At 69.5% G+C, this 55,624-nt stretch carries 59 protein-coding genes (2 of these 59 only partly in view); 33 read left to right on the top strand and 26 right to left on the bottom strand.

The window, feature by feature from the left end:
• Together ACQP0P_RS08005 and ACQP0P_RS08000 are read right to left on the bottom strand one after the other, a co-directional pair.
• On the bottom strand, positions 1-85 hold the 5' portion of the coding sequence (locus tag ACQP0P_RS08005) for a DUF3017 domain-containing protein (protein ID WP_433372951.1). It extends 206 nt beyond the left edge of the window; 85 of the gene's 291 nt are visible here — the first part of the coding sequence; the start codon lies at positions 83-85; its stop codon lies beyond the left edge, outside the window.
• 34 nt (positions 86-119) lie between these two features.
• The gene (locus ACQP0P_RS08000; protein WP_433372949.1) at positions 120-1,241 is read right to left on the bottom strand and encodes a citrate/2-methylcitrate synthase; all 1,122 of its coding nucleotides are present in this window, start codon (positions 1,239-1,241) and stop codon (positions 120-122) included.
• 181 nt (positions 1,242-1,422) lie between these two features.
• Here ACQP0P_RS08000 and ACQP0P_RS07995 point away from each other — a divergent pair, with 181 nt between their 5' ends.
• Positions 1,423-2,076, top strand: coding sequence for an FHA domain-containing protein (locus ACQP0P_RS07995; protein ID WP_343968052.1), 654 nt, complete (start codon positions 1,423-1,425; stop codon positions 2,074-2,076).
• A gap of 201 nt (positions 2,077-2,277) precedes the next feature.
• Here ACQP0P_RS07995 and ACQP0P_RS07990 read toward each other — a convergent pair whose 3' ends face one another.
• The 4 genes from ACQP0P_RS07990 to purN all read right to left on the bottom strand — a co-directional run bounded on the left by ACQP0P_RS07990 (position 2,278) and on the right by purN (position 5,696).
• On the bottom strand, positions 2,278-3,138 hold the full coding sequence (locus ACQP0P_RS07990) for a bifunctional methylenetetrahydrofolate dehydrogenase/methenyltetrahydrofolate cyclohydrolase (RefSeq protein ID WP_433372947.1): 861 nt from the start codon (positions 3,136-3,138) through the stop codon (positions 2,278-2,280).
• A 13-nt stretch (positions 3,139-3,151) separates the two neighbouring features.
• The gene (locus ACQP0P_RS07985; protein WP_350911601.1) at positions 3,152-3,334 is read right to left on the bottom strand and encodes a hypothetical protein; all 183 of its coding nucleotides are present in this window, start codon (positions 3,332-3,334) and stop codon (positions 3,152-3,154) included.
• A 151-nt stretch (positions 3,335-3,485) separates the two neighbouring features.
• A complete protein-coding gene (gene purH / locus ACQP0P_RS07980; protein ID WP_433372945.1) occupies positions 3,486-5,030 on the bottom strand; it encodes a bifunctional phosphoribosylaminoimidazolecarboxamide formyltransferase/IMP cyclohydrolase in 1,545 nt (514 codons plus the stop codon).
• Between the two features lie 45 nt (positions 5,031-5,075).
• Positions 5,076-5,696, bottom strand: coding sequence for a phosphoribosylglycinamide formyltransferase (gene purN / locus ACQP0P_RS07975; protein ID WP_433372943.1), 621 nt, complete (start codon positions 5,694-5,696; stop codon positions 5,076-5,078).
• Positions 5,697-5,775: 79 nt separating this feature from the next.
• Between purN and ACQP0P_RS07970 the strand changes: the two genes are divergently transcribed.
• Positions 5,776-6,186, top strand: a complete 411-nt coding sequence (locus ACQP0P_RS07970; protein WP_433372941.1) for a hypothetical protein — start codon at positions 5,776-5,778, stop codon at positions 6,184-6,186.
• Between the two features lie 74 nt (positions 6,187-6,260).
• Here ACQP0P_RS07970 and ACQP0P_RS07965 read toward each other — a convergent pair whose 3' ends face one another.
• The 4 genes from ACQP0P_RS07965 to ACQP0P_RS07950 all read right to left on the bottom strand — a co-directional run bounded on the left by ACQP0P_RS07965 (position 6,261) and on the right by ACQP0P_RS07950 (position 11,047).
• Positions 6,261-7,922 carry a cell division protein PerM gene (locus ACQP0P_RS07965; RefSeq protein ID WP_433372939.1) on the bottom strand — a complete coding sequence of 554 codons (1,662 nt, stop codon included), beginning with the start codon at positions 7,920-7,922 and terminating at the stop codon, positions 6,261-6,263.
• Between the two features lie 384 nt (positions 7,923-8,306).
• Positions 8,307-9,182, bottom strand: coding sequence for a succinate--CoA ligase subunit alpha (sucD, locus tag ACQP0P_RS07960; RefSeq protein ID WP_433372936.1), 876 nt, complete (start codon positions 9,180-9,182; stop codon positions 8,307-8,309).
• Positions 9,182-10,363, bottom strand: coding sequence for an ADP-forming succinate--CoA ligase subunit beta (sucC, locus tag ACQP0P_RS07955; protein ID WP_433372933.1), 1,182 nt, complete (start codon positions 10,361-10,363; stop codon positions 9,182-9,184). The genes sucD and sucC overlap by 1 nt, the downstream gene beginning before the upstream one ends.
• Before the next feature lie 276 nt (positions 10,364-10,639).
• Entirely contained in the window at positions 10,640-11,047 is a 408-nt protein-coding gene (locus ACQP0P_RS07950; RefSeq protein ID WP_433372931.1) for a cobalamin B12-binding domain-containing protein, read from the bottom strand.
• Between the two features lie 235 nt (positions 11,048-11,282).
• On the opposite strand from ACQP0P_RS07950, the gene ACQP0P_RS07945 reads away from it, so the two are divergent.
• From ACQP0P_RS07945 to ACQP0P_RS07935, 3 genes are all read left to right on the top strand, one after another.
• A complete protein-coding gene (locus ACQP0P_RS07945) occupies positions 11,283-12,173 on the top strand; it encodes a hypothetical protein (protein ID WP_433372930.1) in 891 nt (296 codons plus the stop codon).
• A 211-nt stretch (positions 12,174-12,384) separates the two neighbouring features.
• Positions 12,385-13,275, top strand: a complete 891-nt coding sequence (locus ACQP0P_RS07940) for a hypothetical protein (protein ID WP_433372927.1) — start codon at positions 12,385-12,387, stop codon at positions 13,273-13,275.
• Positions 13,276-13,478: 203 nt separating this feature from the next.
• The gene (locus tag ACQP0P_RS07935) at positions 13,479-14,396 is read left to right on the top strand and encodes a hypothetical protein (RefSeq protein ID WP_433372925.1); all 918 of its coding nucleotides are present in this window, start codon (positions 13,479-13,481) and stop codon (positions 14,394-14,396) included.
• A 77-nt stretch (positions 14,397-14,473) separates the two neighbouring features.
• Here ACQP0P_RS07935 and pcrA read toward each other — a convergent pair whose 3' ends face one another.
• Positions 14,474-16,729 (bottom strand): DNA helicase PcrA, encoded by a 2,256-nt coding sequence (gene pcrA / locus ACQP0P_RS07930; RefSeq protein ID WP_433381743.1) that lies wholly within the window; start codon positions 16,727-16,729, stop codon positions 14,474-14,476.
• 124 nt (positions 16,730-16,853) lie between these two features.
• Here pcrA and ACQP0P_RS07925 point away from each other — a divergent pair, with 124 nt between their 5' ends.
• Both ACQP0P_RS07925 and ACQP0P_RS07920 read left to right on the top strand, forming a co-directional pair.
• Entirely contained in the window at positions 16,854-17,573 is a 720-nt protein-coding gene (locus ACQP0P_RS07925; protein WP_433372923.1) for a PIG-L deacetylase family protein, read from the top strand.
• A 32-nt stretch (positions 17,574-17,605) separates the two neighbouring features.
• Positions 17,606-18,403 (top strand): ABC transporter permease, encoded by a 798-nt coding sequence (locus ACQP0P_RS07920; protein ID WP_433372920.1) that lies wholly within the window; start codon positions 17,606-17,608, stop codon positions 18,401-18,403.
• Between the two features lie 7 nt (positions 18,404-18,410).
• On the opposite strand, the gene ACQP0P_RS07915 is transcribed toward ACQP0P_RS07920, so the two are convergent.
• The 5 genes from ACQP0P_RS07915 to ACQP0P_RS07895 form a co-directional block, all read right to left on the bottom strand.
• The gene (locus tag ACQP0P_RS07915; protein WP_433372917.1) at positions 18,411-19,190 is read right to left on the bottom strand and encodes a lysostaphin resistance A-like protein; all 780 of its coding nucleotides are present in this window, start codon (positions 19,188-19,190) and stop codon (positions 18,411-18,413) included.
• Positions 19,191-19,289: 99 nt separating this feature from the next.
• A complete protein-coding gene (locus ACQP0P_RS07910; RefSeq protein WP_433381740.1) occupies positions 19,290-19,559 on the bottom strand; it encodes a WhiB family transcriptional regulator in 270 nt (89 codons plus the stop codon).
• 169 nt (positions 19,560-19,728) lie between these two features.
• Positions 19,729-21,198: a glutamate--cysteine ligase gene (locus ACQP0P_RS07905; protein ID WP_433372914.1), complete on the bottom strand. Its 1,470-nt coding sequence runs from the start codon at positions 21,196-21,198 to the stop codon at positions 19,729-19,731.
• A 63-nt stretch (positions 21,199-21,261) separates the two neighbouring features.
• Complete coding sequence (locus ACQP0P_RS07900) at positions 21,262-21,900, bottom strand: response regulator (RefSeq protein ID WP_433372911.1); 639 nt, start codon at positions 21,898-21,900, stop codon at positions 21,262-21,264.
• Between the two features lie 85 nt (positions 21,901-21,985).
• Positions 21,986-23,200 (bottom strand): ATP-binding protein, encoded by a 1,215-nt coding sequence (locus ACQP0P_RS07895; protein ID WP_433372909.1) that lies wholly within the window; start codon positions 23,198-23,200, stop codon positions 21,986-21,988.
• Positions 23,201-23,342: 142 nt separating this feature from the next.
• On the opposite strand from ACQP0P_RS07895, the gene ACQP0P_RS07890 reads away from it, so the two are divergent.
• The 11 genes from ACQP0P_RS07890 (at position 23,343) to ACQP0P_RS07840 (ending at position 33,184) form a co-directional block, all read left to right on the top strand.
• Positions 23,343-24,965 carry a PspC domain-containing protein gene (locus ACQP0P_RS07890; RefSeq protein WP_433372906.1) on the top strand — a complete coding sequence of 541 codons (1,623 nt, stop codon included), beginning with the start codon at positions 23,343-23,345 and terminating at the stop codon, positions 24,963-24,965.
• Positions 24,955-25,173 (top strand): hypothetical protein, encoded by a 219-nt coding sequence (locus ACQP0P_RS07885; RefSeq protein ID WP_433372903.1) that lies wholly within the window; start codon positions 24,955-24,957, stop codon positions 25,171-25,173. The genes ACQP0P_RS07890 and ACQP0P_RS07885 overlap by 11 nt, the downstream gene beginning before the upstream one ends.
• 51 nt (positions 25,174-25,224) lie before the next feature.
• Positions 25,225-25,800 carry a CGNR zinc finger domain-containing protein gene (locus ACQP0P_RS07880; protein ID WP_433372900.1) on the top strand — a complete coding sequence of 192 codons (576 nt, stop codon included), beginning with the start codon at positions 25,225-25,227 and terminating at the stop codon, positions 25,798-25,800.
• 308 nt (positions 25,801-26,108) lie between these two features.
• Complete coding sequence (locus ACQP0P_RS07875) at positions 26,109-26,552, top strand: VOC family protein (RefSeq protein ID WP_433372897.1); 444 nt, start codon at positions 26,109-26,111, stop codon at positions 26,550-26,552.
• Between the two features lie 6 nt (positions 26,553-26,558).
• Positions 26,559-27,461, top strand: coding sequence for a pyridoxamine 5'-phosphate oxidase family protein (locus ACQP0P_RS07870; protein WP_433372895.1), 903 nt, complete (start codon positions 26,559-26,561; stop codon positions 27,459-27,461).
• On the top strand, positions 27,458-27,604 hold the full coding sequence (locus tag ACQP0P_RS07865) for a hypothetical protein (RefSeq protein ID WP_433372892.1): 147 nt from the start codon (positions 27,458-27,460) through the stop codon (positions 27,602-27,604). The genes ACQP0P_RS07870 and ACQP0P_RS07865 overlap by 4 nt, the downstream gene beginning before the upstream one ends.
• On the top strand, positions 27,601-28,026 hold the full coding sequence (locus tag ACQP0P_RS07860) for a nuclear transport factor 2 family protein (RefSeq protein WP_433372890.1): 426 nt from the start codon (positions 27,601-27,603) through the stop codon (positions 28,024-28,026). The genes ACQP0P_RS07865 and ACQP0P_RS07860 overlap by 4 nt, the downstream gene beginning before the upstream one ends.
• A gap of 93 nt (positions 28,027-28,119) precedes the next feature.
• Positions 28,120-28,629, top strand: a complete 510-nt coding sequence (locus ACQP0P_RS07855; protein WP_433372887.1) for a (2Fe-2S)-binding protein — start codon at positions 28,120-28,122, stop codon at positions 28,627-28,629.
• Positions 28,626-31,037 carry a xanthine dehydrogenase family protein molybdopterin-binding subunit gene (locus tag ACQP0P_RS07850; RefSeq protein ID WP_433372884.1) on the top strand — a complete coding sequence of 804 codons (2,412 nt, stop codon included), beginning with the start codon at positions 28,626-28,628 and terminating at the stop codon, positions 31,035-31,037. Before ACQP0P_RS07855 ends, ACQP0P_RS07850 begins: the two co-directional genes overlap by 4 nt.
• Positions 31,034-31,903 (top strand): FAD binding domain-containing protein, encoded by an 870-nt coding sequence (locus ACQP0P_RS07845; RefSeq protein ID WP_433372881.1) that lies wholly within the window; start codon positions 31,034-31,036, stop codon positions 31,901-31,903. Before ACQP0P_RS07850 ends, ACQP0P_RS07845 begins: the two co-directional genes overlap by 4 nt.
• A 414-nt stretch (positions 31,904-32,317) precedes the next feature.
• On the top strand, positions 32,318-33,184 hold the full coding sequence (locus ACQP0P_RS07840) for an SRPBCC family protein (RefSeq protein WP_433372878.1): 867 nt from the start codon (positions 32,318-32,320) through the stop codon (positions 33,182-33,184).
• Positions 33,185-33,271: 87 nt separating this feature from the next.
• On the opposite strand, the gene ACQP0P_RS07835 is transcribed toward ACQP0P_RS07840, so the two are convergent.
• Positions 33,272-34,411, bottom strand: coding sequence for a hypothetical protein (locus ACQP0P_RS07835; RefSeq protein ID WP_433372876.1), 1,140 nt, complete (start codon positions 34,409-34,411; stop codon positions 33,272-33,274).
• Positions 34,411-34,800 carry an RNA polymerase sigma factor gene (locus tag ACQP0P_RS07830; RefSeq protein ID WP_433381737.1) on the bottom strand — a complete coding sequence of 130 codons (390 nt, stop codon included), beginning with the start codon at positions 34,798-34,800 and terminating at the stop codon, positions 34,411-34,413. The genes ACQP0P_RS07835 and ACQP0P_RS07830 overlap by 1 nt, the downstream gene beginning before the upstream one ends.
• Before the next feature lie 122 nt (positions 34,801-34,922).
• Here ACQP0P_RS07830 and ACQP0P_RS07825 point away from each other — a divergent pair, with 122 nt between their 5' ends.
• Positions 34,923-35,258 carry a helix-turn-helix domain-containing protein gene (locus ACQP0P_RS07825; RefSeq protein ID WP_433372873.1) on the top strand — a complete coding sequence of 112 codons (336 nt, stop codon included), beginning with the start codon at positions 34,923-34,925 and terminating at the stop codon, positions 35,256-35,258.
• Positions 35,259-35,390: 132 nt separating this feature from the next.
• On the opposite strand, the gene ACQP0P_RS07820 is transcribed toward ACQP0P_RS07825, so the two are convergent.
• The 3 genes from ACQP0P_RS07820 to ACQP0P_RS07810 form a co-directional block, all read right to left on the bottom strand.
• Positions 35,391-35,600 (bottom strand): DUF397 domain-containing protein, encoded by a 210-nt coding sequence (locus tag ACQP0P_RS07820; RefSeq protein ID WP_433372870.1) that lies wholly within the window; start codon positions 35,598-35,600, stop codon positions 35,391-35,393.
• Positions 35,601-35,698: 98 nt separating this feature from the next.
• A complete protein-coding gene (locus tag ACQP0P_RS07815; RefSeq protein WP_433372867.1) occupies positions 35,699-36,109 on the bottom strand; it encodes an ATP-binding protein in 411 nt (136 codons plus the stop codon).
• Positions 36,106-36,366 (bottom strand): hypothetical protein, encoded by a 261-nt coding sequence (locus ACQP0P_RS07810; protein ID WP_399528628.1) that lies wholly within the window; start codon positions 36,364-36,366, stop codon positions 36,106-36,108. Before ACQP0P_RS07810 ends, ACQP0P_RS07815 begins: the two co-directional genes overlap by 4 nt.
• A 239-nt stretch (positions 36,367-36,605) precedes the next feature.
• On the opposite strand from ACQP0P_RS07810, the gene ACQP0P_RS07805 reads away from it, so the two are divergent.
• From ACQP0P_RS07805 to ACQP0P_RS07785, 5 genes are all read left to right on the top strand, one after another.
• Positions 36,606-37,457, top strand: coding sequence for a helix-turn-helix domain-containing protein (locus ACQP0P_RS07805; protein WP_433372863.1), 852 nt, complete (start codon positions 36,606-36,608; stop codon positions 37,455-37,457).
• Positions 37,454-37,681: a DUF397 domain-containing protein gene (locus ACQP0P_RS07800; RefSeq protein ID WP_433372861.1), complete on the top strand. Its 228-nt coding sequence runs from the start codon at positions 37,454-37,456 to the stop codon at positions 37,679-37,681. The genes ACQP0P_RS07805 and ACQP0P_RS07800 overlap by 4 nt, the downstream gene beginning before the upstream one ends.
• 161 nt (positions 37,682-37,842) lie before the next feature.
• The gene (locus ACQP0P_RS07795) at positions 37,843-38,127 is read left to right on the top strand and encodes a hypothetical protein (protein ID WP_433372858.1); all 285 of its coding nucleotides are present in this window, start codon (positions 37,843-37,845) and stop codon (positions 38,125-38,127) included.
• Positions 38,114-38,794 carry an Eco57I restriction-modification methylase domain-containing protein gene (locus ACQP0P_RS07790; protein ID WP_433372856.1) on the top strand — a complete coding sequence of 227 codons (681 nt, stop codon included), beginning with the start codon at positions 38,114-38,116 and terminating at the stop codon, positions 38,792-38,794. Before ACQP0P_RS07795 ends, ACQP0P_RS07790 begins: the two co-directional genes overlap by 14 nt.
• A gap of 120 nt (positions 38,795-38,914) precedes the next feature.
• Positions 38,915-39,307, top strand: coding sequence for a RidA family protein (locus ACQP0P_RS07785; RefSeq protein WP_433372853.1), 393 nt, complete (start codon positions 38,915-38,917; stop codon positions 39,305-39,307).
• Positions 39,308-39,311: 4 nt separating this feature from the next.
• On the opposite strand, the gene ACQP0P_RS07780 is transcribed toward ACQP0P_RS07785, so the two are convergent.
• The 3 genes from ACQP0P_RS07780 to ACQP0P_RS07770 form a co-directional block, all read right to left on the bottom strand.
• On the bottom strand, positions 39,312-40,583 hold the full coding sequence (locus ACQP0P_RS07780) for a DUF5937 family protein (protein ID WP_433372850.1): 1,272 nt from the start codon (positions 40,581-40,583) through the stop codon (positions 39,312-39,314).
• 202 nt (positions 40,584-40,785) lie between these two features.
• On the bottom strand, positions 40,786-41,253 hold the full coding sequence (locus tag ACQP0P_RS07775; protein WP_433372847.1) for a hypothetical protein: 468 nt from the start codon (positions 41,251-41,253) through the stop codon (positions 40,786-40,788).
• A gap of 311 nt (positions 41,254-41,564) precedes the next feature.
• Positions 41,565-43,979, bottom strand: coding sequence for an FdhF/YdeP family oxidoreductase (locus ACQP0P_RS07770; RefSeq protein WP_433372844.1), 2,415 nt, complete (start codon positions 43,977-43,979; stop codon positions 41,565-41,567).
• A 432-nt stretch (positions 43,980-44,411) separates the two neighbouring features.
• Here ACQP0P_RS07770 and ACQP0P_RS07765 point away from each other — a divergent pair, with 432 nt between their 5' ends.
• From ACQP0P_RS07765 to ACQP0P_RS07725, 9 genes are all read left to right on the top strand, one after another.
• Positions 44,412-44,960: a hypothetical protein gene (locus tag ACQP0P_RS07765; protein ID WP_433372841.1), complete on the top strand. Its 549-nt coding sequence runs from the start codon at positions 44,412-44,414 to the stop codon at positions 44,958-44,960.
• An 85-nt stretch (positions 44,961-45,045) separates the two neighbouring features.
• Complete coding sequence (locus ACQP0P_RS07760) at positions 45,046-45,429, top strand: hypothetical protein (protein WP_433372838.1); 384 nt, start codon at positions 45,046-45,048, stop codon at positions 45,427-45,429.
• Positions 45,430-46,027: 598 nt separating this feature from the next.
• A complete protein-coding gene (locus ACQP0P_RS07755; RefSeq protein WP_433372835.1) occupies positions 46,028-46,747 on the top strand; it encodes a CPBP family intramembrane glutamic endopeptidase in 720 nt (239 codons plus the stop codon).
• Between the two features lie 14 nt (positions 46,748-46,761).
• A complete protein-coding gene (locus tag ACQP0P_RS07750) occupies positions 46,762-47,127 on the top strand; it encodes a PadR family transcriptional regulator (RefSeq protein ID WP_433372832.1) in 366 nt (121 codons plus the stop codon).
• Complete coding sequence (locus ACQP0P_RS07745; protein WP_433372829.1) at positions 47,124-47,885, top strand: hypothetical protein; 762 nt, start codon at positions 47,124-47,126, stop codon at positions 47,883-47,885. Before ACQP0P_RS07750 ends, ACQP0P_RS07745 begins: the two co-directional genes overlap by 4 nt.
• A 541-nt stretch (positions 47,886-48,426) precedes the next feature.
• On the top strand, positions 48,427-49,704 hold the full coding sequence (iscB, locus tag ACQP0P_RS07740) for an RNA-guided endonuclease IscB (RefSeq protein WP_433372826.1): 1,278 nt from the start codon (positions 48,427-48,429) through the stop codon (positions 49,702-49,704).
• Between the two features lie 87 nt (positions 49,705-49,791).
• Positions 49,792-50,244 (top strand): type II 3-dehydroquinate dehydratase, encoded by a 453-nt coding sequence (gene aroQ / locus ACQP0P_RS07735; protein WP_433372823.1) that lies wholly within the window; start codon positions 49,792-49,794, stop codon positions 50,242-50,244.
• Between the two features lie 254 nt (positions 50,245-50,498).
• Positions 50,499-53,291, top strand: a complete 2,793-nt coding sequence (locus ACQP0P_RS07730) for a bifunctional glycosyltransferase/CDP-glycerol:glycerophosphate glycerophosphotransferase (RefSeq protein ID WP_433372820.1) — start codon at positions 50,499-50,501, stop codon at positions 53,289-53,291.
• Positions 53,288-54,445: a glycosyltransferase gene (locus ACQP0P_RS07725; protein ID WP_433372817.1), complete on the top strand. Its 1,158-nt coding sequence runs from the start codon at positions 53,288-53,290 to the stop codon at positions 54,443-54,445. Before ACQP0P_RS07730 ends, ACQP0P_RS07725 begins: the two co-directional genes overlap by 4 nt.
• Here the strand turns inward: ACQP0P_RS07725 and ACQP0P_RS07720 are convergent.
• Together ACQP0P_RS07720 and ACQP0P_RS07715 are read right to left on the bottom strand one after the other, a co-directional pair.
• Positions 54,435-55,478, bottom strand: coding sequence for a sulfotransferase family protein (locus tag ACQP0P_RS07720; RefSeq protein WP_433372814.1), 1,044 nt, complete (start codon positions 55,476-55,478; stop codon positions 54,435-54,437). The two genes, ACQP0P_RS07725 and ACQP0P_RS07720, sit on opposite strands and share 11 nt — an antisense overlap.
• Before the next feature lies 1 nt (position 55,479).
• Positions 55,480-55,624, bottom strand: the end of a protein-coding gene (locus ACQP0P_RS07715) for a sulfotransferase family protein (RefSeq protein WP_433372812.1). Its footprint extends 812 nt past the window's final position; only the last 145 of its 957 coding nucleotides appear in the window; its start codon lies beyond the right edge, outside the window; its stop codon occupies positions 55,480-55,482.

Here is a 55,624-nt window from a genome sequence, read left to right as displayed (position 1 = left end):
AGACCATCGCGGCGACCGCACCGGCCACCACCAGCGGATACGGTCCCCAACGTTCCTCGCTCACGTTCACCGCTCGCGCGTTCATCGACCCGCCCTCCGCTCTCGCCTCTGATTCCGACTCATCGCTCGGCGATCGGCTTCCACTTCTGGTCCCGTTCGCCGATGTACTCGCTGTCCGGGCGGATCAGCCGGTTGTCGGCATGCTGCTCGATGACGTGTGCGGTCCATCCTGACATGCGGCTGACCGAGAAGACCGGGGTGAACAGGTCCGTCGGGATGCCGAGGTAGTGGTAGACCGTCGCCGCGTAGAAGTCGACGTTCGGGTAGAGGCCCTTGGTCTCGAAGACGACCTCCTCCATCTCCTTCGACATCCGGTAGTACGTGTCGTCACCGGATGCCTCGCCGAGCTCCCGCGACATCTGGCGCAGGTGCGTGGCGCGCGGGTCCTCGGTCTTGTAGACCCGGTGCCCGAAGCCCATGATCTTCTCGCCCGCGGCGAGCCTGTCGCGTACCGACTGGGCGACGGCACCCGCGTCGAGCGACTCCAGGGTGCGCATGACCTGCTCGTTGGCGCCGCCGTGCAGGGGGCCCTTGAGGGTGCCGATGGCCGCCACGATGGCCGAGTGCATGTCGGACAGGGTCGCGGCGCAGACCCGGGCGGCGAACGTGGAGGCGTTCATCGTGTGGTCGGCGTGCAGGACCAGGCAGGCGTCGAAGATCTCGACCTCGCGCTCACCGGGGGTACGGCCGGTGATCTGGAGGAGGAAGTTCGCCGCCACGCTCAGGGAGGGGTCCGGGTCACAGATGACGGCACCGGTCCTGGCCGCGTGGTAGCGGGCGACGAGGATCGGCTGCTGCGCGGTCAACCTGGCGGCCTTGCGCAGGTTCGCCTCGGGGGCGTTGGAGTCCTTGTCCGGATCATCACCTCCGGCCAGCGAGACCAGCGTGCGCAGCGCCTCCATCGGGGCCTGTCTCTCCGCGATCTCCGAGATGTTGGCCTCGACGAGCGTGCCGAGCGTACGCCCTCGAACCAGTTCCGCCTCGTACGCCGAGAGCTGTTCCCGGGTGGGGAGCGTGCCGTACTGCAGCAGGTGCGCGGTCTCTTCGAAGGTGGTGCGGCCGGCCAGATCGTGGATGTCGTAGCCACGATAGAAGAGGCGACCGGCCTGACCGTCGATGTCGCTGAGCGCTGTGGACGCGGCTACGACATCGGCGAGACCTTTGGTGGGTTTGTCCGCCATGAGTGTTTCCTCCGCTTATCTGTGCCCGAAGTCTACCTGTGAGCAGCGGAAACCCTCCCGAGAGGTCCAGGCCAATTTCAGGAATGATTCTCCTTCTGGCAAAGGAGATTCCCCATCACCTCGTTTGGGTAAGCCGGAGCTGTAGGAATAGTTACGGCGGGCTACCTGGGGAGGAACTGCCGTGGAGGGGCCGTTCATACGCATCGAGGACACCGGTGAAGTGGTCCCGTTGCGCCCCGAGATCACAACGATCGGACGTGGCCGTGGAGTGGACATCCGGCTGACCGATCCGAGTGTGTCCCGGCTGCACGCGGAATTCGTCCGGCGCGGACCCTACCTGTATGTCGTTGATCTGGGCCTGTCCCGCAACGGCACCCGGGTCAACGGCCGACCGATCGCCCGGAGGGTGCTTGACGACGGTGACGTGGTGTCCTTCGGCGCGGCACGAGGCAGGATCGGCGGAGTGCCTCGCGAGGACTTCGCCCCGGAGGTCGAGCTCCGCCGCGCCGCGGCACCGGAGCTGACCAGGCGGGAGGTGGACGTCCTGACGTCGCTCTGCCGTCCGGCGTTGTCGGACGAGGCGTTCGTCGCACCGGCCACGGCCAGGGAGATCGCCGACGACCTGGTGGTGACGGAGGCGGCCGTCAAGCAGCATCTCCTGCGTCTCTACCAGAAGTTCCGGATCCCCGAGGGGACCAACCGGCGTACCAGGCTGGCGAACGAGGTCGTCGCCCTGGGGCTGGTGAGGCCCACCCCCGTGGTGCCCTCGCAGCGCGCCACCGGCGCCCCGGAGTCCCAGACGGCGGCCACCGCCGCGAACCGCAGGGCGTCGTAGCCTGGCCACCCGGGTGACCGGTCCCGTCCTGGGACCGGTCACCCGGGGATATCGGCCTGCTCGATGAGGGCCGCCCCGCGCGGCCTGCTCGGCGAGGCCTGTCCGGTGGGGCTTCTTCGGTGAGATCGGTCCTGCGAAGTCGGCCTCGTGAGACCGGCCCGATGAGACCGGCCCGTACGCGGGGGCTGCCTGCCCGCGGGGTCAGCCCCGCTCGCGGGCGCGCCTCTCCGCGGCCTCGACCACGTTGGTGAGCAACATGGCCCGGGTCATCGGGCCTACACCGCCGGGGTTGGGGGTGAGGAGGCCCGCGACCTCCTCGACGCCGGGGGCGATGTCACCGGCGATCTTCCCGTCGACCCGGGAGACACCGACGTCCAGCACGGCGGCGCCCGGCTTCACCATGTCCGCGGTGATCAGATGCGGCACCCCGGCCGCGGCGACGACGATGTCCGCGTGCCTGGTGTGGGCCGCGAGGTCCTGGGTGCCGGTGTGGCAGAGGGTGACCGTGGCGTTCTCCGAGCGGCGGGTCAGCAGCAGGCCGAGCGAGCGGCCCACGGTGATGCCGCGGCCGACCACGACGACCTCCGCCCCCTTGAGCGGCACCCCGTACTCCTGCAGGAGCATGACGATGCCGTACGGCGTGCAGGGCAGCGGCGCGTCGACCATGTGGACCAGACGGCCCAGGTTGGCCGGGTGGAGGCCGTCGGCGTCCTTCGCCGGGTCCATCCGTTCGATCAGCGCCTGCGTGTCGAGGTGACGGGGCAGCGGGAGCTGGACGATGTAGCCGGTGCACTCCTCGGAGGCGTTGAGCTCGTCGACGACCGCCTCGACCTCGGCCTGGGTGGCGTTCTCCGGCAGGTCCCTGCGGAGGGAGGAGATGCCGACCTCCGCGCAGTCGCGGTGCTTGCCCGCCACGTAGATCTGGCTGCCCGGGTCCTCTCCCACCAGAACCGTGCCGAGCCCGGGGACGATGCCCTGCTCCTTCAGCGCGGTCACCCGCGTCGTGAGATCTGCCTTGATCTTTGCCGCTGTGGCCTTGCCGTCGAGAATCCGCGCACTCATACCGCCAACCCTCTCACGAGGACGGATCGCGCTCCGCTTCCCTCCGCTCGATGATCCTGCGGGTGAAGGGGATCCACTCCACGACCCGCCCGCCGAGGTAGGCCGCACCGAGCGCGATGATGATCATCATCCATGGACTACCCCAGAAATCCTGCATGATCACGAAGGAGTACAGAGCGTGGTCGAGCAGTGGCATGAGGGGTCTCCGCGACAGGAACGAAAGGGACGCTTCAGACTAATCGCAGGTCAAACCTTTTTCACCCAAGTAATCCTGTCTAATTCGCCACTCTCCTATCTCCCGGGTACGGCTGCCACACCTGTGCGGCAGCCGCACCCGGAAGAGGAGATCAGTGGAAGAAGTGACGGGTGCCGGTGAAGTAGAGGGTCACCCCCGCCGCCTCGGCCGCGGCGATGACCTCCTCGTCCCTGATCGAGCCACCCGGCTCCACGACCGCCCTCACTCCCGCGTCGATGAGGATCTGCAGGCCGTCGGCGAAGGGGAAGAACGCGTCGGAGGCCGCCACGGCCCCCTGGACGCGCTCGCCCGCCCTGGATACCGCGAGCCGTGCCGAGTCGACCCGGTTGACCTGGCCCATGCCGACGCCCACGCTCGCGCCGTCCGCGGCCAGCAGGATCGCGTTGGACTTCACCGAGCGGCACGCCCGCCAGGCGAAGGCCAGATCCGCGAGGACCTCGGCGGAGGCGGCGGGCCCCGCCTTCAGTTCCCAGGTGGACGGATCGTCGCCCGGGGCGTCGACCCGGTCGGCGTTCTGCACCAGCAGGCCGCCGTCGATCCGGCGGAACTCCAGCGGGTTGGCCGGCCCCCGCGGGCAGGCCAGCAGCCGGATGTTCTTCTTACCGGTGAGCTGCGCCAGCGCCTCGGCCGTGTAGGAGGGAGCCACCACGACCTCGGTGAACACCTCGGCGATCTGGCGGGCCAGTTCCTCGGTCACCTCCGCGTTGACCGCGATCACGCCGCCGTACGCGGAGACGGGGTCGCAGGCATGTGCCTTGCGGTGCGCCTCGGCGACGTCGGCGCCGACCGCGATGCCGCACGGGTTCTGGTGCTTGATGATCGCCACGGCGGGCCCGTCGAAGTCCCACGCCGCCCGCCAGGCGGCGTCGGCGTCCAGGTAGTTGTTGTAGGACATCTCCTTGCCGTGCAGCTGCTCGGCGTCCGCCAGGCCGGCTTTCCCGCTGGAGTACAGGGCCGCGCCCTGGTGCGGGTTCTCGCCGTAGCGCAGCGGCGACTTGAGCTCCCAGGCCGCGCCCAGGTAGCCCGGCCACACGCCCTCCTCGGCCGCGTAGACGTCCGCGAACCAGGTGGCCACCGCGGTGTCGTAGGAGGCGGTGTGCGCGTACGCGGCGGCGGCCAGACGGCGGCGCTCGGTGAGGGTGAAACCCCCCGCGGCGACCGCGGCGAGCACGTCACCGTAGGAGGCCGGGTCGACCACGACCGCGGCGGTGCCGTGGTTCTTGGCCCCGGCCCGGATCATCGCGGGACCGCCGATGTCGATCTGCTCCACGCACTCGGCGCCGGAGGCGCCGGAGGCCACGGTCTCCTGGAACGGGTAGAGGTTGACCACCACCAGCTCGAACGGCTCGATCTCCAGCTCTTCGAGCTGCTTGACGTGGGAGGGGTTGCCACCGTCGGCCAACAGGCCGGCGTGCACGCGCGGATGCAGCGTCTTGACCCGGCCGTCGAGGCACTCGGGGAAGCCGGTCAGCGACTCGACGGGAGTGACGGGGACGCCGAAAGAGGTGATCTTCGCGGCTGTGCCCCCGGTGGAGACGATCTCCACACCCGCGGCGTCGAGCCCACGGGCCAACTCCTCCAGCCCGCTCTTGTCATACACCGCGATCAACGCGCGCCGGATGGCGATGCGGGTCACTTCGTGCTCCTCCTGGTTGGTTCCGGTTTCTCCGGGGCGCCCGGCTCATCCACCGGGTCGTCCGAATCGAACAGTCCTGCCGGTGACGGTCCAGCCCTCGCGGGCCATCCGGCCGACGGTGTCGACGAGCAGCTGACGCTCGACGGACTTGATGCGCTCGTGCAGTGCCGCCTCGTCGTCGTCGTCCAGCACGGGCACGGCCTCCTGGGCGATGATCGGCCCGGTGTCGACGCCCGCGTCGGCGAGCATCACGGTGCAGCCGGTGACGCGCACGCCGTACGAGAGCGCGTCGCGCACACCGTGCGCGCCCGGGAAGGAGGGCAGCAGCGCGGGATGGGTGTTGAGGACCGGGAAGGCCTCCAGCGTCGGCTTGCCGAGGATCTTCATGAACCCCGCGCAGATCACGAGGTCCGGCCGGTACGCCGCGATGCGGGCGGCGAGCGCCCGATCCCACTCCTCGCGGGTGGGGTGGTCGGCCACCCTCTCCACGAAGGTCGGCACCCCCGCGCGCTGCGCGCGTGCCAGCCCCTCGACACCGCCGCGATCGGCACCCACGGCCACCACTCTGGCACCGTAGGTCTCGTCTGCCACAGCGTCCAGAAGGGCCTGTAGGTTGGTTCCAGAACCGGACACGAGAACCACAAGCCGAACGGCCTGGGATGACACCGACGCACTCCATTCGGACGGGGACTCACGCCGCTGCAAGGGTATCGGCCTGTCCGCACGAACGATGCAAGGAGGTCAGGTGACACTGCCGGTCCAGGAACGGTCCGCCGAGAGCACCGGTCGAAGGGCCCTGTGGCTCGCGGTCACCGCGGTGGTGATGACGTTGGTGCTCCCCCTCGCGGGACTCGTCATGGCGATTTTCGCTCTTGTCACCTCAATCCGTGCGATCCCCGCGCTGCGTTCCGTCCCTAAGCCCATCGGCACCGCCGTGGCGGGCATCGTACTCTCCGCCGGGGCGCTGCTGGCGTCGGCCGGGGTGACCGCGATGCAGTTCTACTTCAGCGACGAGCTGGCCGCCTATACCGAGTGCGGTAAGGGGGCGGGCACCGTCTCGGCGCAGAACGAGTGCGTGGAGCGGCTTGAGCGGGCCATGGAGAAGAAGATGCCCTTCGTCCAGCCCGGCCAGCTGCAGTTCCCCTTCCCTCCCTGAGCGGGTCGCCTGGTCGGGTCACCTGATCGACATGCCTGGGACGAGGCGTCCGGGCAGGTGATCCGCGACAGCGCTCAGTCGCGGTCCCAGGCGTAGGGGTCGATGTAGATCACATGGCCGCCCTTGTCGTCGGTCTCGTCGACGATGTCGCGCCGGGGCGGGCGCGGCGGCTCGGGGCGGTGGGCCTTCGGCGAGCTCTCCGCGGCGGCCGAGGCGTGCTCGTCCTCCCAGTCGTCCCTGATGACCGGGATCGGCTGGGTGTCGCACTCCGTGGCGTCCAGCCAGTGACCGGGGAGCTTGCGGAGCTCCTCCGGCTCGGCGAAGCCGACCTTGCCTGCCACCGAGCCGGCGGCCTTGGCGATCTTGACTCCGGCCTTGCGGACCGGCGCGGTGGCCGTGCCGACCCTGGCCGCCGCCTTGGTGACCGCCGCGTTGTGCCCCCGGAAGATCAGCCACCAGTTGGCCAGCCCGGCGGCGATCCCCGCCGCGACACCCACCTCCAGCGTCACCGAGAGCGTCACCTCCCACCCCGCCGGTCCCACCGCGGACAGCCTCGCACCACCGAGCGGGCCACCGGAGAGCGCCGCCAGCAGACCCGCCACCGCCCCGGTCGCCAGCCCGCAGGCGAACCCCCACAGCGGTGCTCCCTCGTACGAGGGGGAGGGCGAGATCCGGACGACCAGGACGCCCGCCACCGCGCCGGCCAGGAAAGGCACCGCGATCACGACCATCACCCAGGCGGGGGTCGGGCCCGCCTCCGGCAGCGCGCCCAGGATCGGCAGGCTCGGCACCGTGCCCAGTTGCACGCCCGTCGGCGCGACCAGCGTGCCGGTGCCGACCGCGAATCCAGGTCCCGCGATGTAGGCCATGCCCCAGATGACGGCGTTGAGCAGGTAGAGCCCCTGGATCAGCAGGAGCAGCAGCCCGCCGACGAACCCCGGAGAAAGGATCCCGGACAGTTCCCCGACCTGCCCGAAGTTGACCGCGACGGCTCCGAGCACCATGACGGCGCCCGCCACGAGCATGATCATCAGTGCGGCGGACGTGCCGACCACCACCGAGCGCAGCCGCTCGGGCAGCAGGCGCAGCATCGATCGCCAGGGCCCGATCGTCCTGGCGACGGCCACGGAGCCCGCGATGAAGGCCAGCACCAGGTGGCTGACCAGCACTTCACCGAGGAAGGGCTGGGTGATCTCGTTCCTGGTGACCAGCGCGATGATCCCGGCCAGCAGCGCGTACGGCGCCGCCAGTGAGATGCCCGCCTGGGCGATCAGGATCAGCTGTGCCCTGCGGCGGGCGTTGGACACCTCCTTGGGAGTGTTCTTGGGCAGCCGGGCGGGCAGCCGGAGCCGCAGGTCCGCGTCCCTGGCCATCCAGATCCCGGCGCGGTACAGCAGGAAGGCGGGCAGGACCGTCAGTCCGAGCGGGAGCAGGCCCACCGAGCCGCCGGGGATCGCGAAGCCCGCGTGGTGCGCGGCCAGCCAGAGCTGCGAGGCGGTACGGAACACCGCGGGCAGACCGGAACCGAGTGCACCGCGCGGTGCGGCGATCCAGCCGACCAGGGTGAGCGTGGTGAGCACCGCCAGCCCCACGCCGAGCGTCCAGGCGGCCGCGAGCATCCCGGAGACGGGAAGCGGCCGGCGGACGTCGTCGTCGTCACCCGTGAGGCCGGGCAGGGGGATACGGCTGAGGACGTTGCGGGGAGCCGTCCGGAGCTGATCGAAGAGGGCCGTCACAGTAGTCGATGGTCTCAGGATCTTCGGCGCGGAAGAGACTTCCGCGCCCCGCGTGTCGCGAACGGCGTGACAGAAGCGGCCTGTGGTATTCCGGCGAAGCCGGTCCGGGACACCCCCGCACGCGGTCTCCCCCACATGGCGTGCGGGAGTGTCCCGCATACCGTGCGCGGTCCTCCCCGCCCCGGCCCGGATGCCACCGGTCCGGGACGGCCGACCGGACATCGGTGACGTCCGGGACGGCGAAGGGCGCCCGGCGGGATGCCGGGCGCCCTCGGTCGTACTCGGTGCGGCGGAACCCGCGCGCGGTGCCGGCGACGGGGACGCCGCCGGCTCGCGCGGCACCGTGCCGCGTTCACTCACCCGGGACCCACGTCCCGGCCCCCGCTAGAGGGACTCGATGACCTCGCGCATCAGGCGGGCGGTCTCGCTCGGGGTCTTGCCGACGCGGACGCCGACCTTCTCCAGTGCGTCCTTCTTGGCCTGGGCGGTGCCGGCCGAGCCGGACACGATCGCGCCCGCGTGGCCCATGGTCTTGCCCTCGGGAGCGGTGAAGCCCGCCACGTAGGCGACGACCGGCTTGGTGACGTGCTGCTCGATGTAGGCGGCCGCGCGCTCCTCGGCGTCGCCGCCGATCTCGCCGATCATCACGATCGCGTCGGTGCCCGGGTCGTCCTGGAAGGCCTGCAGCGCGTCGATGTGGGTGGTGCCGATGACCGGGTCGCCACCGATGCCCACCGCGGTGGAGAAGCCGATGTCACGCAGCTCGTACATGAGCTGGTAGGTCAGCGTGCCCGACTTCGAGACCAGGCCGATCCGGCCGGCGCTGGTGATGTCGGCCGGGATGATGCCCGCGTTGGAGGCGCCGGGCGAGGCGATGCCGGGGCAGTTCGGCCCGATGATGCGGGTCTTGCCGCCCTTGGCGGTCGCGTAGGCCCAGAACTCGGTGGTGTCGTGGATCGGGACACCCTCGGTGATGACCACGCAGAGCGGGATCTCGGCGTCGATGGCCTCCTTGACGGCGTCCTTGGTGAACGCCGGGGGCACGAAGACGACCGACACGTCGGCGCCGGTCTCCTTCATGGCCTCGGAGACGGTGCCGAAGACGGGCAGGCCCTCGTGGACGGTGCCGGCCTTGCGGGCGTTGACACCGCCGACGACGCGGGCACCGGAGGCGAGCATGCGGCGGGTGTGCTTGGTGCCCTCACCGCCGGTCATGCCCTGGACGATGATCTTGCTGTTCTCGGTCAGCCAGATGGCCATTACGCACCTACCGCGGCGAGCTCGGCGGCGCGCTTGGCCGCATCGTCCATGGTGTCCACCAGTTCGACGCCGGAAAGCTTGGCGTCGGAGAGAATCTGACGCCCGAGTTCGGCGTTGTTGCCGTCCAGCCGGACGACCAGCGGGCGGCTCACGGACTCGCCGCGGGACTCCAGCAGCTGGAAGGCCGAGACGATGCCGTTGGCGACCGCGTCACAGGCGGTGATGCCGCCGAAGACGTTGACGAAGATCGACTTCACCGCGGGGTCGGAGATGATGATCTCCAGACCGGCCGCCATCACCTCGGCCGAGGCACCGCCGCCGATGTCGAGGAAGTTGGCGGGCTTGGGCCGGCCGGGGAAGGCCTCGCCGGCGTAGGCGACGACGTCCAGGGTCGACATGACCAGACCCGCGCCGTTGCCGATGATGCCGACGGAGCCGTCGAGCTTGACGTAGTTGAGGTCCTTGGCCTTGGCCGCGGCCTCCAGCGGGTCCTCGGCGGCCTTGTCCTCAAGGGCCGCGTGGTCCGCCTGGCGGAAGGACGCGTTGTCGTCGAGGGTGACCTTGCCGTCGAGAGCCTTGACCTGACCGTCCGCGGACAGGATCATCGGGTTGACCTCGACGAGCGAGGCGTCCTCGTCGACGAAGGCGCACCAGAGCTTCTCGATGAGGTCGGCGGCGCCGTCGAGCGACGCCTCCGGCAGGCCGCCGGCCTGGGCGATCTCGCGGGCCCTGGCCCGGTCGACGCCGTCCAGGGGGGAGATCGGAACCTGCGCCACCTTCTCGGGGTTGGTGTGCGCGACCTCTTCGATCTCCATGCCGCCCGCGGCGGAGCAGATGGCGAGGAACGTACGGTTCGCGCGGTCGAGCAGGAAGGAGAAGTAGTACTCCTCCGCGATCGCGCTGGCCTCCTCGACCAGGACCTTGTGGACCGTGTGGCCCTTGATGTCCATGCCGAGGATGTCGGCGGCCTTGCTTGCGGCGTCGGCGGCGTCGTCAGCCACCTTCACGCCACCGGCCTTACCGCGGCCACCGGTCTTGACCTGGGCCTTGACGACAACACGGCCGGTCAGCTGCTCGGCTGCCGCCCGTGCCTCCTCCACGGTGTGCGCGACGATACCGCGCGGCACCGGGATGCCGTACTCCGCGAAGAGCTCCTTCGCCTGATGTTCGAACAGGTCCACGAGGGTCCGTCCTTGCTTGTCCGGCTGGTGTATAGATCTGAGTGGGCCGGCTCCACGGTCGAAGGGGGAGCGCGGCGGTTTTGCGCCAATGAAGCGTAGCCCGCCTCATGGCATGGCCAGGTAACCGGGTCCCAGATCGCGCATCCCGAATGTTGTTCGTGTCGCCATGACCGGACGTCGTCCGGCACCTGTCGCCAGACCGGTGTGGCATGACCGTCCGCGGAAAGACCCGCCGGCGAGAGGGGTCGCGGGCGCCCCGAACCTCGTCGGAACTCGTCAGACGGGCGAGGGGATCGCGCTCCGCACCCAGTCGACGATCTCCTGGGTGGTGGCACCCGGAGTGAAGATCCGCGCGACGCCCATCTCCTGGAGCGCGGGCATGTCGGCCTCGGGGATGATCCCGCCGCCGAACACCACGATGTCGCTCGCGTCGTTCTCCCTCAGCAGCTCCAGCACCCTGGCGAAGAGCGTCAGGTGCGCGCCGGACAGGATGGACAGCCCGATCGCCGCGGCGTCCTCCTGGATCGCGGTGCGCACCACCTGCTCCGGGGTCTGGTGCAGGCCCGTGTAGACGACCTCCATCCCGGCGTCCCGAAGCGCCCTCGCCACGATCTTCACCCCCCTGTCATGGCCGTCCAGCCCCGGCTTGGCGATGACGACGCGGATCCTCGGCACGGCGTCCATCCAGACCTCCTCCTCCGCGCTCTCCTCGCAGCGTAACCGGCCTCATCTCGCCGGAGCCTTCCCGCCACCGCGATTCTCAGCCCTTCGAATCCGCCGTCGCGGTCTCGCGAAGCCTTCGCGGGCCCGTACGGCTCAAACTCGCGCAATCCATGGACGCGAGTTGTTGGTGCGCGCCATAGCCCGCGGGCCGGGGGTTGGCTAGCTTGGCGGATCCTGACTCCTGGGGAGGAATCCGATGAGACGATGGGTCACTCTGCTCGCGGTCGTACTGGCCGGTTCGGTGCTGCCCATGTCGGCGGCGGAGGCGGTGGGAACGACGGGTGCCGCGGTCGCGGGGGTGGCACCGCCGCCGTCTCCGGTGACGAGGCTGAGGCAACAGTTCGGCGAGCACACGGGGCTGCGGATCTCCGACGTCGGGCGCGTCTATCGGGGCGGCAAGGCGGTGGTCACCATCTGGCGCAAGGGCCGGGTGGAGTTCGACGAGGCCGGGGTGTACGGCACGGACACGGTGGGACGGACCGAGCTGGGCAAAGGGGTCGTGAAGGAGCTGGAGCGGCAGCTCGGCCGGCAGCTCGGCTCGACCCGGGTGATCTGTTTCCCGAACGAGGCGTACCTCTCCGGGCCCGGCTACCAGACGTGGCTGCCCGAGGGGAAGACCTGGCTCGGGCTGATCGGCCCGGCGAACATCAAGCAGACCGCCGCCCTGCCGCAGATCGTTGACATCTTCGAGCCCGCCACCCTGGGCACGCTGCTGTCCCACACCGCCGTGCGCAGGAAGCTGCGCTCGGGCACGTTCCTGCAGGGCGCCGTGACGCTGCGCACGCTCTACCGGGCCTCCCCCTCGCTCCGTGACAGGCTGGCCGGGCCGCCCAAGGGCAGGAGCGCCGGGATCCCGGTCGGCTTCAGGCTCTGGCTGGACCGCTCGAACCTGGTCCGCAGGCTGAGCACCACCTGGCGGCAGCCGCTCAGCGGCAGTCCCGGAAGGTACACGACCACGGTGGTGGACACCCGCTACACCGGCTGGGGCTCGTCCGTCACCCTCGTTCCGCCGCCTCCCGAGGACACCGCCGACGCCGGCCGGGTCGGCGCCGATTTCCCCGAGCCGACGGTCCTGCCGATCGGCTGAATCGCGAAAAAACAAATCTGACGGTCCGTGATTGACCGGAAACCAAATACCCACACCGCCTTCCGGCGCCCGGGAAGACGGCTCTGCACGAAATATGCACGTTTAATTCAAGGCAATCCTCCAAATGCGCTACCCTTTCGTGATCTTGCATAGCGAGAGTGTGTCATCCCCTCCCCGACGGGGCGGAGGGGTCAGTCAGGAGGATTTTCCTTTGAAGCGATACATCGCCGGACTGGCGTGCGCCGCAACGGCCGTACTCGGCGCTCCGGTGCTGGCGTCGACCGCGCACGCACAGGCCGCCGATCCGATCACCGCGCTGAAGGGTCAGCTCAAAAACGGCCAGGGCGTCACCTATGTCGACACCATGAAGACCCAGGGTGTCCCCAAGAACACGATTGCCGGCCACCGCAAGGGTGAATTGCAGTTCAGCACCTCCGGGATCAGCGCGTCGGACCACACCACCGAGTTGCGCTTCGAGGAGGGTGCCCTGGAATTCAGCACCCGAGAGGAAGACGGCGACGCCACCGAGGAGCAGAAGAAACTCAGCAAGCTGTTCGCCGGGCTGGCCGAGCCGGAAAGAGTCGTCCGGGTCAATAAGAAGGCGTACCTCTCGGGTGGGGCCTTCGGCCAGTTTCTGCCGCAGGACAAGCCCTGGCTCGGGTACCCGGGGGACACGCTCGGCGTGACCGGCTCACTGGGCCAGCTCGTCAACGCCGCCGAGCCCTCGACCCTCAAGGCCCTCCTCGCGAACGCCACGGTCAAGAAGCCGGCCGCCTATGCCGGGAAGATCACTTTCGGTGAGCTACAGAAGGTCTCGCCGTGGTTCCGCGCGTCAGGGGATGGGAGGAAGCTCTCCGGCGAACAGGCCAAGGTCGCGATCAACTGGAAGCTGTTCCTGAACGCCGACCGGCTCCCCGCGAGACTGGCGACCTCGTACACGGAGTTCTCAAGTGGGCCGACCTGGACCGTCGATACCCGCTACACCAACTGGGGCTCGAAGGTCACGATCGACGCCCCGCCGGCCGACCAGGTCGCCACGACGAGGGAACTGCAGGCGGGCTTCGAGGCCGACACGCCCATCCCGCTGCTGACCGTCAAGTGATCCTGCCACGCTGATCACACCCGGCACCGGACGGCCGTGCCCGGCAGGCTGCACCTGCCGGGCACGGCCGCGCTTCGCCCACCGGGCGCCGGTTCCCCTCAGCCGCGCAGGGCCCGGGGATTCTTGATCCAATATTTCGGCATATAGGGAAGAATCTTCTTCCGCCTCCGCGACGACGCGAGGACACATACGGGAGGACCCCAATGAGGCGAACGATCGCCGCCCTGACCGGCGCCACCGTGGCGGCCCTGATGGTTCCCACGCTGGTGACCGTCGCCCCGGCGAGCGCCCAGACCGCTCAGACCACGAAGACCGCCCAGGCCGCGAAGCCCGACCCGGTCTCGGCGCTGAAGCGCCAGTTCAGAACCCACCGGGGCGTGAAGTTCACCGAGAACACGAAGATCGTCGGTGCGGGCAAGAAGCAGCGGACGATCTTCACCAGGCGCAACGGCGTGCTGGAGTTCGGCACGTCGGGTCTGGTCGCCTCGGATCTGACCACCACGTTCAACCTGCCCACCCAGGACGGCGAGTTCAAGGGCCTGTTCACCCCGTCGCGGACGATCTCGCTGAAGAACGTCTCCTACACCTCGGGCGGTTTCTTCGCCGACTCCATGCCCGAGGGCAAGAAGTGGCTGCGCGTCCCCGGCGGAGGACTGGTCCTGGTCAGCCCCGTCCAGCAGATCATCAGCACCGTCGAGCCGGGAACGCTGAAGGCGACCCTGGCCCACACCGGCGCCAGGCGCCCCGGCGGGACCTGGGACGGCACCCGGACCACCGTCCACTCGGGCACGATCACGCTGGGCGAGCTCTTCAAGGTCTCCCCCTCGGTACGCGCGATGCTGGGCACGAAGCCCACCGGCAGGTCCGCCACCCTCCCGGTGACCTGGAAGATCTACATCGGCTCCGACCAGCTGGTCCGCCGGATCGTGTCGTCGTACACCGAGTCCACCCAGGGCCTCAACAGCACCGAGCTGACCTACGTCAACGACACCCGCTACACCGGCTGGGGCACCAAGGTCACCGTCAAGGCACCGCCCGCCGACCAGGTGGCCGACTTCGACGAGCTCACCATCGGCGCCGACCAGCCCGAGGACCCCATCAGGGAACTCCTCACGAACTGATCCGGGACCAGAGCGTGGGAAGGGCCGCCGTGCCCTTCCCACGAGTCCGGGCCCCGCGGAACCGGCCACCGGAGACCTCAGAGTTTCTCCAGTTGTTTCGCGTACGCCAGCAGCAGGACCTTCTCCCCCACCCCGCCGCCGAAGTCGATCTTGGCCTTGGTCTTCTCAGCGACGCCGTCCACGGACACCACGGTGCCCAGGCCGAACTTGTCGTGGGTGACCCGGTCGCCGGGGGCCAGGTTGGGGATCTGCCTGCCCTCGGACTTCCTGACCGGGGTGGGGCGGGAGTCGCGGCGGGTGGCGGCGTTCCAGGCGCTCTTCTCCGGGTTGCCGCGCCACTCGACCAGATCGGCCGGGATCTCCGCGACGAACCGGGAGGCCGGGTTGAACGCGGGCGAACCCCAGGAACTGCGGACGGCGGCCCGGGAGACGTAGAGGCGCTGCTCGGCGCGGGTGATGCCGACGTAGGCCAGGCGGCGCTCCTCCTCCAGCTCCTTCGGCTCGCCGAGCGAGCGCATGTGCGGGAAGACCCCGTCCTCCATTCCGGTGAGGAACACCACGGGGAACTCAAGCCCCTTGGCGGTGTGCAGCGTCATCAGCGTCACCACGCCCTGGCCCCCGTCGGCCGCCGGGATCTGGTCGGCATCGGCGACCAGGGAGATCTGCTCCAGGAACTCCACCAGCGTGCCCTCGGGGTTGGCCTCCTCGAACTCGGAGGCGACCGAGATCATCTCGTCCAGGTTCTCCAGGCGGCTCTCGTCCTGCGGGTCGTTGGAGGCGGTGAGCTCCAGACGGTATCCGGTGCTCCCCAGCACCTCCTGGGCCAGCTGTGAGGGCGACAGGTCGTCGGCCTTCACCATCAGCTCGTCCATCAGATCGACGAACTCGGCGATGGCCTTGAGCGAGCGGGTGGCCATGCCCGGCGCGTCGTCCGCCCGGCGGAGCGCCTCCCAGTAGGGGATCCGCTCCCTGCTCGCGAACGCCTCGACCATCGCCTCGGCCCGCTCGCCGATGCCGCGCTTGGGCACGTTGAGGATGCGGCGCAGCGACACCACGTCGTTCGGGTTGGACAGGAAGCGCAGGTAGGCCAGCAGGTCGCGGACCTCCTTGCGCTCGTAGAAGCGCACCCCGCCCACCACCTTGTACGGCAGGCCGGTCCTGATGAAGATCTCCTCGAACACCCGGGAGGCGGCGTTGGTCCGGTAGAACACGGCGACCTGGCCGGGCACCACGTCCTCGTGGTCGGTGAGCCTGTCGACCTCCTGGGCGACGAACATCGCCTCGTCGTGCTCGTTGTCGGCGACATAGCCGATGATCTTCGCCCCGGCTCCCTGGTCGGACCAGAGGTTCTTGGGTTTGCGGCTCTCGTTGCGCGAGATCACCGCGTTGGCGGCGGACAGGATCGTCTGGGTGGAGCGGTAGTTCTGCTCCAGCAGGATCGTCCTGGCCTCCGGGTAGTCGCGCTCGAACTCCAGGATGTTGCGGATCGTCGCACCGCGGAAGGCGTAGATCGACTGGTCGGCGTCACCCACCACGCACAGCTCGGCCGGGGCGACACCCCCCTCCCTGACCAGGTCTCCGTCGGCGGTGCGCAGCTCGGGACGGCCCGCGAGCTCGCGGATCAGGGTGTACTGCGCGTGGTTGGTGTCCTGGTACTCGTCGACCATGATGTGACGCCAGCGGAGCCGGTAGTGCTCGGCCACGTCGGGAAAGATCTGGAACAGCGTCACCGTCAGCATGATGAGGTCGTCGAAGTCCATCGCTCCGGCCTCGGTGAGCTTCTGCTGGTAGTTGCGGTACGCCTCGGCGAGCTTGCGCTCCAGGTGGGTGGAGGCCTGGGCGGCCGCCGTCTCGTAGTCGATCAGCTCGTTCTTGAAGTTGCTGACCTGGGCGGAGAAGGACCTCGGCGGGTAACGCTTGGGATCGAGGTCCATCTCGCGGCAGACCATCGCCATCAGGCGCTGCGAGTCGGCCTGGTCGTAGATGGAGAAGCCCGAGGGGAAGCCCAGGCGCTTGGCCTCGCGGCGCAGGATCCGTACGCACGCGCTGTGGAAGGTCATCACCCACATCGCCGCCGAACGCGGGCCGATGAGCTTGTCGACCCGGTCCTTCATCTCCCGCGCGGCCTTGTTGGTGAAGGTGATCGCCAGGATCTCCTGCGGCTGCACACCCCGCTCGCCCAGCAGATAGGCGATGCGGTGGGTCAGCACCCGGGTCTTGCCGGAACCCGCGCCCGCGACGATGAGCAGGGGGCTGTCGTGGTGCACGACGGCCTCGCGCTGCTGAGGGTTGAGCCCGTCGAGCAACGGATGGGTCAGAGAGGAGGCTGGGATCGACACGTCCCCTAGGTTAGAACGACCGGCCGACAACCGGGTCCAACGGTCGTAAAGGAATGCGGGCGGACCCCGCCGCGGTTGTCACGATCGAACGTACGCGGAGAAGACGGAAGGGCGTTCCATGCTGTCCGAAGACGAGATCAGCCGCGTACTCGCGGTCACCGCACACCCCGACGACGTCGACTTCGCCGCCGCGGGCTCGATCGCGCGATTCACCGACCGGGGCGTCGAGGTGACGTACTGCGTGGTCACCGACGGCGACGCGGGTGGCTTCGACCGCGAGCTGGACAACGGCGGCATGGCCGAGCTCCGCCGCGCCGAGCAGTCCAACGCCGCCAAGGCCGTCGGCGTGACCGATGTGCGCTACCTCGGCCACCACGACGGGACGGTGGTGCAGAGCCTGGAGTTGCGGCGTGACATCGCCCGGGTCATCCGCCAGGTCAAGCCCGACCTGGTGATCACCCACAGCCCCGAGCGCAACCACCGGTTCATCGCCCCCAGCCACCCCGACCACCGCGCGGTCGGCGGCTGCACCCTCGACGCCGTCTATCCCGACGCGCGCAACCCCTACGCCTTCCCCTCGCTGCTGCTCGACGAGGGCCTTGAGGCGTGGACCGTCCGCGAGGTCTGGTTGAACGGCGGCCCGGTGGCCGACCACCACGTGGACATCACCGACACCTTCGACCGCAAGCTGGCCGCGCTGCGCGCCCACGTCAGCCAGGTCGGCCACCTGGAGGACTTCGAGAGTTTCCTGCGGGACCGCTTCTCCCAGCGAGCCGTGGAGGCGGGCTTCGGCGAGGGCCGTTACGTCGAGTCCTTCCAGCGGGTCCCCACCGCCTGACCTCGCATGAGGCCACCAGGACAGCGCGCCCCTTGAACACCGTCGACCTGTCGTTCGCCACCGCCGCCGTCGTCGTCCTGCTGGCCGTCGGGGCCGCCGCCGTCGCCTGGTCCGGCCACCTCGGGCACGCACCCGGGATACTCATGGCCTGCCTGCGCGCCGCCGTCCAGCTCGTCGCGGTCTCGCTCGTCATCGTGTGGGCGGTCGAGCGGGCGGCCGCGGTGGCGGTCTTCGTGCTGGTCATGTACGGGGTGGCGAGCCTGACCGCGGGGCGCAGGATCACCTCGGGCCGCGCCGCCGGGTGGGCCGCGGTGCCCATCGCGGCCGGGACCCTGCCGGTGCTGGCGCTGCTGTTCGGCGGCGGCATCGTCCCGCCGCAGGGCATCACGCTGATCCCGATCACGGGCATCCTGCTCGGCGGGTGCCTGACGGCCACGGCGCTCGCGGGACGGCGGGCCCTGGACGAGCTCGCCCACCGGCGGGGCGAGGTGGAGGCTGCGCTCTCCCTGGGCTTCTCGGACCGGGACGCGGCACTGGAGATCTGCCGGCCGCCCGCGGCGCAGGCCCTGGTGCCCGCGCTGGACCAGACGAGAACCGTGGGCCTGGTCACGCTGCCCGGCGCCTTCGTGGGGATGCTTCTGGGCGGGGCCGATCCGCTCCAGGCCGGAGTGGTACAGCTCGTCGTGCTGGTCGCGCTGCTGGCCGCGGAGGCAGTGGCCGTGGTCGTCACGATCGAACTCGCCGCCCGCGGCCGCTTCGACACCCACGAGCCGTCGCCCGGCTCGCGCACCCGTGAACCGGCGTGGAGACCGGGCAGGCGGAGGAAGTAGGAGCGGGTCAGCGGTTCGGGGCGGGAGCCTCCCGGGACGCGGGGTCCGGCGGGGCCAGGCGGGCGAACAGGTAGCCCAGGGAGTTGGTCGCGACGTGGAACATCGCGGGCGCGGCCAGGCCGCCCCGCCTGCGCAGCTCGGTGAAGAGCACCCCGGCGAGACCCGTCGCGACCGCGGAACCGGCCACGACGCGCGTCACCTGCCATCCGGGCGCGCCGGAGCCACGGCCGGCGGCCTCCCCGGAGGCCAGACGGCTCAGGGCGGGGTTGGCGGCCGTCATGTCCACGGCGGGGAGAACGTGCCAGAGGCCGAAGAGGACCGAGGAGACGGCGGTCGCCGCGCCGTGGCCGTGGGAGCGTGCGACGAGGGCGTGCACCACCCCGCGGAAGCCGACCTCCTCCAGCAGTACGGTGCCGACCGGCACCTGGATCAGTGCCTCCTCCAGCGCGCGGGCGCGGGAGAGCGACAGGGCGCGCTCGTCGCGGAAGAAACGACGGGTGGCCGGGACCGCCACGCCCGCGGCGTAGGCTCCCGCCACGGCGGCGGCGAGCGCGCCACCGATCCGCAGGCCCCGCGCGCGCCGGTGGAATCCCAGCTCGGACCAGGAGATCCCGGCACGGCGGGCCAGGACGAGCAGCGCACCGGTGGCCACGGCCGAGGTCAGCGGTGCCAGCCTCGGCGCCAGGCGGTTGTTGAGCACGTTGGCCCCCACCAGCACCGCCACCGCCCCCGCCGACGCCCCCGGGGGAAGCTCGGCACCGGTGTCCCGCGTCGGCTTCCGCTCCACCCCTGCAGCCCCCTCGGACCTCGGTTCCGCCCCCCGCGTGCCGGGGACGGCGTTCTTCCGCCCGAGCCCGTGGAGATCCCGTTCGAATCCGGTTCGAGGCTACGCGACCGGGGCCGGATCCGTGGCGGCCTGGCGCCAGCCGGCCGGGAAGCGCAGGCCGCGGCGTTCCTTCACGGTCAGGCCGCCCCAGATCCCCTCGGGCTCGGCCGCCCGGACCGCGTACGCCCGGCACTCCTTGAGGACCGGGCACCGCTCGCAGACCGCCTTCGCCCGCGCCTCGTGCTCGGCCGACTGGGTCAGCGGAAAGAACAGCTCGGGATCGCTGGTGCGGCAGGCACCTCGCACGGCCCAGCCGTTCTCCTCGACCATTGCCCGCACGTCATCACCCCCTGATGGCTCGGCCCTCAGACTAGGTGGATCGCGGCGTCGGGACATCAACCTCTCGGCGGATTCACGCGTACTCATCTCGACGGATCGGGGAGAACCCTCCTTCCTGGATCGAGGCCCGAGTTCGCCGCGCCCTTGGAGGGCGGTGCGATCAGAGGGTCGGCCAGTTGTGGACCGGCTCGTTGGTGTGCATGTTCGCCATGTACCGCAGGGTCATCCGGCGCAGTGCCTCGTGTCTTTCGAGGTCGCCGAGCGCGTTCACCGCGTCGATCTGCCAGCTCGCCCCGTTCCTGCCCGTCAGGCAGCGCCGCTCGACGATCCCCAGCAGCCGGTCCCTGACCGCGGGGGCCACGCCCCACAGGTCGAGCCCCTCGTGGGCCAGCGGCAGCAGGCGGCGCAGGATCAGCTCCGAGGCGGGCACCTCGCCGAGTCCCGGCCAGAAGAGCCTGGCGTCCAGGCCGTGCCGGGCGGCGGCGTGCAGGTTGTCCCTGGCCGCGGCGAACGACATGCGCGTCCACACCGGGCGTTCGGCGTAGGGCAGGACTCCCATGAGCCCGTAGTAGAACACCGCGTTGGCGACGATGTCGGCCACCGAGGGGCCCGCGGGCAGCACCCGGTTCTCCACCCGCAGGTGCGGGATGCCGTCCACCACCGCGTAGACCGGCCGGTTCCACCGGTAGACGGTGCCGTTGTGCAGGGTCAGCTCGCCGAGCTGGGGGGTGATCCCGCGCGTCAGCTCCTCGCGCGGGTCGGCCTCGTCGCACAGGGGCAGCAGCGCGGGGAAGTAGCGGGTGTTCTCCTCGAAGAGATCGAAGACCGAGGTGATCCACCGCTCGCCGAACCACACCCTGGGCCGCACCCCCTGGATCTTCAGCTCCACCGGACGGGTGTCGGTGGCCTGCTCGAACAGCGGGATCCTGGTCTCCTGCCAGAGCCTGCGGCCGAACAGGAACGGCGAGTTGGCCGCCATGGCCACCTGCGGGCCCGCGATGGCCTGGGCGGCGTTCCAGTTGGCGGCGAACGTCTCCGGGCTGACCTGGAGATGGAGCTGGAGGCTCGTGCAGGCAGCCTCGGGGGTGATGCTGTCGGCGTAGGTCTCGAGGAGATCCTCCCCCTCGATCGACAGGTGCATGTCCTCGCCCCTGGCCGCGAAGATCTGCTCGTTGAGCAGTTTGTAGCGGGGGTTGGCCGACAGGGTGCCCTCGTGGACGTCGCTCTCCCGCAGCGTGGGCAGGATGCCGACCATCATCATGTGCCCGCCGACGGTGCGGGCCCGCGCCTCGGCGTGGTTGAGGCGATCCCTGATCACCTTCTCCAGCCGGACCGCGCCCTCCTGCTCCAGGGACTCGGGCAGGACGTTGATCTCCACGTTGAACTGGCCGAGCTCGGTGGCCCAGTCGGGCTGGGCGACGGCCTCCAGCACCTCGGCGTTCTTCATGGCGACCTCGCCACGGTCGTCCACGAGGTTGAGCTCGATCTCCAGCCCGGCCCTGGGCCGGTCGAACTCGAACCTGGACTCGTGGAGCATCTGCGCGAGGACGTCAAGGCACCGGCGGACCTTGTCCCGGTAGCGCCGCCGGTCCTCGCGACTGAACACCATCGCAGGTACGTCGCGTCCCATACTTCGCAGAGTCGCACATAAGTCACTGCTCGTACAGGAGTAGCCGGTCCACCGGCCGGCCGGTCAGACCAGGCGCCGTGCCGTGGCCCAGCGGGAGAGCTCGTGACGGTTGGAGAGCTGGAGCTTGCGCAGCACCGACGAGACATGGGTCTCCACGGTCTTCACCGAGATGAACAGCTCCTTGGCGATCTCCTTGTAGGCGTACCCCCTGGCGATCAACCGCAGCACCTCGCGCTCGCGCTGGGTCAGCGAGTCGAGCTCGGGGTCGATCGGCGGGGCCTCACTGGAGGCGAACGCGTCCAGCACGAACCCGGCCAGCCTCGGAGAGAAGACCGCGTCCCCGTCGGCCACCCTGCGGATGGCGTCGGTGAGCTCGCGCCCGCTGATGTTCTTGGTCACATAGCCCCGGGCACCGCCCCGGATCACACCGATGACGTCCTCGGCGGCGTCGGAGACCGACAGGGCGAGGAAGCGGACCGTGGAGCCCCCGCCGAGGACCCGGCGCAGCACCTCCTGGCCACCGCCACCGGGCATGTGCACGTCGAGGAGGACCACGTCGGGCCCCAGTTCGGCGATCGCCCTGACCGCGGACTCCACGTCCTCGGCCTCCCCGACCACCTCGATGGAGTCGCCCAGCTCGGCCCGGACGCCGGAGCGGAACAGCCGGTGGTCGTCGACGATCAGGACCTTCACCGCGCTCATCGGACCCCTCCCGCCGGTCGCGCCCGTCCGCCGTCGCACCGCGCGGCCCGGCCGGTGGCTCGCTCTGTCGTGGCTCGCTCGCTACTCACACCTTCTCCAGCTTCATGGTCAACATCACTTCCGTGCCCTCGCCGGGCTCGGTCCGCACCCGGGCGCCGCCCCCGTGGCGCTCCATCCTGCCGACGATCGACTGGCGGATACCCATACGATCCTCGGGCACGTCCTCCATGTCGAACCCGACCCCTCGATCCCTGACGAAGATGGTGACCTCCTCCGGCTCAGCCTCGGCGTAGACGGAGATGACCTCGGAGCCGGAGTATTTCGCGGCGTTGACCATGGCCTGCCTCGCGGCCTGCACCATCGCGGACAGCTCGGGGGTCAGCGGGCAGTCGCCCACGCAGACGATCTCGATCGGCACCCCGTGCGCGTCCTCCTCCTCGGCCGCCACCCGCCGCACGGCCGCGGCCACCGACGCGTCGGCGTCCTGCTGGGGCTGGTAGAGCCAGTTGCGCAGCTCCCGCTCCTGGGAGCGGGCGAGCCTCATCACCTCGCGCGAATCGGAGGCGTTGCGCTGGATGAGGGTCAGCGTGTGCAGCACCGAGTCGTGGACGTGGGCGGCCACCTCGGCGCGTTCCTCCTGCCGGATGCGCTCGCGGCGCTCGCGCTGCAACTCCTTCCACAGGGCCGCCAGCCAGGGGGCCACGATCAGCGCGACACCGCCCACGACCACCAGGGTGAACATGATGCCGGAACGGGCCTCGAACAGCTCGTCGTTGGCCACCAGGAAGCCGATCGCGCCGACCACGACGAGCACCAGCCCGGCGACGGTGCGGACCCGGTTCTGGCGGACCTGTCCGACGGTGGTGGTCATCCAGCGCTGCCGCCGGTCCGGATCCGCCTGCTGCCACAGGATCAGCGAGCCGATGCCGCCCACCGCGATCGGCCAGGCCCCGATCCCGGCCCCCGAGGTTCCGGTGAGCCAGCCCAGGGCCAGCAGCGCCAGCCCGATCGCGGTGTACGCGGCGAGCTGGCTCCAGTCCCTGGCGGGTTCCCTGCCCTCGTACGGCTCGCGCGGGGTGAACATCCACAGGGCGGCGTACGCCACGGCTCCGAACCCGTTCAGGACGGTGAGCAGCACGAAGGCCAGCCGCAGCACGACCGGGTCGAGCCGGAGCTGGGCGGCGGCCCCCTGGGCCACCCCGGCCACCAGCCGCCCCTCCGCAGGCCTCATCAGCCGAGGGAAAGGCGCGTCTTCGGAGGTCACGGGCGCCGTGTCATGAATTGTCGTTCGGTCAGCCATATCGTCAGCATCGTCACACGAACCACCATGCCGGCGCATCAGGCGTTCCCCTGAAGCGACCCTGAGAGAGGCGTTTCCCCTCCGGGACGACTCAGGGGTGTCCCGGATGCGGCACGGGCCGAGGAAAGGCCACGATAAGTACATGAACGATACCGATCCGGCGAGCGCCACGTCCGGCTCGCCGCCCGGCTTCCCCACGGAGGATCGCGGTCTGCGGCGCAGCGACGAGGGCCGCATGCTGACCGGCGTCTGCGCGGGCCTGGGGCGGTACGCCGGGGTCGACCCAGTGCTGTTGCGGGTGGGTTTCGCGGTGCTGGTGCTCGGCTCGGGGATCGGCATCATGCTCTACGTCGCGGCGTTCCTGCTGATGCGTGAGACCAACGGCGGTCCCGGCTACGTGGAGCAGTGGAGCCGGCGCGACTTCGACAGCGAGACGGTCCTGACCCTGCTGGCCGGCCTGTTCGCCCTCGGGCTCATCGTCAACGTCTCCTCGGACGGCATCGGCATCGGCACGGTCGTGGTCGGTACGGTGTTCGCCATCGTCCTGCTCGCCGCCCACTCCCGCGGGGTGGACCTGCTGGCCACCGCCAGGTCACTGCCCGACCGGCTGCGCAGGCGCCGGGCGCCGCACCCGGCCGATCAGTGGCCGAACCCGTTCGCCCACGGACCGGGCGGCGGCGACGGCCGGCGTCCCGTCGGGGAGCAGGATCCGGCCGCCCGCGCCGCCGCGCCGCCGGCCTCGGGCCCCGCGGCGTACGCCACCCGTCCGGGTGGTGAGACGGTCACGGAGCGGTACGCGCCCGCCTCGGGAGCTGAGACGGGGGCCGGACCGTGGTCCACGGCGGAGCGGCCGCCCCCGGCCCCCGTCTCGGAGACCCGGACCGAGCCCACCCCGGACACGCCCTCCGCCCCCGAGACCTTCGCCGGGCCTGCCCCGGGTTCACCGCCCCGCCCCGCCCCGCCCCCCGGAGACGTCCCACCGGAGCCGTACCGCCCCGCCAGGCCGTCGTTCGACTCCTCCGGTGCGCCTTTCTCGCCGTACGGCCCCTACCAGCCGCTGGACCCCCGGAAGCGGCAGCAACCGTACTCCCCCTACGCCCCTTACCCGCCGTCCGGGTACGGCGCGACGGTGACAGCGCCGCCCAGGCCGCGGCGGCCCAGATCGTTCGTCGGGGGCGTCACCATCTTCCTGGCCATGATCGTTGGAGGGATCATCGTGGCGATCCAGTCCGCTTCAGGACCGGTCAACATGACGGTCGCGGGCGGTGCGGCGCTTGTCGTCATCGGCGCCGGCCTGCTGGCCGCCGCCTGGTTCGGCCGGGGAGCCGGGCTGGTCGCGACCGGCACCATCCTGTCGCTCGCCCTGGTCGCGGGGCCCATGCTGGGCGGCATGCCGAAGAAGTTCGGCGACTATCGCTGGCAGCCCACCACCCTGTCCGAGATGGCCCGCAGCTACTCGGTGGGGGTGGGCGAGGGAGTGCTGGACCTGAGCGAGCTGGCCCTGCCGCCGGGTTCGCGGACCGTCGTGGACGTCTCGGTCTCGGTCGGCGAGGTCAGCGTGATCCTGCCGGCGACGGCCAGGGTCGAGGTGCGGGGCCATACCAGGTTCGGCGACGTCAAGATCGACCACACGGTGGAGGGGGGTGCCGACATCCGGCACGACAGAATCCTGGAGCCCGAGGTGACCCCCAAGGGTGACGTGGCGACCATCGTGCTGACCATCAAGGCCGGCATCGGGGATGTGGAGGTGCGCCGTGCTGCCTGAGCACGACCGGCCCGAACAGCGGCCCGGGTCCCGGCGCGTACACCGCACCGACTGGATGGCCCTGCTCAGCGGCATGCTGTTCATCGCGATCGGGATCGTCTTCATCAGCAGACCGGCCGTCCAGCCGCTGGTCATGCTCACGGTCCTGGTGAGCGGCCTGGGCGTGGCGGGCATGGTCGCCATCCTGGCCAAGGTCACCCGGAGCTAGGGCCGTCCGGGCGTCACAGCAACAGTTCATATCGGGCATTAGGCTCGGAGCATGTCGGCCCTGGAGTTCGTCAGCACCGTTCGCGCGACGCGAACCGGTCTGACGGACCTGCTCTCCGACGTGCAGGGCATGACCGCGTGGGGCCGGGCGCACGCCGCCGAGCTGGGGATCGCCCCGGATTTCACCGCCTCTGAGGAACTGCGGAGCGAAGTGGTCGAGCTGCGGCAGGCCGTACGGGCGCTCTTCGCCAGGGCCGTGGCACCGGGCGCCGCGAGCGACGCGGACGCGCACCGGCTCCCGGACTTCGCCGAGTCCCTCGACCTGGTCAACGCCGCGGCACTGGCCGTGCCTTCGGCCCCGCGACTGGAGTGGCCCGCCGGACAGGCGCCCCGGGCGCGGACGGTCCCGGGCGTCGGGGCCACGGAGTCCGAACGGATCCGGGCCGCCCTCGCGACGTCGGCGATCGAACTGCTGGCCGGCCCCCGGCGCGAGCGGATCCGCGTCTGCCCCGCCCCCCGCTGCGTGCTCTATTTCATCAAGGAGCACGCCCGGCAGGAGTGGTGCTCGCTCGGCTGCGGCAACCGGGCCCGAGCCGCCCGCCACTACCGCCAGCGCCGGAACGGCTGACCCCGGCGCCAGGCGGCCGCACCTCTCATGTCGCCGTATCCGGTGACGTCTGCCCGTACGCCTGGCAACGTCGCGCTTTCCTGACCGCGCACCAAGGTGACGTCGCCTCCGGTGGTTACCCGCTCCCACCTGTCGCGCGTCCATTCGGCGGGCTCTCCCCTCGGCTGCTCTCCTCATCCGGCCTACCCCAGCCCACCAAGAGTGATTTACGTCATATTTTTCTAACGTGACAAATGTCGATTTTGCGTTAGATTGCGGGCAGTAGAGCTAACGGATCGAGCCGTTAGAAAACGTGGAGGAGAGATCAAATGACCTTCCAGACCGACCACGTCGGCCTCAACGTCTCCGACCTCGACAGGTCCAAGGACTTCTACCTGAAGGTCTTCGGCTTCGAGATCTTCGGCGAGTCGGACCAGCCGGACCGGCGCTACGCCTTCCTCGGTCTCGACGGGAAGCTGGTGCTCACCCTCTGGCAGCAGAGCGAGGGCAGCTTCGCCACCGGGCTGCCGGGCCTGCACCACCTGTCCTTCCAGGTGCCGGACATCGAGGCGGTCCGCCGAGCCGAGACCGTGATCCGGGAACTCGGGGCCACGCTCCACCACGACGGCGTGGTCCCGCACGGCGAGGGTGCCTCCTCGGGCGGCGTGTTCTTCGAGGACCCGGACGGCATCCGGCTGGAGATCTTCGCGCCCAGCGGCGCCGACGAACGCCCCGCGCCGACCAGCGGCGCCCCCACCTGCGGCTTCTTCTAGACGACCGTGGAGCACGGGGGAGAAATCGCGGTACAGCGCAGGACCGGGGTCCGCGCGGTGGCACTGGGCTCGGCCAGGACCCGGCCGGAGATCCCGGCGGTGGCGGCCGAGTTCCTGGGACGGCAGCGGATGCTGCTGATCGGAGCCGCGGGGCGGGACGGGCTCCCGTGGGCGACGGTCCTGACCGGGCCCGAGGGGTTCGCCAGGGTCACGGACGAGCGGACCGTGGTGATCGACACGCTGCCGGGCGAGCACGATCCGCTGGCCGGACTGGACGAGGGTGAGATCGGGATGCTCGCGATCGAGCCCCTGACCAGGCGCAGGATGCGGGTCAACGGCACGGTCCGGCGGGACGGCGGGCGGCTGGTCGTCCACACCCAGCAGACGTACGCCAACTGTCCCAAGTACATCCAGGCTCGGGACATCGTCGCGGAGGTCACCGGACCGGCCACCGGCCCCTCCTCGGCGACGGCGTTCAGTGACGGCGACCGGGCCTGGATCGAGGGTGCCGACACGTTCTTCGTCGCCACCTCGGCCCCCGGCCTCGGCACCGACCTGTCGCACCGGGGCGGCAACCCGGGATTCGTCCGGGTGCTGGACGAGCACCGGCTGGTCTGGCCGGACTACGCCGGCAACCTGATGTACATGACGCTCGGCAACCTGGAACTGGACGAACACTGCGGCCTGCTCTTCCTCGACTGGGAGAACGGTGACGCGCTGCACCTGACCGGGCGGGCCCGCGTCGACTGGGAGCCGGGCGACGTCCCGGGGGCACAGCGGCTGGTCGGGTTCGAGGTGGACCGGATCGTCCGGGTCCGGGGGGCGAGCCCGCTCCGCTGGAGGTTCAGGGAGTACTCCCGCCACAACCCACCGGCGCACGCCGCGGACGGGGCATTGGGAAACCCTTGACGGGGTCGTCGTGGACCGGGCGGCGTGTTCGTCGCACCCGGCCGTCCGACCTGGACGATGATCGGTTGGCGTACGTCGCCGAACCCGACGCCCCGCTGATCGACGCGGGCGAGGAGGCCGCGGAAGCCATGGAGGAAGTGTGATCTTCACCGAGGAGACGGCCAGGGCCAAGGTCCAGGCCGCCGAGGACGCGTGGAACACGCGCGACCCCGAGCGGGTCTCGCTCGCCTACACGCCCGACTCCCGCTGGCGCAACCGGGACGAGTTCCTCACCGGGCGCGCGGAGATCAGGGAGTTCCTGGCCCGGAAATGGGCCGGGGAGCAGGACTACCGGCTCCGCAAGGAGCTGTGGACGTTCGGTGGCAACCGCATCGCCGTGCGGTTCCAGTACGAGTGGCACGACGCGGGCGGCCAGTGGTGGCGCAGCTACGGAAACGAGCTGTGGGAGTTCGCCGACGACGGGCTGATGCGGCGCCGCGAGGCGAGTATCAACGACCTCGGAATCGACGAAGCGGACCGCCGTATTCTCGGCGACCGCGAACCCGGGGAACTTCCGCTGGCCTGAGACCAAAGGGTTGACCGGGAAAAACTGGGGCGTAAGTTCTCATTTATCGGTTCTCACTTCTCCTGTACCCCTGTGGTTGCTCTTGGAGGACGTATGCCCCGAATCACCGTCAACGTCGATGGAATCGCATACGAGGAGGAGGTCGAGCCGCGCCTCCTCCTCGTTCACCTGTTACGAGATCGGCTGGGCAGGACCGGCACGCCCATCGGCTGCGACACCGGCAACTGTGGCGCCTGCACCGTGATGCTCGACGGCAGGAGCGCGAAGAGTTGTTCAGTGCTCGCCGTGCAGGCCGACGGGAGCGATGTCGTCACGGTCGAAGGCCTGGCGCGGGGAGGCGAGTGGCATCCCATGCAGCAGGCCTTTCACGAAGAGCACGCCCTGCAGTGCGGGTACTGCACCCCTGGCATGATCATGGCGGCGATCGACCTGCTCAGGGACGACCCCGACCCGTCGGAGGAGGCGGTCCGCGAGGGGCTGGAGGGCAACCTCTGCCGCTGTACGGGGTACTGCAACATCGTCAGGGCGGTACGGCGCGGCGCGGCGGAGATGTCCCGGCGGAGCGCGTCCGAGTCGTCCGCGCAGGAGGTGCCGGCGCCATGACCGAGCAGCTCATCGAGAACGACCGGCTGAACGACCCGTCCGCCCACGAGGTCGGCAGGGCGCGCAGGCGCAAGGAGGACGCCCGGCTGGTCACCGGCAGGACCACCTGGACCGACAACATCCAACTCCCCGGCATGATGTACGTGGCCTTCCTGCGCAGCCCGATGGCCCACGCCAGGATCACCCGCGTCGACACCTCGGCCGCGAGCGGTCAGCCGGGCGTGGTCGCCGTCTACAGCGGGCGCGACTTCGCCGGCGAGCAGGGCAGCCTGCCCTGCGCCTGGCCGGTCAGCGAGGACATCGTCATCCCCGACCACCCGCCCATGGCGGTGGACGAGGTCCGCTACGTCGGCGAGGCGGTGGCCTGCGTGGTCGCCACCGACCGCTACAAGGCGGCCGACGCGCTGGAGGCGATCGAGATCGACTACGAGCCGCTGGACGCGGTGCTCGACATGACCGAGGCGCTCACCGAGGGGAGCCCGAAGGTCCACGAGGCCGGGAACCAGGCGTTCACCTGGAAGTTCGCCGGGGGCGACATCGAGGAGGCGTTCCGCGACGCCCCCGTGGTGATCGAGCGCACCTACGTGCAGCAGCGGCTCATCCCGACCGCCATGGAGCCTCGCGCGGTCGTGGCCACCACCGACGGCGACACCTTCACGCTCTACTCGTCCACCCAGATCCCGCACGTCCTGCGCGTCATGCTCGCGCTGACGACGGGCATCCCCGAGCACAAGCTGCGGGTGGTCGCCCCCGACGTGGGCGGCGGCTTCGGCTCCAAGCTCCAGGTCACCGCCGAGGAGGTGCTCGCGCTGCTGCTGACCCGCAGGCTGGGCAGGCCGGTGAAGTGGACCGAGTCCCGTTCCGAGGGCAACCTGACGGTGCACCACGGCCGCGACCAGCTCCAGCGGATCTCCGTCGCCGCCGACCGGGACGGGCGGGTGCGGGGCGTCAAGGTGGACCTGCTCGCCGACATGGGCGCCTACCTGATGCTGGTCACGCCGGGCGTGCCGCTGCTCGGCGCGTTCATGTACAACGGCATCTACAAGATGGACGCCTACGACTTCACGTGCACCGGCGTCTTCACCACCAAGATGCCGACCGACGCCTACCGGGGCGCGGGCCGCCCCGAGGCGACGTTCGCGATCGAGCGCGCCATGGACGAGCTCGCCCACGAGCTGGGCATGGACCCCGTCGAGCTGCGGCGCCGCAACTGGATCACCCACGCGGAGTTCCCGTACACCACGATCTGCGGGCTGACCTACGACTCGGGCAACTACGAGGCGGCGACCGAGCGGGCCCTGGCCCTGCTCGGCTACGACAAGCTCAGGGCCGAGCAGGCGGACCGGCGCGACCGGCGTGACCCGGTCCAGCTCGGCATCGGCGTCTCGACGTTCACCGAGATGTGCGGGCTGGCGCCCTCGCGGGTGCTCGGCAGCCTCAGCTACGGCGCGGGCGGCTGGGAGCACGCCTCGGTCAGGATGCTGCCCACCGGCAAGGTCGAGGTCGTCACCGGCTCCTCGCCGCACGGCCAGGGACACGAGACGGCCTGGAGCCAGATCGTCGCCGACGCGCTGGGCGTGCCGTTCGAGGACGTCTCCGTGCTGCACGGCGACACGTCCGTCTCGCACAAGGGCATGGACACCTACGGCTCCCGCTCCCTGGTGGTGGGCGGCGTCGCCGTGCTGGCCGCCTGTGAGAAGGTGAAGGACCGCGCCAAGGAGCTCGCCGCGCACCTGCTTGAGGCCTCCGCCGACGACATCGAGTTCGCCGACGGCACGTTCAAGGTCCGGGGCACCGAGGCGGGCAGGACCATCCAGGAACTGGCGCTGGCCACCTTCGCCGCGCACGACCTGCCCGACGGCTTCGAACCCGCGCTGGACGCCGACGCGACCTTCGACCCGGACAACTTCTCCTTCCCGCACGGCACCCACCTGTGCGCGATCGAGGTGGACACCGAGACCGGCGCCTCGAAGATCCGGACCTACGTGGCGGTCGACGACGTGGGCTCGGTGGTGAACCCGCTGATCGTCGAGGGCCAGGTGCACGGCGGCATCGCCCAGGGCATCGCCCAGGCACTGTTCGAGGAGGCGGTCTACGACACCGAGGGCAACCTGCTCACCACCACGATGGCCGACTACCTCATCCCTTCGGCGGCCGACCTGCCCGACTTCGTCACCGACCGTACCGAGACCCCGGCGACGACCAACCCGCTGGGCGTCAAGGGCGTCGGCGAGGCCGGGACCATCGCCTCCACCCCCGCCGTGGTCAACGCGATCGTCGACGCGCTGCGCCCGTACGGGGTGCACGACGTGCGGATGCCCTGCACCCCGGAGCGGATCTGGCGGATCGTCACCGAGGCGGACGCCACACGTCGGCCGGGAGCGGCCGCCGAGGGAGGAGACCGATGATCCCCGCGTCGTTCGACTACGTCAGGCCCTCCTCGGTGGAGGAGGCGTGCCAGGTGCTCGCCTCCGGCGACGACGTCAAGGTGCTGGCCGGCGGCCAGTCGCTGCTGCCGCTGCTGCGGCTGCGGCTGGCCTACCCGTCGGTGCTGGTGGATCTCGGGCGGTTGCCCGGGCTGCGCGGCATCGAGGACCGGGGCGACCACGTGTTCATCGGCGCGCTCACCACCCACGACGAGGTGCTGCGCTCCGGGGTGATCAGGGAGCGCGTCCCGCTGCTCGCGCTGGCCACGGCCACGGTGGCCGACCCCGCGGTACGGCACCGTGGCACGTTCGGCGGTTCCATGGCCCACGCCGATCCGGCGGGGGACCTGCCGGCCGTGGCCCTGGCGCTCGACTGCGTCTTCGTCGCCCGCTCCGTCGACGGCGAGCGGGAGATCCCCGCCGCGGACTTCTTCGTCGACTACCTGGAGCCCGCGCTCGAACCCGATGAGGTGCTGATCGGCGCCCGGGTGCCGGTACTCGGCCCCGGGTGGGGTTTCCACTACGAGAAGTTCCACCGGACGGCGCAGGCGTGGGCGATCGTCGGCGTCGCGGCGGCCGTACGGCGGAGTGGCGGGGCCGTCGAGGAGGCCAGGATCGCGCTGACCAACATGGGCCCCACCCCGGTGCGGGCGAGTGCGGTGGAGACGGCGCTGCGCGGGGTGGACCTCGCGCCCGTGGGCTCCACCGGCGCCGACCCCGTCGGGGAGGCGTGCGCCGAGGCCGACGACGGCACCTCGCCCCCCTCGGACCTGCACGCCAGACCCGACTACCGTCGCCATCTGGCCCGGGTGCTGACCCGCAGGGCGGTCAGGGCCGCGAGCGGCTGAATCCCGCCGTGACGGGGTGAGAACCCGCCGGGTTCTCACCCCGTACCTTCCGACGGACCTGCGAGTGTCCTCGCCATGATCGGCGATCACCCGGGAGCCCGAGAGCGCCTTCCCGTCCCTCGGGCCGGAGCACCTCGCCCTGTATCCCGCACGCGCCCCTGATCGACCTGGGGTGATTACCCGCCGTACTGGACCAGATATAGCTGATGACCTACGACAATGCGGCGCATGCGGAAAACGGGCCGCACGGGAGGGCGAAGGCATCATCCCCGCCCGGAGGGGCAGGGGGGGAACGAACGCCGACCGACACGTACCGGCGTGTGGCGGTCAACCAGCCCCGTAGCGGCATACTGGTAATACGCCCCCGTGTAGTCGTAATGTCGCAACAGCGACCGACCGACAAGGAGCGGATCGATGGCGATGCGGTTCGAGCACGAGTTCACGGTTCCCGTGCCGATCGAGCAGGCGTGGCCGGTGCTGTTCGACGTCGAGCGGATCGGCCCCTGCCTGCCCGGTGCCACCGTGGACCAGGTCGAAGAAGACTCCTTCACCGGCAGGATGAAGGTCAAGGTCGGGCCGATCACGGTGACCTACCGGGGCCGGGCCTCCTTCGAGAAGGTGGACGAGGACACCCACTCCATGACCATCAAGGCCTCCGGCAAGGAGGCCAGGGGCTCGGGCACCGCCGGTGCCACGGTCGTCGCGCGCCTGCACCCCGAGGGGCGGAACACCAGGGTCACCGTCGACACCTCCTTCAACGTGACCGGCCGCCCGGCCCAGTTCGGCCGGGGGGTGATGTCCGAGGTCGGCGAGAAGCTGATCGACAGGTTCGCGGCCAACCTCTCCCTGCTGCTGGGCGAGAGCCCCGGCGTGGAAACCGCCGCCGGGACGCCTGCCGAGACGCCGGGCACGGGCGGCTGGAGTGCTCCCTCCCAGCCCGGCCCGGACGACGAGGTTCCGGTGGTCTCGGCGGCCTCGGGCCCCGGCCCCGCGACCCCGGCCGGCCTGGAGGAGCTGAGCGGGGCAGGAGCGGGCGCGTCCGGGCGGCATCTCAGCGCGGTGCCGACACCGCCCGGCCTCGTCGTCGACGAGAGGTCCGGGTCCCGCCAGAGCCATCCGGCGGGCACCTCACGCACCTCGCTCAGCCCCGACGAGGAGGCCATGAACCTCCTGGAGGTGGCGGGCCTGCCACTGCTCAAACGCATCGCCCCACTGGTCGCCGCCCTGGCGGGCATCATCCTGATCGCCTGGCTGGTCAGCCGCGCCCTGCGCCGCCGCTGAGTATCCGGTTTGATCGTTCGACGGGAAGCGCACGTCGCCCTCACCCTCCCGTCGAACGACCTCCGGCGAGAACGCGGCGGCAAGCCGCTAACGGACGCACCTCCGCCGCTCGCAGTCTTCGGGGAGCACGGGGGCCTCGTCGGTCCAGCCCATCGCCAGGAACACGACCTCGAATATGACCGACTTCTGCGGCAGCCCCCTGAAGTCGGTCAGCGAGCCCTTCTGCTGCGGATCCGGCTTCAGCAGCACGCTCCGGATGGCCGACAGTTCTCCCGTGGCCCGGTCGATCACCACGTGACTGTCGATGAAACCGTTCTGGAACGCCCTGGCCACCGTCACCGTCCGCCCGTCAGCGAGGACGCGGGCACCGGGAACATCCGCCAGCATGCGATAGAGCGCGGCCCGCACAGCCGGGGAGATCGGTGCCTCGTCCAGGATGCCGGTGCCCACCGCCCAGAGCCATTCATCCCTGGTCATGACCGGTTTCTCTCCCGTGACCGGTTTCTCTCCCGCCCATATCGTTCTGGCCGGGAAGGCGGACCATGAGCCGAGCAGCTCCGACCTGAGCGCCACCGGATCGTCCGGCAGCCTCATGAACTCCAGCATGTTCAGGTCGGCCCCGAGCAGGCCGCCGCGGAGGTATTTCGCTTTCTGCCCCGAAGACGGCACGTACTCCGTCTGGCCCGGCCGCAGGAAGCCGCCCGCACAGTCCTCACCGCCCTCGCAGAGCTCCGGCGAACCCGCGCGCCTCCATTTGGCCAGATCAGCCGCTGTCACCGGTTTTATGCCGATGAGCCGACGCTCTGCGACCTTGGGCAGGTCAGTGCCGCTCAGCCACCTGGTCCGGCGGTCACGTTCATCCACGAAGTAGCTCTTGTCGATCTTCAGGCGACGGGTGACCTCCGTCACCGTCCGCCAGTAACGGCCGCTCTCGGGTTCGGTCCGCCCAGCCATCAGGTCCGCCGCGATCTCCAGATCCGCCCTCGGACCCACGGCCGGAGAGCTGGTGACCGCCTCCAGCCGTGGCAACACCGTCACCGTCACGACGACCGCCGCCGTGGCCACCGCCGTGATCACCCACCCGAGCCGCACTCCGAAGCGTGCCGTGGACCTCCGCCGGGGCCGCCGGCCGCCGTTCAGCACCCTGGCTCTGATCTCCGCCGTCCTCGCCGGATCGGCGAGCGGCGCATCCGGCATCACCTCGTCGATGAGCTTGAACTCCTTCATCAGACCTCCACTCCCAGCGCGTCGCGCAGCCTGGTCCTGGCCCGGCTGAGCCGGGAGGCCACCGTGCCGTAGGCGACCCCGAGCGCCTCGGCGACCTCCTCGTAGGTCAGCCCGCCGTATGCGATGAGCAGCACCACGTCCCGCTCACCCTTGGACAGCCGGGCCAGCGCCCCTGACAACCGGCCGACCGTCACCCCCGCCGTGACCCGCTCGGCAACCCGCTGATCATGGCCGTCGTCGTCGGGAGGCGGCCCGGTCCTGGCCAGCGCCCGGTAGCGGCGGATCTCGGCCCGGCGGTGGCGGCCGATCAGGTTGGTGGCGATGCCGTACAGCCAGGGCCGGACCCCGCCCCTGGCCGCGTCGAACCGGCCACGCCGGTGGAAGGCGATCAGGAACGTCTCGGCGGCGACAAGTCCGGCGACTGGTCGGGCTGGTACCGCAGAACCATCCCCCGCGCGGAAGAGCTGTACGAGGAGTATCTGAAAGAGCGAGAGGCAGAGGAGAAGGACCGATGACGAACTTTCCCAAATGGAGCGACATCCGCACGGACATCGTCGCGAGCTCCGATGGCGAGGAAGCCGTGACCGAGGTGAGGCGACGCAGTCAGGCCTACATCGACGGTTATCGGCTGGCCGAGCGGCGGAAGACACTGGGACTGTCCCAGACGGACGTGGCCGACCGCATGGGCGTGACCAAAAGCCGGGTCTCACAGATCGAGCGTGGCGAGGTGTCCACCGTCGAGGCGATCGCCCGCTACGTACAGGCCCTCGGCGGACAGATCCAGATCTCGGCGGTGTTCGGCGACGATCTCTACATCCTGCGTGGCACCGACCCTCATGCCGCATAGCCGGTCCACCACAGCAACACCCAGAGCAGCGGACCCGGTGAATGTCCAGGCCGGTGAGTCAAACAGCAGTGGGTCGGTAGTGATGCAGGACGTTGCCGGAGCCGAAAGTCATGGTCTTCAGCCCGTACCTCTTCAATAAGAGTCGAACTCGTGGTTCTTGACGCCGCCGATGAAGGCCGCCCACTCGGCAGGGGTGAACACGGCGGTTCCGGCATCGGGATGGTTGGAGTTACGGACGGCGACAGCGCCACCGCTCAGGAAGGCGACCTCCACACAGTTGTGGTCACTACCGCTGAGGCTGCTCTTGCGCCAGGTGGCATTGGACAGATCTGATCGGGACACGCCGCCGCCCTCTCCTGTCGTCACAGTTCGTTGGCCATGTCTTCAATCCTCTCGCGGAAAAAAGCGTGGCTCCAGGGCCATCGGGCGCTCGGAACGCGCTACCGGCCATCCGAGGAGGGCAGCAGTGCCCATACCGCGCGGCGGCCGCCGTCGATCTCGCGTACTCCCCACTTGGCCGAGCACTGGTTGACCAGCCACAGGCCGCGCCCGCCGAAGCTCTCCGGATCCGGCTCGCGCGGCTCGGGGAACGTCGCCGCACCGGAGTCGATCACTTCGATGTGGATCAGCTGCTGTCCGGCGTCGAGGACGTGCAGGGTCAGGGTGCCGTCGCACCTGCCTGAGGCGGTGTGCCTGATCGCGTTCCCGACCAGCTCGGTGACCACCAGCAGCACATCGTCCACCGAGGCGCACCCCGCCGCCGCCAGTACCGCGCCGACGCAGTGACGCGCCACCGGCACCGAGCACTCCACCCCCGGCAGCGTGATCGTCCCCAGCAGCCCGGCCGTCACCGCGCCACCATCTCGTGGATGCGCCGCACCGCGTCCTCGTCGAAGGCCGCGATCCACTGGTGGCGGCCCCGCCCCCAGGCGAAGATCCACTTCTTCCCCCTGAGCAGGGCGAGCACCCGAAGCGGTCCTGACTCGCGCCGCACCGCCACGTACGGCTCCTGGGAGGCCGGGAGTTCGATCCTGACCCCCACCTCCAGCTGGCGGAGCCCCCACGCCAACCGCACCAGGTGAAGGTACTGCTCATGCGAAGACGACACCGTCATAAATCCTGCCCTTCATCAGCGGAACGCCGGATCGGGAGACAGATCCGGCAATACACCACGGAGTGTGCGCAGGTGACTCCGAAACGTGTTTACATGCCGTGCCCATAATGCGTCCCGCGAACCCGTTTTGCAAGTGCGATCCGCATACAGCGATATGAATATGCAGCTTGCCTGCACGGATGGCTTACGGAAGGCTGCGGAGAGTCGCGTTGTCGTGGAGGGCCGAGGTTCCCGTGGCGAGTGAGAGAGAAGAGAGCCCGACCGTCAGGCGTAGACGGCTCGCGGCGGAGCTGCGCCGACTACGCAAGGAGTCCAACCTGACCACCGGCCAGGTGGCGAAGGCACTGGAGGTCTCCCAATCCTCCGTCAGCCGCATCGAAACCGCCCGCCAGGGCATCAAAATCAACGATCTACGTGCCCTGCTCACCCTCTACCAGGTGCCGGAGGACAAGGCGACAGACCTGCTCAACCTCGCCCGGCAGGCTCGTCAGCAAGGTTGGTGGCAAGCATTCGGTGACGTGGTTCCCGAGTCCTTCCAGGCATTCGTCGGTCTCGAAACCGAGGCACGACAGCGTTGCTCCTACGACGTGTCGCTGATCCCCGGCCTGCTCCAGACGCCGGACTACCACCGCGCGTTGGTTCACGCCGAACTCATCAGCCGCACGTCCGAAGAGGTTGATCGAAAGATCCAGTTCAGGCTGGCGCGTCAGCAGCAGACACTTGGCAATGATGCCCTTGAGTTGTGCTTCATCATGGACGAGGCGAGCCTTCATCGGCTTCCGGGCAACATCAAGGCGGGTCAGCTGTCCCAGCTTGTCGAGGCATCTGAGCGACACAACGTGAACCTTCACATTCTCCCGTTCGGCACCGGGATACATGCGGCCATGGATGGAAGCTTCGTAATTCTCAGATTCGGTGCACCGGACCCTGATGTCGTGTACTTGGAGACCCAACTATCCGGCCTGTATCTGGAACAACCCGCTGCGATTCGCCGATATAACCTGGTGTATGACGATCTACAAGCAAAGGCGCTGGACGCCCGCGCGTCCCGCGACCTGCTGACAAAACTAGCCAAGGAAGCGTGAGCGTAATCAACGGCATCCACCTGAACATGAAGCTCGAATTGTCCGCAGCTGACTGGCGCAAGTCCAGCCGAAGCAACGCCAGCGGTGACTGTGTGGAGGTCGCCCGCTTGAGCGGCGGGCAGATCGCCGTGCGCGACAGCAAGAACCTCCACGGCCCGGCTCTAATGTTCGAGGGCGTGGTCTTCGCTGCCTTCCTGAAGGCTATAAAAGCCGGACAACTATAAAAAATCATCCCTGACGAAAACTCTCTGTATAGGGATGATCATCAGCACTCGGGACCGGACATCGAAGTCGCCAAGGTCCGCCCGGCCTGGGCCGCACAATCCGATCGCATCGAGCATGCACCATGCATGCCGTTCACCACACCGGCGGGGAATGCGGCATCGTGAAGACTCTTGCCCTGGACATCGACCTCGTCCCCCGAGCCGCGCTGGCCGACATACCTGACGAGGCGGTGGAGCACGGGGAGGTGTTCACCCGTAAATGGGTTGTCGAGATGATCCTTGACCTCGTCGGCTACCGTCCAGATCAGGATCTTGCCCTGCTCCGGCTCGTCGAGCCCGCCTGCGGCAGTGGGGCGTTCCTCGGTGTGATCGCAGCGGGTCAGCGCCTCATGCCGCAAGCACGGGCGAGACATCACAGCCACCCTGGACGCGGTGCGGGCCTTTGACCTTCTTCCTCGGAACGTGGCCGCGTCCCGCGCTCTGGTCGAGCGCGTTCTGACGGCGGAAGGCTGGGCGACCGATGACGCCTTCCGCGTGGCTCAGACCTGGGTGCGACGAGCCGACTACCTGCTTGAGCGGCCTGCGGGCATCCCTGGAGTGGATGTCGTCGTCGGTAACCCGCCCTACATACGTCTGGAGGACCTGCCTGAGGAGCGAATGAGTCTCTACCGGGCTCTATGGCCCACGATGGTGGGGCGGGCGGACATCTACGTCGGCTTTTTCGAGGCCGCTCTCCGCTCTCTCCGTGCGGGAGGCCGGCTCGGGTTCATCTGCGCGGACCGATGGATGCGCAACCAGTACGGCAGGGAGCTCCGCAAGCTCGTCGGTGATGAGTTCGCGCTGGATGCCTGTATCGCGATGCACGACGTCGACGCTTTCGAGGAGCAGGTCGCGGCATATCCGGCGGTGACGGCGCTACGCCGGGGTGTTCAGGAGAATGCGCGGCAAGACGCTCCGGTTCCAAGCTCAGTACCTTCGACGCATCCCTTTGCCGGCCCCTGCGGCGATCACTCCGACGCAGCGGGAACGACTGATCACCGCCTTCGGAAACCGCGACGCGGAGGCCGCGACATCGGCGGCTCTGGACGTGTACGGCCTCACCGAATGGCCTGACTGACAGGGCTCATGGATCGACTCAAGTGAGGTGTCCGTCCTGCGGGGGGAACTCACTGCGATTCGATGAATCCTCGAAGTGTTTGCGACCCGGGTGGCCGCGTACCTATCGTCGCCGCCATGGAAACCCCCCTGATCCAGCCCATCGATCCCGCGACGCTCCCGGCCTCGACGGACAACTACACGCATGGCACCCTGGTGGCCGATATCCGCCGCACCGTGTTCGTCAGCGGCCAGGTCCCCTGGGCCAGTCAGGGCGAGATTCCCGAGGACTTCGACTCCCAGTGCCGCCTGACGTGGCGCAACGTCCTCGCCGTACTGGCCGAGGCCGACATGGGCGTACGGAACCTCGCCAAGGTCACCACGTACCTCTCCGACCGCGTGTACCGGGAGGCCAACAGCCGCATCCGCCAGGAGATTCTCGGAGACCACTGTCCTGCTCTCACCATCATCATCACCGACATCTATGCCGAGAAATGGCTGCTGGAAATCGAGGCGATCGCCGTCGAGTAACCGATTACCCGATGTGCGTGTCCAGCAGGTGCCGGCCCAGCGGAGTCAGCTCGTGCCGAGCCGTTCGTGCCACCCGGGTGGTGACGACCAGCCCGGCACGTCGCAGATTCGCCATATGTGTCGAGGCGGTCGCCGGCGTGACGCCCAACGCCGCGGCAAGGTCCGTGGTGCCACAGCCGGAGCGATCGGCAAGAGCCCGCAATACCGCCGCCCGGCGCTCACCGATCGCCCCGGCCAAACGCCCGTCCGGCCAGTCGCGCCCACCGTTGTCACGCCAGAACGCCCCGGCCGTGCGCGCCGGATAGAAGAGCATCGGCTGCTGCCGGTCGTTGAGCTGCCGGTGCACACCATCGGTCAGGAACATGCTCGGCACCAGAACCAGCCCACGGCCGCCGAGAGCGAAATCGGGCGCGCCCGGCCCGTCGAATCCCAGATACGGATACTTCCAACGCACATGCGGAGGGCACAGAGTGGCAAGCATGGCGTCCACGCCGTGCCGCGCCGCGAGCTGTGCGCGATAGGCCACATCCGCCGCCAACTGGACGTGCAGCCGTGGCCAGTCGGTGGCCAGCACCGCTTGGTGGAACGCCGTGAAAGCGTGCCTTAACGTTCGCCGACCGCGGTCGGGATGGTGCAGTAGCGTGTCGACGACCACCGGAACGGTCTCCAGCATGCCGGCGAACGCGGCAGTGTCCTGTTGCACCGGCATGGACGGGTCGTCAAGCGCCGCGTGGAGTTCATCCTCGAACGACATCGAGCCGGCGGAAGGCTGCGGCGTCAGAAAGTCCGGCAGATGCCGGGTGTGCGCCGAGCACAGTGTCACCACCGGCCGAGCCACCGCGGGCAACGCCGCACGGCTGGCATGACGCCACGCGGCCAGGCCGGGCGGCGGTTTCGGCAGTCCGAGACCACGCGCCGCCTTCAGCGTTTCCTGAAAGGGCAGGATGGCGAATCGGACACGGCCGAGATCCGAGTCGGAGAACACCAGGCGCGGCATACGCCCAAGGCTAGCGACATGGATATTCAGCTCGGGCATGTAACCGATCGCGCTGCCGCGTGGAATGTCGTAGCCGAAGGCCCGGTAGCCGTAGACGCTCCGCCTGCTGCCGTCCTTGGCGATGCTGGTGATGTCGACGAGGTCGGCCTCGGCGCGCCCGGACTCGGTGAGGAAGACCCGCTCGCGGGCCGGCTGGTGGATCCGGAGCGGCATCCGGACCCTGCGGTTGAAGTCCTCGAACCCGTCGAGGACCCGGGCCATGGTGTCGCGGATGCTCACTCCACACCGGGAGGATCACCGGCACCGGACCGGACAGCCAAGTCGCCAAGATCCGCCCGGCCTGGGCTGCACGGCAATGCTGCACCAATGTCCCGCGTCGGAAATTCGTTGGCACAGTAGAGGGCCTATCCCAGCTCAAAGCAGCTGGTCAACAGCATCCCAGATCATACCGAATATTCGGGCGAATTTCCGGTGCAGGACACTAGCAGTAGAAGCTACCGTTGAACCAGTAGTTATAGTACTTCACGTCCTCGGCTTTGGTCAGTCCCATGAACGGGCTGTTGCACCCGACGACGACGTCTCTGGCCTCGGCGAGGAGATCATTCCCGGCGGTGTCCTCCTCCCATACCTGGATCGTCACCTTCTGACCCACTGGGAATCTAAGAAGGTTCGACGACGGGATGTTGACCTGCTTGCCCTCATCGGATTCGTTGACGTCGATCGTGCCCGAAATCGGAGCGTAACGCTGAGTGCCCCCATTGTGTATAACGTCGATAAAGACCTCGTCGCCGTTGCTCCAGGTCCCTTCCTCATCCACATCCTTGACAAACAGGGAAAGGCTGATGCGGGCATCGACTGCGGCGTTCGCGGGAGTCGCGCTGGTGAAGATCAGCGACCCGAGAATGCCTGCTGCTGCGAGAAAAGAACCAGACGTGGCACGCGTTATCATGGTTTCCTCCTATTTTTGCCTGATCAATCAGGACGAGATTTCCACGGCCCTCTTGGAGGGGGCTTGTAGAAGGCTAGGAGGCCACTGAAGACATTGGAATCTGGCTTCGTCTCGAACGATGGCGGGGTCAGACTGGGTGTTATGCAAGGTGGATGGGCTGGAGAGCCGGTCGGTCCGGATGCGTGGGCCACCTGCCGAGAGCTGACCTCCGCGGGCAGCATGTTCGCGTTCCTGGCCGAGCATCGCGAGACGTTGTTTCCGGCCGTCCCGTCCGCTCCACTCGGTGCCCGCCGTCACCTGACGGCGTCCACTCAGCCACGCACGGCGCCTCCACCTCGCCCGGCCACCCCGGTCACCCCGGCCTGCTCCGCGCCGCGGGCCGCGCGTCCGGCCATCGGGGTGATCTCGACGGTGAGGTGCTTGGCCAGCGGCTGCCCGCTCTGCGGGCTGAAGTCGACGAGCGCGCAGAGCACGTTCAGCTCGGGCATGTAGCCGATCGCGCTACCTCGCGGAATGTCGTAGCCGAAGGCCCGGTAGCCGTAGACGCTCCGCCTGCTGCCGTCCTTGGCGATGCTGGTGATGTCGACGAGGTCGGCCTCGGCGAGGCCCCGGTCCCGCATGTCGTCGCGGTTCATCAGCACCAGGGTGCGCAGGTTCTCGACGCCCCGGTAGCGGTCGTCGTCGGAGTAGACGGTGGTGTTCCACTGGTCGTGGGAGCGCACCGTGCCCAGCGTCAGGCGGCCCGCCTCCGGGATGACGTTCGGGATCGGAGCGGTGGAGAACTCGGCGCGGCCGGACTCGGTGAGGAAGACCCGCTCGCGGGCGGGCTGGCGGATCCGGAAGCCCAGCGGCATCCGGACCCGGCGGTTGAAGTCCTCGAACCCGTCGAGGACCTGGGCCATGGTGTCGCGGATGCGGTCGTAGTCGTCGACGTACTCCTGCCAGGGCGTGGCGCTGTCCGGCAGGGTCGCCCGCGCCATCCCGGCGATGATCGCCGGTTCGGAGAGCAGCTGCCGGGAGGCCGGGTTCCGCATGCCGATCGACAGGTGCACCATGCTCATCGAGTCCTCGACCGTGACCCCCTGCAGCCTGCGGCGCTGCCAGTCCTTCTCGGTACGGCCGAGGCAGGGCAGGATCAGCGCCTTCTCGCCGTGCACCAGGTGGCTGCGGTTGAGCTTGGTGCTGACCTGCACGGTCAGCTCGCAGTTGCGCAGCGCCTGGAAGGTGCGCGGGGTGTCGGGGGTGGCCAGCGCGAAGTTACCGCCCATGCTCACGAACACCTTGACGTCGCCCCGGTGCATCGCCTCGATGGTGCCGACGGTGTCCAGGCCCCAGGCCCGCGGCGGGTCGATGCCGCACACTTCGGCCAGTCGGGAGAGGAACCGCTCACTCGGGTGGGAGTCGACCCCGCAGGTGCGGTTGCCCTGGACGTTGCTGTGCCCCCGAATGGGGCACGGACCGGCGCCCTCGCGGCCGAGGTTGCCGCGGAGCAGCAGCAGGTTGACGATCTCGCGCACGGTGTCGACGCCGTGTTCCTGCTGGGTGAGGCCCAGACACCAACTGATGATGGTGCACTTGGAACGCAGGTAGACGTCGGCGAGCTCGCGAATCCTCGCCTCGGCCACGCCCGACTGGCGCTCCAGCTGCGGCCAGCCGGCCTCGGCGCACGCCCGCCGGTAGTCCTCGAAGCCGTGCGTGTGGTTGTCGATGAACCCCTGGTCGATGGCCTTCGGGTCGGTCTCCGCCGCCTCGAACACGGCCTTCGCGACCCCGCGTAGCAGCGCCAGGTCGCCGCCGATCCTCGGTTGCACGTTGAGGGTTCCGGTCCTGGTGGCGTGGAAGGTGCCCATCGCGAGAAGCTCGTGGGGCACGATCGTCTTTCCGGCCGCCGCCTCGATCAGCGGGTTGATGTGCACGATCTGGGCACCGCGCTGGTACGCGTCGACCAGCGCGGTCAGCATCCGCGGCGCGTTGGAGGCCGCGTTGGAGCCGAGCAGGAAAAGCGCGTCGGCCCTGCCCCAGTCGTCCAGGTCGACGGTGCCCTTGCCGGTGCCCAGCGCGGCGGTCAGCGCCCGGCCGCTCGCCTCGTGGCACATGTTCGAGCAGTCCGGCAGGTTGTTGGTGCCGAACTCGCGGGCCCAGAGCTGGTAGAGGAACGTGGCCTCGTTGCTCAGTCGCCCGGAGGTGTAGAACGACGCCTGGTCCGGGCTGCTCAGCTTCCTGAGCGTCGAGCCGACCAGCTCGAACGCGTCCGGCCAGGAGATCGGCAGGTATTTGTCGGATTCCGGGTCGTAGGCCATCGGCTCGGTCAGCCTGCCCTGGTCCTCCAGGGCGAAGTCGCTCCAGCCGGACAGCTCGGTGACGGTGTGCTCGTCGAAGAACCGGCGCCCGACGCGCTTGGGGGTCATCTCCCAGGTGACGTGCTTGATGCCGTTCTCGCAGATGTCCAGGCGCAGGCCCTTCCTGTCGTCCGGCCACGCGCATCCCGGGCAGTCGAAACCGTGGTTCTCGTGGTTCATCCGGAAGATCGCCCGAGTCCCCTCGATCGGCTCCCTCGTCCTGGCCAGCATCTTCCCGACACTGAGCGCCGCGCCCCAGCCCGCCGCCGGGTGCCGGTAGTCACGCCTGGAGAAGGGCTCTCCGGTGTTGGGCCCACGTCCCCGCGCCGGAACCCCCGGCATCCCCTGTCCGAAGTTCTCTCCTGCGGCAAAAATGTCGTCGGCCATGAGTGGTCCCCCCCGGGGTGGCGCAGTCGAGCCCGACATGCGTTCACATGCCGCGATATTTCCGGTCTACCGCCCCCGCCCCCACCCCAGCCCCAAACAACCTTCCGGCCTTCCCCAAGCTTGGACCTCCAGGCCCCCAAAGGGGTGACCCCGTTTTCACACCCGCTCCCGCCCGCCGCGTGGCATCGCGCGCGGCGAAAGGCGGTTCGCTGGCGCGGATGGTTGGGCGGGAAGGAATTCTCGGCGCATTCTTTGCCGACCTTAGCCCCCATCTTATTGGTGCAAGAAAATGGGATAGACATAGCAAAACGCCAGGTCAAGATGCATTCACATCGTACAGATCCGCGAATATAGCCAATCGGGCGCGGGTACGGTGCGTATGGCTCTTACGAAAAAGGTGCGCGCACCGAAAACGCTGAAGGGGAAACCACTATGACGACAACCACGGAGCGCCCCGCACCCACCGAAGCAGTCGGGCGCGAGGGTGATGAGCGGGCCCTTGGGGCTCTCCTGCTCGCCGCACTGATGCGCCGCCGTGGGGAGAGCGAGGAGAGCGGGATCGAGCACCCGCTCATGCTCGCCGCGCTCATGCGCCGCCGTCAGGAGGGCGGAGAGGGCATCATCGACCACCCGCTCCTGCTCGCCGCACTGATGCGCCGCCGCGGGGAGAGCGAGGAGAGCGGGATCGAGCACCCGCTCCTGCTCGCCGCGCTCATGCGCCATCGTCATGAGGAGGGCGGAGAGGGCATCATCGACCACCCGCTCCTGCTCGCCGCACTGATGCGCCGCCGCGGGGAGAGCGAGGAGAGCGGGATCGAGCACCCGCTCCTGCTCGCCGCGCTCATGCGCCGCCGGAGGCAGCGCGGTGGGGGTCTGGCCGAGAACCCGCTCCTGCTCGCCGCGCTCATGTGCCGCCGTGGGGAGGGCGAGGAGAGCGGGATCGAGCACCCGCTCATGCTCGCCGCGCTAGCGGGCCGGTAGCAGGCACAGGTAGAACACCGTCCCCCGGTTACCACGGACCCAGCAACCGGGGGACGGCACACATCAACCATGAAGGGGGCACACCATGGCGGTGGAGAACGCTGACAAGTCGGCCGGACATGAGCCGGGGGAGTCGCTGATCGACGATCTCATCCGCGACATATTCAGCGAGGCCGGCCAGTCCACGAAGTCCCGCGCACGCGGTGGAGACTCCATGGCCGCCTTGATCGAAACGGCCATCGCATCGGCACCGAGCGCAACGCCGATGGCATCGATCGTCGAAAGACTCCTGGTCACACAGGTCCTCGCGTCCGCCTTGGCCGATGCTCTCGCGCCCGCGCTGGCAGAGGCGCTGACTCCCGAGATCATGAAGACTCTGGGGCATCACCCCACCGGGGATCGAACCGGTGGCGACACGGCTTCGGCGAGCAGGCAAGCCCAGCCAAGAAGCAGCAGAAGAAAGGCATGAAACATTCGCGCGGTCAGAACAATGCCTCCGGAGGGGGCGCTCCGGCTCCGAGATGAGGAGGAGCGCGCGACGCGCGGGTCCGGATAGCTGAGGCGGGGAAAGGCGTGCGGGCAGGATGTGCCATCCGTCGCAGGCATCACACCGCGTATGGGCAGGGAGAATCGTGCGGGCCACCGCCCCGTGTGCGGCCCGTCGCCGGTCAGCGCTGGTGATCCGCGGCGAAATCGCGTTTGGCCGGTTCAGGGCATGAAATCGGCCCCCTGACCAGGACCCGAAACGATCTCTTGCGAGCGTTCCGGGGAAGCTACGTCGAGCTCCACCCGGAGAAGACTCACGGTCAGGCCGGAGATGCGGTTGCAGAGGGTGCCGGGAGCGGCGCCCAGGGACTTGTCGATCGAGGTGATGCCGAATCGAGGTTGGGCGGCATGTCGCGGGCGGCCCGGATGCCCTCGGGGACGTACCGCAGCCGACTGCCGGAGGTCTTCACGCCCTTACCGGTTCCGCGCCGCACCCTTGAACGCCTTCACTGCAACATAGGTTGTATATCTAACTAGCTTGCTCTACGGTCTAGATAGCAGAGCACCTATGGAGGCCCCCCTTGTCATCCCCCTTGACGCTTGTCCTGACAGTCGTCCTCGTCGGCTACCTGGCCGCCGCCACCCCCCTGCTCGGCAAGCACACCTACGACAGGCTGGCCCGCACCCGTGACCAGGACCCCATGGCCTACCGCCGGATGGTCACGGTCTGGAGCGCCGAGCTGTGGATGCTGGCCGCCGTGGCGCTGCTCATCGTCGCCGTGGAGCCGAACCTCGACGCCGCGGACATCGGCCTGGTGATCACGGAGCCACTGGACGACACCCTCGGCACGATCGTCGGCTTCCTGGTCGCCGCCGCAGTCGGCCTGCTCGTCTTCAAGCGGCTGGCCGCCAAGGGCAAGCCCGTCCCCGGCCAGCAGGCCTTCAACCATCTGCTGCCGCGCACCACGGTCGAGCGCTGGTACGCCGCGGGCCTGTCGGTGACCGCCGGCGTCACCGAGGAGATCGTCTACCGAGGTCTGCTCATCGCGGTCGGCACGGGCGCGCTCGGCCTGAGCACGGAGGTCGCGGCCTTCGGTGCGCTGGCGGTGTTCGTCGCCGGCCACCTCTACCAGGGCCGGCGCGGCATGCTCTCGGTCACCCTGGCCGGCTTCGGCCTGACCGTGCTCTACCTGAGGACCGGCAGCCTGCTCATGCCGATCCTGTTGCACGCGCTGATCGACCTTCGCGGCCTGGTGTTCACCCCGCAGCCGCGACGTGAGCTAGTCGGGCACGCAGGCTAAGTAGGATCGCTACCATGACGAGCGACCGACGTGCGAGCTGGCTCAAGGGCGTGCTCGACCTGCTGGTTCTCGCCAGCCTGACGGCCGGCGAGAACTACGGCTACGAGATCGCCAAAGACCTCGCCGAGACCGGCCTTGGTCAGATCAAGGGCGGCACCCTCTACCCGGTGCTCAACCGGCTGGAGGAGGCGGGGCTGGTCACCGCCGAGTTCCGGGTGACCGAGCGCGGGCCTGGCCGCCGCTACTACCGGCTCACCGACCAGGGCAGGCAGACACTCGCCGAGCAGGGCAGGCTCTGGCTGAACTTCGACGAGTCGGTACGCGCCGTACTGGCCAAGGGCCACAACGAGACGAGTTCACCTGAAGGGAGGCTTCGATGAACGGCCACGTTGACGAGACCGCCGGTGGCTACTTCGACGAGCTCGCCGTGATTCTGGCCGAGGCGGGCATGCCCGCCGACCGGGTCAGGGCCATGCTGGACGACCTCGGCGGCTACCTCGCCGAGAGCGGCAGCGGCGACCCCGAGGAGGAGTTCGGCCCGGCGGCCGAGCTGGCCCGTGAGCTGGCCGTCACCTCGGCCCCGCCCGCCGCGGACGCCCGTACCTGGCGCTGGACCGCCGACCTGTTCCACGATGTCAAGACGCTCAACGAGTACGGCGCCCAGGGCTGGGAGGTCGACGGGATCGACGTGAAGGGGCTGTTCGTCAGCATCCGGGACCCCGAGAACCCTCAGCAGTGGGAGTACCGGAGAGAGCTGGTCTCGCCCGGCCGGCGCCAGAGCGTGCTCGACCTGCTCGCCCCCGACGGCTGGGAGCCGTGCGGCAGGTGGGTGTGCTTCGAGTACTTCAAGCGGCCCAAGGCCGCCAGCCTGGGGCCCGCCGCGGAGCTGGCCGCCCCGCCGCGAACGCCGAGGCGCAACATCTTCCTCAGCCCGAAGTTCTACGCTTTGATCGCCGGCCTGCTGGTGCTGACCGCGGTGGCCCTGGTGCTGCTGCTGCGGGTCGCCGAAGCGGAGCTCGACACCTTCGACGGCAGCCTCGACACCATCCTGGGCCTGCTCACCGGAATGGCCGTGAGCGCGCTGGCCGTGATGACCGCGCTGTGGCTGGCCGCTCGACGGCACGGCAGGAATCGTTGACTACCAGCCGATCGAGTATGGCACCCAAGTACCCGGGGAGTGCGGCCGTTACCCGCTCTCGGCCCGATGCCCCCTGTAGGATGCCGCCGGGATGCCGTGGAAGCGAGAGATTGCTCCTCGACCTGCCAGCACCGCGGGTCCCGCGGATGAGCGAGAATGATCCCCGTCAATGACCCCGGCCTGAAGGCCAGGGCTTGAGGTACCACACCGCGCACCGATAGCCCCGCGTTGACCAGCCCGAGTCATCACGAACTGGAGGTGCAACCAGATGACTACGTTGAACACAAGATCGCAGACCGACCTTGGGGTGCTTCCTCAGCCCCAGGCTCTCGAATCCGTGGGAGCAGACACGCCCGAGGGTGGGCACGAAACGGCTCACGGACACCGCCTCGCGGCGGTACCTGGTGTTCAACCTGGGCGAGGGGAGACCGGCCAGGCCGCACCGCCGGGCCGGCGTCACCCCGAGGGCGCCACGGCGCCCGAGGGAGCGGGCAGTTCAGCCCACTCGGCCGTGTTCGTCCTCGACAGGCACGGCCAACCCTTGCAACCCACCAGCCCGGCCTACGCGCGCAAACTGCTGCGTTCGGGCCGGGCCGCGATCCACCGCCACACCCCGTTCGCCATCCGGTTGCGCGACCGTGCGGCCGCCGACTCCACCGTCCACGGTGTGCAGGTTGGTATCGACCCCGGCAGCAAGCACACCGGCATCAGCGTGTTCCGCGCCGACAGTGCCGGCCGTAGCGGCCTGTACAGCATTCAGCTCGACCATCGGGGCGGGCGGATCCGCGACAGGCTCACCGCCCGTGCCGCGTTGCGCCGGGGCCGCCGGGGGCGGAACCTGCGCTACCGCGCCCCCCGGTTCAACAACCGCACCAAACCGAAAGGGTGGCTCGCGCCGTCGCTGCGCCACCGCGTCGACACCACCATGTCCTGGGTGGTCCGGCTGACCCGGTGGGCGCCCGTGGCCGCCGTCCACGTGGAAAAGGTCTCCTTCGACACCCACGCCCTATCAGCCGGGAGGCCATTGGAAGGCGTGGAATACCAGCAGGGCACCCTGGCCGGGTACGAGGTCCGCGAATACCTGCTGGCCAAATGGGGGCGCACCTGCGCCTACTGCGGCACGACCGGTGTGCCGTTGAACCTCGACCACATCCACCCCCGCAGCCGGGGCGGCTCCGACCGGATCAGCAACCTGTGCGTGGCGTGCATCGCCTGTAACCAGGCGAAGAACGCCACGCCGGTCGAGGAGTTCCTGGCGGATCGACCGAAGGTGCTGGCGCGGGTCCTCGCCCAGTCGAAGACCCCACTCAGGGACGCGGCGGCCGTCAACGCGACACGGTGGGCACTGTGGCGAGCCTTGAGCGCCACGGGCCTGCCGGTGGCAGGCGCCTCCGGTGGGCGCACGAAATGGAACCGCTCTCGCACCGGCGCGCCGAAGTCGCACACGTTGGACGCGTTGCACGTCGGCGAACTGGAGACCGTGATCGCCTGGCCGCCGGTGGTCCTGGTGGTCACGGCGACCGGGCGCGGCACCTACGCCCGCACCACCCCCGACCGATACGGGTTCCCCCGCCTTGTCCGGCCACGGAGCAAACGCCACCACGGCTTCCAAACCGGCGACCTGGTTCGCGCGACCGTCCCGGCAGGCAAGAAGGCCGGGGTTCACGCCGGGCGAGTCCTGGTCCGCTCTTCTGGCTCGTTCGACATCACCACCCGGCACGGCCGCATCACCGGGATCAACCACCGGCACGTCCGTCATCTTCAACGCGCGGACGGCTACGGCTACACGACCCAGAAAGAAGCCGATCGACATGACTGACCTGTCAAGGCACGCCCGGGCCTTGGCGGCCCTCCCACTCCCGATTCCTTCCCGGCCTGAAGGCCGGAGCATCCTCGGGAGGTTCTAGTGACCGGCGTATACGTGCTCAACGGCCCGAACCTGAACCTCCTCGGCACCCGCAGACCCGAGGTCTACGGCACCATGACGCTGCCGGACGTCGAGGAACTGTGCCGCGAGGAGGCCACCCGGCTCGGCCTGGACCTTCTCTTCCGTCAGTCCAACCACGAGGGCCGGCTGATCGACTGGATCCACGAGGCCGGGGCGCGCGTCAAGGCCGGTGAGGTCATCGGCGCGGTCTTCAACCCCGGGGCCTACACCCATACCTCGATCGCCCTGCACGATGCCATCGAGGGCACCGAACTCCCAGTCGTCGAGGTGCACATCTCCAACGTGCACCGCCGCGAGTCCTTCCGCCACCACTCGTACATCTCCCCCGTCGCACGCGGCACCATCGTCGGCCTCGGCGTGGACGGCTACCGCCTCGCCATCGACGCCCTGCACAGGATGTCCCTGACGTAGGGGACCACAGGCTCCGCGGGTACGCCGCTTTCGACCTTCCACCCCGCACAGCCCTGTACCGATGAGCGGCCCCCGGCCCACCCTCGCCGCGCTTGATCCTGGCCGGCGTCAGACGGTGGCGGACCGGTCGAAGCGGGACTGCCTGTCTCATAGAGCGTCAAAAAGAGTGTTATCAGTGGACAAGTAGGACAACCGGTTACTTTTTCTCGGGGATACCCCGGGGTGTGATCAATGTCCCGGAGTGCAGTGTTGTGGTGATTACCTACAACGATGCCGCCAGGCTGCCCAGGGCCGTGCGGTCCGTGCTCCGGCAGTCGCTGCGCAACGTCGAGGTGATCATCGCCGACGACGCCAGCACCGACGAGACCGAGCAGGTCGCCCGAGAGCTGCAGCGGAAGGACGCGCGGGTCCGCTACCTGCGCGGGGAGGTCAACAGCGGGGGGTGCGGGACCCCGCGGAACAGGGGTGTGGCGGCGGCGCGGGCCCCGTACGTGATGTTCCTGGACAGCGACGACGAGCTGACCCGGCACGCCTGCAAGAGCATGCTGCTGGAGATCGAGCGGACCGGTGCCGACTTCGTCACCGGGCAGATCACCCGGCTGTACGAGAAGAGCGGGAAGACCGCGCGATACTACCCGGCCCTGTTCGCCAGACGCAGGACCGTCGAGGGGATCGCCGAGGAGCCGGAGATGTTCCTCGACTCCTTCAGCACCAACAAGCTCTACCGGGCCGAGTTGCTCCGGCGGTTGCCGTTCCCCGAGGACATGCACTACGAGGACCACGTCTTCAGCACCGCCCTGTACTGCGCGGCGCGGCGGTTCGCCGTGGTTCCGTGGGTGGTCTACCTCTGGCACCGGGCCTCGGCGGAGAGCGACGCGCGGCTGTCGATCTCGCTGAGCCTGACCGACATGTCCAACGTCCGCTCCAGAATCAGGGCGGCCCGGCTGAGCGACGACATCCTGCGCGACAACGGCCTCGGTGACCTGGTGCACGAGCGGCAGCGCCGGTTCCTCCGCCAGGACCTGCGGGTCTACCTCAACCCGCTGCCCGCGCGGGACCTCGCGTGGGTCGAGGAGTTCGTCTCGGTGATCCGCCCCTACCTGTGCGAGCTCGACCCGGTGGTGTTCGAGACGATCGACCCGCTCATCAGGGTCTGCTGTAGTTTCATCCTCGCCGACCGGCCTGACGAACTCCTGGTGGCCGCCGCCTCGCTGAACGGGCCGAAGGCACCGCCGCGCGTCGCCCTGCGCGAGGAGGGACGCACCTACTGGGGCACGGTCCCCGACGAGATGCGGGAGATCACCTCGCTCCGGATGGCCGAGCTGCCCTACAGCGCCTCCAGGTTGCGCCACGAGGCGGTCGTCACCGGCGAGGGCACCGTGCTCAGGCTGGTGATCAGGACGTACGACCCGTTCGGGGTGCTCGCCGCCACCCCCGGCTGGACCGCGTTCCTGCGTGCCGGGAGGCACCGGATACGGCTGTCGCCGCGCGAGCGGGACGACGGCGGTCTGCTGAGCGAGACGACGATCGACCTCGCCGCGCTCAGCCCCGGCCGCCTGGGCTGCGACGGCCGCCACGAGCCGGTGGTCGAGATCGTCAACCCCGACGGGAGGATCACCTCCGACCAGCTGCTGGTCGATTCGTCCAGCCCGCCGTTCGTCGTCGTCGTCCCGTGGCACGAGGTCACCGTCGGCGCGGAGGGGATCGCCGCGTTCCTGCGGTTGCGCTGGCGCCGCCGGGGAGCGCTCAGGCAACTGGCCCGGGTGGGGCGGGCCGGCCTGAGGCTGCTGCGCAGGATGGACGGCCCCAAGGTGAAGCTCCGCGTCTACAAAGGGCTGATCTCCGTACTGCCGCCCCGCCGGGATCTGGCCCTGTTCGAGTCCGACGTCGGCGCCGGGTACACCGGGAACCCGCGCTACATCTACGAGGAGCTCAGGCGGCGGGGCACGCCGTTGCGGGTGGTCTGGTCGGCGGCCGGGGCCGCGCACGGCTTTCCTCCCGACGCCAGGCTGGTACGGCGGATGAGCTGGCGGCACATCTGGACCATGGCCAGGGCGGGCTACTGGGTCGACAGCCACGGCATGCCGCTGGCCTATCCCAAGCCGCCGCGCACCCGCTACCTGCAGACCTGGCACGGCCAGGGCATCAAGTCGGTCGGCTTCGACGCGCCCGACCTGCGCGCCGACTTCGACGGGCCGAGGGCGACCTGGCGGGCCGCGGTGGAGCGCTGGGACGCGCTGGTCTCGCCCAGCGCCGAGTTCGAGCGGGTGTTCGTGCCCTCCAACGGCTACCGGGGGCGGCTGCTGCGCCACGGCTCGCCCCGCTGCGACGTGCTCGTGCACGGTGACCGGGAGGCGGCCAGGCGGGCGAGGGAGCGGCTGGAGATCCCGCACTGGTCCAGGGTGCTGCTGTACGCACCCACCTACCGCGACCGGGCCAAGGGGTCCGGCGAGTCGGTCAGAGCCGACCTGTCCGCGATGGCCGAGGCCCTGGCCGGCGACTGGACGGTGGTCCTGCGCACCCACCCGGTCGAGCGGTTCGAGGTACCCGAGCAGCTGCGCCACTTCGTCCGCGAGGCCGGGTCGTACCCCGAGGTCAACGACCTGATACTGCTCTCGGACGCGCTGCTGACCGACTACTCGTCGCTGATGTGCGACTACGCGATCACCGGGCGGCCGATGCTGTTCCTGATCGATGACTGGGACGAGTACCGCAGGGTGGAACGCGGGGTCTACCACGACCTGCCCGCGATCGCCCCCGGCCCCTGCCTGACCACCACCGAGGAGCTGATCGAGGCGCTGCGCGACCTCGACGGCGTGACCGTCTCCTTCGCCGCCAGGTACATCGCGTTCCGCAGGATGTGGTGCGCGGAGGAGAAGGGCCACGCCTCGGCGAAGGTGGTGGACGCCTTCTTCGGCCTCCCCTCGGCCCAGGTACCCGCGCAGGCTCCCCGGGCGCCCGGCGGGCGGGAGCGGCACCCTCCTGGCGGGCTGGGGCATCTACCGGGGGTGCGGCGGCCGATCCAGCTGCCCAGGTGGTCAGGGTGAGCGGCGGGCGCGCGGGGGCGGTCGTGTTCGCCTGCGTGGACGCCGACACCCTGGGCGGCGTCCAGCGGGTCACCCACACCGTGGCTCAGGGGCTCGCCGAACGGGGCCGCGAGGTGCACGTGATCGGACTGCACCGCGCCAGGAGCCCGTTCCGCTACGTGGAGCGTCCGCGTTACACCAGCCACGTGATCCACCGCACTCCGGTGAGCACGCTGTCACCGCTGGGCCGGCGCCGTGAGCACCGGGAGCTCGGCAGGCTGCTGCGCGAGGTGGGACCGGGGTTCGCCGTACTCTCCTCGCCCAGCGTGGTCGCCCGGATCAGGGCCCTGCTGCCCGAGCGGCTGCTGCCGATCGGGCAGTACCACGGGTCGTACGAGCACGCGCGGGGCTCCTGGCACCTCGACTCGGTCCGCGACCACTACGGCACCCTGGAGAAGGCGGTCTTTCTCAGCGAGCGGGACGCGTGGCTCTTCGCCGAGCACGCGCTGCTGCCCAACACCTGGTCCATCCCGAACCCGCTGTTCGCCTGGCCGTCGGGGACCGCCGAGCTGACCGCCCGCCGGGTGCTCGGGATCGGCAGGCTGGAGGGCGTGAAGCGGTTCGACCGGCTGATCTCGGCCTTCGCCCAGGCCTGTGGCCGTTCCGCCCCCGGCGAGCCCGAGGTGCGAGCGGACCTCGCCGAGGCCCGTCGCGAGGCGGGCGAGGGCTGGGAGCTGCACCTGATCGGTGAGGGGACCGAGCGGCAGCGGCTCACCTCGCACGCCGCGGAATGCGAGGTGAGCGACCGGGTGGTCTTCCGTGGCACGGTGCCCGCGCCCCTGATGGGCGAGGAGTATCTGGGCGGGTCGGTGCTGGCGCTGGCCAGCGAGCACGAGGGGCTGCCGCTGGTGGTCGGCGAGGCGGCGTCCTACGGGGTGCCCTCGGTGGCGTTCGACGTGTCGGGGGGGATCAGGTCACTCGTACTGGACGGAGAGACCGGGGTGCTGGTGCCCCCGGCCGACGTGACCGCGCTCGCCGCCGCGCTGGCCGAGCTGATGGCCTCGGCCGAGGAGCGGCGGCGGTTGGGAGCCGCCGCCCGCGCTCACGTCGAGGCGTTCCGGCCCGATCGCGTGCTGGATCGGTGGGAGGCCCTGTTCGAGCAGGTCACCCGGTGACCGCCACCGGCTCGTTGCGTGGCATCGGCACTCCCGCCAGCACGATCTGGGCGGAGGTGAGCCGCGCCCCCAGCGGATTCGGCTCGCGGAGCCGCATCAGCCGGTCAAAGGTGATCCGCTTGACCCGGGCCAGCTTCCGCTTGGCCGCGGTCCGCTCGTAGGAGACCAGCCGAGAGGTCTCGATCCTCGGCGCCCCGCTGAGCTCGTACCCGTAGGTCTCCAGGCGGTCGCCGAGCACGCTCTCGCAGAGCGAGACCTCGCCGGGGTCGAGCCGATCGCGCCAGGAGCCGGTCCGCGCGGTGGTCACCTCGCCGTAGGTGCGCGCGTGCCAGGTCTTTCTGGCGGGTACGGCGACGCCGGCCACCGCGGCCGGGTCGCACATGGCCGGATGGAAGTCCTCGCCGAGGAACTCGCACAGCCTGCGCAGGTGAGCCTCCGGCTCGGCGGTCAGGTCCTCGTAGCGCAGCTCGTGGTAGCTGCCCTCGGGGAGCCTCGGCGCGCCGTGCCTGGCGAAGTCGATCGCCTCGGCCCAGGCGGAGACCGCGCTGTAGACGCTCCCGTTGTACCAGGGCATCTCCTTCAGCGACGCCACGCAGTCACGGCCGTCCCTGACCAGGTGCACGAACTGGGCGTCGGGAAAGAGCCGGAGCAGCACGTCGGTGTACTGGAAGTACGAGGGCCGCTTGTCACCCCAGCGCGGCTTGCCGTGCCTGGTCGCGTAGGCGCGCAACACGATGCCCAGCGCGGAGCCGAGCGTCGGCGGCCCGTCGACGATCTGCCCGAGCACCTCGTCGCGGTCCAGGTTCAGCTCGTGGAAGCGCGTCTGGCGCCGGTCGACCACCCACTCGGCCAGCTCGCGCCGGTGCTCCGCGTCGTTGAGGTCGCCGAACTGGAGCCGCCGCTGGTAGGTGGAGACCATGAACCGGGTCTCCGGCGGGATGGCGACGCGCGGGTGGGCGTGCAGCATCAGCTGCAGCATCGTCGTCCCCGAGCGGGGACAGCCCAGGATGAAGATCGGGCGGTCGGGCTTCACGTCAGACCTTCGCCAGTTCGCCGAGCTGCCGGCTGGTGAGCCTCGCGGCCACCGGGCTCGGCTCGCGGAACCGGTTGACGCGGTCGCGGAACTCCTTGCGCCTGCGCGCCCAGCGCCGTTTGGAGGCGGCCTTCTCACACGCCTGG

The organism is Streptosporangium sp. CA-115845, assembly GCF_050943795.1.
In the GTDB taxonomy this organism is placed as follows: domain Bacteria; phylum Actinomycetota; class Actinomycetes; order Streptosporangiales; family Streptosporangiaceae; genus Streptosporangium.
The sequence above is the reverse complement of the archived record's forward strand: the minus strand, read 5'-3'. Positions and strand labels throughout refer to the sequence as shown.

Excerpts from the sequence above, each read along its gene's own strand:
- ACQP0P_RS08000 (WP_433372949.1), bottom strand. The coding sequence starts at position 1,241 with ATGGCGGACAAACCCACCAAAGGTCTCGCCGATGTCGTAGCCGCGTCC.
- ACQP0P_RS07990 (WP_433372947.1), bottom strand. The coding sequence starts at position 3,138 with ATGAGTGCGCGGATTCTCGACGGCAAGGCCACAGCGGCAAAGATCAAG.
- ACQP0P_RS07985 (WP_350911601.1), bottom strand. The coding sequence starts at position 3,334 with ATGCCACTGCTCGACCACGCTCTGTACTCCTTCGTGATCATGCAGGAT.
- sucD (WP_433372936.1), bottom strand. The coding sequence starts at position 9,182 with ATGGCCATCTGGCTGACCGAGAACAGCAAGATCATCGTCCAGGGCATG.
- ACQP0P_RS07950 (WP_433372931.1), bottom strand. The coding sequence starts at position 11,047 with ATGGACGCCGTGCCGAGGATCCGCGTCGTCATCGCCAAGCCGGGGCTG.
- ACQP0P_RS07945 (WP_433372930.1), top strand. The coding sequence starts at position 11,283 with ATGAGACGATGGGTCACTCTGCTCGCGGTCGTACTGGCCGGTTCGGTG.
- ACQP0P_RS07935 (WP_433372925.1), top strand. The coding sequence starts at position 13,479 with ATGAGGCGAACGATCGCCGCCCTGACCGGCGCCACCGTGGCGGCCCTG.
- ACQP0P_RS07925 (WP_433372923.1), top strand. The coding sequence starts at position 16,854 with ATGCTGTCCGAAGACGAGATCAGCCGCGTACTCGCGGTCACCGCACAC.
- ACQP0P_RS07910 (WP_433381740.1), bottom strand. The coding sequence starts at position 19,559 with ATGGTCGAGGAGAACGGCTGGGCCGTGCGAGGTGCCTGCCGCACCAGC.
- ACQP0P_RS07905 (WP_433372914.1), bottom strand. The coding sequence starts at position 21,198 with ATGGGACGCGACGTACCTGCGATGGTGTTCAGTCGCGAGGACCGGCGG.
- ACQP0P_RS07900 (WP_433372911.1), bottom strand. The coding sequence starts at position 21,900 with ATGAGCGCGGTGAAGGTCCTGATCGTCGACGACCACCGGCTGTTCCGC.
- ACQP0P_RS07895 (WP_433372909.1), bottom strand. The coding sequence starts at position 23,200 with ATGGCTGACCGAACGACAATTCATGACACGGCGCCCGTGACCTCCGAA.
- ACQP0P_RS07890 (WP_433372906.1), top strand. The coding sequence starts at position 23,343 with ATGAACGATACCGATCCGGCGAGCGCCACGTCCGGCTCGCCGCCCGGC.
- ACQP0P_RS07880 (WP_433372900.1), top strand. The coding sequence starts at position 25,225 with ATGTCGGCCCTGGAGTTCGTCAGCACCGTTCGCGCGACGCGAACCGGT.
- ACQP0P_RS07875 (WP_433372897.1), top strand. The coding sequence starts at position 26,109 with ATGACCTTCCAGACCGACCACGTCGGCCTCAACGTCTCCGACCTCGAC.
- ACQP0P_RS07855 (WP_433372887.1), top strand. The coding sequence starts at position 28,120 with ATGCCCCGAATCACCGTCAACGTCGATGGAATCGCATACGAGGAGGAG.
- ACQP0P_RS07850 (WP_433372884.1), top strand. The coding sequence starts at position 28,626 with ATGACCGAGCAGCTCATCGAGAACGACCGGCTGAACGACCCGTCCGCC.
- ACQP0P_RS07845 (WP_433372881.1), top strand. The coding sequence starts at position 31,034 with ATGATCCCCGCGTCGTTCGACTACGTCAGGCCCTCCTCGGTGGAGGAG.
- ACQP0P_RS07840 (WP_433372878.1), top strand. The coding sequence starts at position 32,318 with ATGGCGATGCGGTTCGAGCACGAGTTCACGGTTCCCGTGCCGATCGAG.
- ACQP0P_RS07835 (WP_433372876.1), bottom strand. The coding sequence starts at position 34,411 with ATGAAGGAGTTCAAGCTCATCGACGAGGTGATGCCGGATGCGCCGCTC.
- ACQP0P_RS07825 (WP_433372873.1), top strand. The coding sequence starts at position 34,923 with ATGACGAACTTTCCCAAATGGAGCGACATCCGCACGGACATCGTCGCG.
- ACQP0P_RS07785 (WP_433372853.1), top strand. The coding sequence starts at position 38,915 with ATGGAAACCCCCCTGATCCAGCCCATCGATCCCGCGACGCTCCCGGCC.
- ACQP0P_RS07775 (WP_433372847.1), bottom strand. The coding sequence starts at position 41,253 with ATGATAACGCGTGCCACGTCTGGTTCTTTTCTCGCAGCAGCAGGCATT.
- ACQP0P_RS07770 (WP_433372844.1), bottom strand. The coding sequence starts at position 43,979 with ATGGCCGACGACATTTTTGCCGCAGGAGAGAACTTCGGACAGGGGATG.
- ACQP0P_RS07765 (WP_433372841.1), top strand. The coding sequence starts at position 44,412 with ATGACGACAACCACGGAGCGCCCCGCACCCACCGAAGCAGTCGGGCGC.
- ACQP0P_RS07760 (WP_433372838.1), top strand. The coding sequence starts at position 45,046 with ATGGCGGTGGAGAACGCTGACAAGTCGGCCGGACATGAGCCGGGGGAG.
- ACQP0P_RS07750 (WP_433372832.1), top strand. The coding sequence starts at position 46,762 with ATGACGAGCGACCGACGTGCGAGCTGGCTCAAGGGCGTGCTCGACCTG.
- ACQP0P_RS07745 (WP_433372829.1), top strand. The coding sequence starts at position 47,124 with ATGAACGGCCACGTTGACGAGACCGCCGGTGGCTACTTCGACGAGCTC.